This is a genomic window from Sphingobium sp. AS12, from assembly GCF_019097845.1.
GTDB lineage: Bacteria > Pseudomonadota > Alphaproteobacteria > Sphingomonadales > Sphingomonadaceae > Sphingobium.
In genome coordinates, this window is the sequence record NZ_JAHRGM010000035.1 from 443108 (window position 1) to 498225 (window position 55118).

Annotated in this window: 57 protein-coding genes and 1 pseudogene (2 of these 58 running past the window's edge); 32 read left to right on the forward strand and 26 right to left on the reverse strand. The window is 64.2% G+C overall.

All coding sequences use genetic code 11. The annotated features are described in order from the left end of the window. The 5 genes in view from uvrB to KRZ98_RS24165 are tightly spaced (at most 40 nt apart) and all read right to left on the reverse strand, a layout consistent with a single transcriptional unit that may run on beyond the window. Positions 1-74, reverse strand: the 5' end (the start) of a protein-coding gene (uvrB, locus tag KRZ98_RS15450) for an excinuclease ABC subunit UvrB (protein WP_217674337.1). It extends 2110 nt beyond the left edge of the window; only the first 74 of its 2184 coding nucleotides appear in the window; its start codon is at positions 72-74; its stop codon lies beyond the left edge, outside the window. Between the two features lie 40 nt (positions 75-114). Further along, on the reverse strand, positions 115-507 hold the full coding sequence (locus KRZ98_RS15455; protein ID WP_217674338.1) for a hypothetical protein: 393 nt from the start codon (positions 505-507) through the stop codon (positions 115-117). Positions 508-530: 23 nt separating this feature from the next. Next, positions 531-710 (reverse strand): hypothetical protein, encoded by a 180-nt coding sequence (locus tag KRZ98_RS24155; RefSeq protein ID WP_254798467.1) that lies wholly within the window; start codon positions 708-710, stop codon positions 531-533. Beyond that, positions 640-1149: a DNA/RNA non-specific endonuclease gene (locus KRZ98_RS24620; RefSeq protein WP_368389837.1), complete on the reverse strand. Its 510-nt coding sequence runs from the start codon at positions 1147-1149 to the stop codon at positions 640-642. Before KRZ98_RS24620 ends, KRZ98_RS24155 begins: the two co-directional genes overlap by 71 nt. Further along, positions 1130-1546: a LysM domain-containing protein gene (locus tag KRZ98_RS24165; protein WP_254798469.1), complete on the reverse strand. Its 417-nt coding sequence runs from the start codon at positions 1544-1546 to the stop codon at positions 1130-1132. The genes KRZ98_RS24620 and KRZ98_RS24165 overlap by 20 nt, the downstream gene beginning before the upstream one ends. Positions 1547-1715: 169 nt before the next feature. Between KRZ98_RS24165 and KRZ98_RS15465 the strand changes: the two genes are divergently transcribed. Beyond that, on the forward strand, positions 1716-2279 hold the full coding sequence (locus KRZ98_RS15465; RefSeq protein ID WP_254798471.1) for a DUF3617 domain-containing protein: 564 nt from the start codon (positions 1716-1718) through the stop codon (positions 2277-2279). Positions 2280-2361: 82 nt separating this feature from the next. Next, on the forward strand, positions 2362-2862 hold the full coding sequence (locus KRZ98_RS15470) for a DUF3617 domain-containing protein (RefSeq protein ID WP_217674339.1): 501 nt from the start codon (positions 2362-2364) through the stop codon (positions 2860-2862). Positions 2863-2871: 9 nt separating this feature from the next. Here KRZ98_RS15470 and KRZ98_RS15475 read toward each other — a convergent pair whose 3' ends face one another. The 3 genes from KRZ98_RS15475 to KRZ98_RS15485 all read right to left on the reverse strand — a co-directional run bounded on the left by KRZ98_RS15475 (position 2872) and on the right by KRZ98_RS15485 (position 7153). Continuing rightward, positions 2872-4035, reverse strand: a complete 1164-nt coding sequence (locus KRZ98_RS15475; protein ID WP_217674418.1) for an MBL fold metallo-hydrolase — start codon at positions 4033-4035, stop codon at positions 2872-2874. Between the two features lie 44 nt (positions 4036-4079). Next, the gene (locus KRZ98_RS15480; RefSeq protein ID WP_006948666.1) at positions 4080-5129 is read right to left on the reverse strand and encodes a ribonucleotide-diphosphate reductase subunit beta; all 1050 of its coding nucleotides are present in this window, start codon (positions 5127-5129) and stop codon (positions 4080-4082) included. Positions 5130-5221: 92 nt separating this feature from the next. Further along, entirely contained in the window at positions 5222-7153 is a 1932-nt protein-coding gene (locus KRZ98_RS15485) for a ribonucleoside-diphosphate reductase subunit alpha (RefSeq protein ID WP_217674340.1), read from the reverse strand. A 476-nt stretch (positions 7154-7629) separates the two neighbouring features. On the opposite strand from KRZ98_RS15485, the gene KRZ98_RS15490 reads away from it, so the two are divergent. The 7 genes from KRZ98_RS15490 to KRZ98_RS15520 all read left to right on the forward strand — a co-directional run bounded on the left by KRZ98_RS15490 (position 7630) and on the right by KRZ98_RS15520 (position 14545). Then, positions 7630-8280 carry a glutathione S-transferase family protein gene (locus tag KRZ98_RS15490; protein ID WP_217674341.1) on the forward strand — a complete coding sequence of 217 codons (651 nt, stop codon included), beginning with the start codon at positions 7630-7632 and terminating at the stop codon, positions 8278-8280. A 95-nt stretch (positions 8281-8375) separates the two neighbouring features. After that, entirely contained in the window at positions 8376-9896 is a 1521-nt protein-coding gene (locus KRZ98_RS15495) for a fumarate hydratase (protein ID WP_217674419.1), read from the forward strand. Between the two features lie 123 nt (positions 9897-10019). Beyond that, positions 10020-10253, forward strand: a complete 234-nt coding sequence (locus tag KRZ98_RS15500; RefSeq protein WP_217674342.1) for a hypothetical protein — start codon at positions 10020-10022, stop codon at positions 10251-10253. A 50-nt stretch (positions 10254-10303) separates the two neighbouring features. Next, positions 10304-11359 (forward strand): DUF3667 domain-containing protein, encoded by a 1056-nt coding sequence (locus KRZ98_RS15505; RefSeq protein ID WP_217674343.1) that lies wholly within the window; start codon positions 10304-10306, stop codon positions 11357-11359. Between the two features lie 30 nt (positions 11360-11389). Next, positions 11390-12307, forward strand: coding sequence for an EamA family transporter (locus KRZ98_RS15510; protein ID WP_217674344.1), 918 nt, complete (start codon positions 11390-11392; stop codon positions 12305-12307). Between the two features lie 88 nt (positions 12308-12395). After that, the gene (locus tag KRZ98_RS15515; protein ID WP_217674420.1) at positions 12396-13757 is read left to right on the forward strand and encodes a methyl-accepting chemotaxis protein; all 1362 of its coding nucleotides are present in this window, start codon (positions 12396-12398) and stop codon (positions 13755-13757) included. Positions 13758-13978: 221 nt separating this feature from the next. Further along, a complete protein-coding gene (locus KRZ98_RS15520) occupies positions 13979-14545 on the forward strand; it encodes a glycine zipper 2TM domain-containing protein (protein WP_217674345.1) in 567 nt (188 codons plus the stop codon). Positions 14546-14567: 22 nt separating this feature from the next. On the opposite strand, the gene KRZ98_RS15525 is transcribed toward KRZ98_RS15520, so the two are convergent. After that, complete coding sequence (locus KRZ98_RS15525) at positions 14568-15089, reverse strand: thermonuclease family protein (RefSeq protein ID WP_254798473.1); 522 nt, start codon at positions 15087-15089, stop codon at positions 14568-14570. A 151-nt stretch (positions 15090-15240) separates the two neighbouring features. Here KRZ98_RS15525 and KRZ98_RS15530 point away from each other — a divergent pair, with 151 nt between their 5' ends. Next, positions 15241-15654 (forward strand): globin, encoded by a 414-nt coding sequence (locus KRZ98_RS15530; RefSeq protein ID WP_217674422.1) that lies wholly within the window; start codon positions 15241-15243, stop codon positions 15652-15654. A 9-nt stretch (positions 15655-15663) separates the two neighbouring features. Here KRZ98_RS15530 and KRZ98_RS15535 read toward each other — a convergent pair whose 3' ends face one another. Next, positions 15664-15951, reverse strand: a complete 288-nt coding sequence (locus KRZ98_RS15535) for a hypothetical protein (protein ID WP_217674346.1) — start codon at positions 15949-15951, stop codon at positions 15664-15666. A 147-nt stretch (positions 15952-16098) separates the two neighbouring features. Here KRZ98_RS15535 and KRZ98_RS15540 point away from each other — a divergent pair, with 147 nt between their 5' ends. From KRZ98_RS15540 to KRZ98_RS15560, 5 genes are read left to right on the forward strand one after another with little or no spacing between them, the layout of a single operon-like run. Continuing rightward, positions 16099-16500, forward strand: a complete 402-nt coding sequence (locus KRZ98_RS15540; RefSeq protein ID WP_217674347.1) for a RidA family protein — start codon at positions 16099-16101, stop codon at positions 16498-16500. Then, the gene (locus KRZ98_RS15545; RefSeq protein ID WP_017181978.1) at positions 16497-16853 is read left to right on the forward strand and encodes an ArsC family reductase; all 357 of its coding nucleotides are present in this window, start codon (positions 16497-16499) and stop codon (positions 16851-16853) included. Before KRZ98_RS15540 ends, KRZ98_RS15545 begins: the two co-directional genes overlap by 4 nt. Continuing rightward, positions 16850-17893 (forward strand): glycerophosphodiester phosphodiesterase, encoded by a 1044-nt coding sequence (locus KRZ98_RS15550; protein ID WP_217674348.1) that lies wholly within the window; start codon positions 16850-16852, stop codon positions 17891-17893. Before KRZ98_RS15545 ends, KRZ98_RS15550 begins: the two co-directional genes overlap by 4 nt. 36 nt (positions 17894-17929) lie before the next feature. After that, positions 17930-18358, forward strand: coding sequence for an Rrf2 family transcriptional regulator (locus KRZ98_RS15555; RefSeq protein WP_006957671.1), 429 nt, complete (start codon positions 17930-17932; stop codon positions 18356-18358). 59 nt (positions 18359-18417) lie between these two features. Further along, on the forward strand, positions 18418-19086 hold the full coding sequence (locus KRZ98_RS15560) for an MBL fold metallo-hydrolase (RefSeq protein WP_217674349.1): 669 nt from the start codon (positions 18418-18420) through the stop codon (positions 19084-19086). 103 nt (positions 19087-19189) lie between these two features. On the opposite strand, the gene KRZ98_RS15565 is transcribed toward KRZ98_RS15560, so the two are convergent. Continuing rightward, complete coding sequence (locus tag KRZ98_RS15565; RefSeq protein WP_217674350.1) at positions 19190-19621, reverse strand: MAPEG family protein; 432 nt, start codon at positions 19619-19621, stop codon at positions 19190-19192. Between the two features lie 208 nt (positions 19622-19829). On the opposite strand from KRZ98_RS15565, the gene rpmF reads away from it, so the two are divergent. The 6 genes from rpmF (at position 19830) to KRZ98_RS15595 (ending at position 24939) form a co-directional block, all read left to right on the forward strand. Beyond that, a complete protein-coding gene (rpmF, locus tag KRZ98_RS15570) occupies positions 19830-20009 on the forward strand; it encodes a 50S ribosomal protein L32 (RefSeq protein ID WP_006957677.1) in 180 nt (59 codons plus the stop codon). Between the two features lie 67 nt (positions 20010-20076). Continuing rightward, positions 20077-21099, forward strand: coding sequence for a phosphate acyltransferase PlsX (gene plsX / locus KRZ98_RS15575; protein ID WP_254798530.1), 1023 nt, complete (start codon positions 20077-20079; stop codon positions 21097-21099). Then, positions 21096-22064 (forward strand): beta-ketoacyl-ACP synthase III, encoded by a 969-nt coding sequence (locus KRZ98_RS15580; RefSeq protein ID WP_217674352.1) that lies wholly within the window; start codon positions 21096-21098, stop codon positions 22062-22064. Before plsX ends, KRZ98_RS15580 begins: the two co-directional genes overlap by 4 nt. A 102-nt stretch (positions 22065-22166) precedes the next feature. Beyond that, positions 22167-22463, forward strand: a complete 297-nt coding sequence (gene ihfA, locus KRZ98_RS15585; protein ID WP_006957683.1) for an integration host factor subunit alpha — start codon at positions 22167-22169, stop codon at positions 22461-22463. A 97-nt stretch (positions 22464-22560) separates the two neighbouring features. Then, complete coding sequence (locus KRZ98_RS15590; protein ID WP_217674353.1) at positions 22561-23877, forward strand: MFS transporter; 1317 nt, start codon at positions 22561-22563, stop codon at positions 23875-23877. A 48-nt stretch (positions 23878-23925) separates the two neighbouring features. Beyond that, entirely contained in the window at positions 23926-24939 is a 1014-nt protein-coding gene (locus tag KRZ98_RS15595) for a LacI family DNA-binding transcriptional regulator (RefSeq protein ID WP_217674354.1), read from the forward strand. On the opposite strand, the gene KRZ98_RS15600 is transcribed toward KRZ98_RS15595, so the two are convergent. Together KRZ98_RS15600 and KRZ98_RS15605 are read right to left on the reverse strand one after the other, a co-directional pair. Further along, positions 24920-25390, reverse strand: coding sequence for a low molecular weight protein-tyrosine-phosphatase (locus KRZ98_RS15600; RefSeq protein WP_217674355.1), 471 nt, complete (start codon positions 25388-25390; stop codon positions 24920-24922). The genes KRZ98_RS15595 and KRZ98_RS15600 overlap by 20 nt on opposite strands. Then, the gene (locus KRZ98_RS15605) at positions 25387-26838 is read right to left on the reverse strand and encodes an ATP-binding protein (protein WP_217674356.1); all 1452 of its coding nucleotides are present in this window, start codon (positions 26836-26838) and stop codon (positions 25387-25389) included. Before KRZ98_RS15605 ends, KRZ98_RS15600 begins: the two co-directional genes overlap by 4 nt. A 119-nt stretch (positions 26839-26957) precedes the next feature. Here KRZ98_RS15605 and KRZ98_RS15610 point away from each other — a divergent pair, with 119 nt between their 5' ends. After that, the gene (locus KRZ98_RS15610) at positions 26958-28826 is read left to right on the forward strand and encodes a methyl-accepting chemotaxis protein (RefSeq protein WP_217674357.1); all 1869 of its coding nucleotides are present in this window, start codon (positions 26958-26960) and stop codon (positions 28824-28826) included. 63 nt (positions 28827-28889) lie between these two features. Further along, positions 28890-31592, forward strand: coding sequence for a phosphoenolpyruvate carboxylase (ppc, locus tag KRZ98_RS15615; RefSeq protein WP_217674358.1), 2703 nt, complete (start codon positions 28890-28892; stop codon positions 31590-31592). A gap of 117 nt (positions 31593-31709) precedes the next feature. Here ppc and KRZ98_RS15620 read toward each other — a convergent pair whose 3' ends face one another. Beyond that, positions 31710-32261, reverse strand: a complete 552-nt coding sequence (locus tag KRZ98_RS15620; protein ID WP_217674359.1) for an outer membrane protein — start codon at positions 32259-32261, stop codon at positions 31710-31712. 314 nt (positions 32262-32575) lie between these two features. Between KRZ98_RS15620 and KRZ98_RS15625 the strand changes: the two genes are divergently transcribed. Continuing rightward, a complete protein-coding gene (locus tag KRZ98_RS15625; RefSeq protein WP_217674360.1) occupies positions 32576-33235 on the forward strand; it encodes a peptidase in 660 nt (219 codons plus the stop codon). Continuing rightward, positions 33235-33921, forward strand: coding sequence for a hypothetical protein (locus tag KRZ98_RS15630; protein WP_217674361.1), 687 nt, complete (start codon positions 33235-33237; stop codon positions 33919-33921). Before KRZ98_RS15625 ends, KRZ98_RS15630 begins: the two co-directional genes overlap by 1 nt. Positions 33922-34083: 162 nt before the next feature. On the opposite strand, the gene KRZ98_RS15635 is transcribed toward KRZ98_RS15630, so the two are convergent. Continuing rightward, the gene (locus KRZ98_RS15635; RefSeq protein ID WP_119747068.1) at positions 34084-34536 is read right to left on the reverse strand and encodes a peptidylprolyl isomerase; all 453 of its coding nucleotides are present in this window, start codon (positions 34534-34536) and stop codon (positions 34084-34086) included. Positions 34537-34704: 168 nt separating this feature from the next. On the opposite strand from KRZ98_RS15635, the gene mgtE reads away from it, so the two are divergent. The 4 genes and pseudogenes from mgtE (at position 34705) to KRZ98_RS15655 (ending at position 37041) form a co-directional block, all read left to right on the forward strand. After that, on the forward strand, positions 34705-36138 hold the full coding sequence (mgtE, locus tag KRZ98_RS15640; protein ID WP_217674362.1) for a magnesium transporter: 1434 nt from the start codon (positions 34705-34707) through the stop codon (positions 36136-36138). 31 nt (positions 36139-36169) lie between these two features. Continuing rightward, positions 36170-36568 (forward strand): DUF1489 family protein, encoded by a 399-nt coding sequence (locus KRZ98_RS15645; RefSeq protein WP_217674363.1) that lies wholly within the window; start codon positions 36170-36172, stop codon positions 36566-36568. Between the two features lie 186 nt (positions 36569-36754). Next, positions 36755-36840, forward strand: a pseudogene (locus tag KRZ98_RS15650). 48 nt (positions 36841-36888) lie between these two features. Further along, positions 36889-37041 carry a hypothetical protein gene (locus KRZ98_RS15655; protein ID WP_217674364.1) on the forward strand — a complete coding sequence of 51 codons (153 nt, stop codon included), beginning with the start codon at positions 36889-36891 and terminating at the stop codon, positions 37039-37041. Between the two features lie 72 nt (positions 37042-37113). Here the strand turns inward: KRZ98_RS15655 and KRZ98_RS15660 are convergent, their stop codons facing one another. The 5 genes from KRZ98_RS15660 to KRZ98_RS15680 form a co-directional block, all read right to left on the reverse strand. Further along, positions 37114-38511 carry a UdgX family uracil-DNA binding protein gene (locus KRZ98_RS15660; RefSeq protein WP_217674365.1) on the reverse strand — a complete coding sequence of 466 codons (1398 nt, stop codon included), beginning with the start codon at positions 38509-38511 and terminating at the stop codon, positions 37114-37116. Between the two features lie 7 nt (positions 38512-38518). Beyond that, on the reverse strand, positions 38519-38983 hold the full coding sequence (locus KRZ98_RS15665) for a hemerythrin domain-containing protein (protein ID WP_217674366.1): 465 nt from the start codon (positions 38981-38983) through the stop codon (positions 38519-38521). A gap of 58 nt (positions 38984-39041) precedes the next feature. Continuing rightward, complete coding sequence (locus KRZ98_RS15670; protein WP_217674367.1) at positions 39042-39389, reverse strand: hypothetical protein; 348 nt, start codon at positions 39387-39389, stop codon at positions 39042-39044. Between the two features lie 87 nt (positions 39390-39476). Continuing rightward, complete coding sequence (locus KRZ98_RS15675; RefSeq protein ID WP_217674368.1) at positions 39477-40721, reverse strand: putative DNA modification/repair radical SAM protein; 1245 nt, start codon at positions 40719-40721, stop codon at positions 39477-39479. 61 nt (positions 40722-40782) lie between these two features. Continuing rightward, entirely contained in the window at positions 40783-42642 is a 1860-nt protein-coding gene (locus KRZ98_RS15680; protein ID WP_217674369.1) for a CHASE3 domain-containing protein, read from the reverse strand. 104 nt (positions 42643-42746) lie between these two features. On the opposite strand from KRZ98_RS15680, the gene KRZ98_RS15685 reads away from it, so the two are divergent. From KRZ98_RS15685 to KRZ98_RS15695, 3 genes are read left to right on the forward strand one after another with little or no spacing between them, the layout of a single operon-like run. After that, entirely contained in the window at positions 42747-46334 is a 3588-nt protein-coding gene (locus KRZ98_RS15685) for a hydantoinase B/oxoprolinase family protein (protein WP_217674370.1), read from the forward strand. A 45-nt stretch (positions 46335-46379) separates the two neighbouring features. After that, complete coding sequence (locus KRZ98_RS15690; protein WP_217674371.1) at positions 46380-47375, forward strand: MlaD family protein; 996 nt, start codon at positions 46380-46382, stop codon at positions 47373-47375. Then, positions 47372-47965 (forward strand): ABC-type transport auxiliary lipoprotein family protein, encoded by a 594-nt coding sequence (locus tag KRZ98_RS15695; protein WP_217674372.1) that lies wholly within the window; start codon positions 47372-47374, stop codon positions 47963-47965. The genes KRZ98_RS15690 and KRZ98_RS15695 overlap by 4 nt, the downstream gene beginning before the upstream one ends. Before the next feature lie 56 nt (positions 47966-48021). Here the strand turns inward: KRZ98_RS15695 and KRZ98_RS15700 are convergent, their stop codons facing one another. The 6 genes in view from KRZ98_RS15700 to KRZ98_RS15725 are tightly spaced (at most 59 nt apart) and all read right to left on the reverse strand, a layout consistent with a single transcriptional unit that may run on beyond the window. Beyond that, positions 48022-48678 (reverse strand): ABC transporter ATP-binding protein, encoded by a 657-nt coding sequence (locus KRZ98_RS15700; RefSeq protein WP_217674373.1) that lies wholly within the window; start codon positions 48676-48678, stop codon positions 48022-48024. Further along, positions 48675-49442 carry an ABC transporter permease gene (locus KRZ98_RS15705; RefSeq protein WP_217674374.1) on the reverse strand — a complete coding sequence of 256 codons (768 nt, stop codon included), beginning with the start codon at positions 49440-49442 and terminating at the stop codon, positions 48675-48677. Before KRZ98_RS15705 ends, KRZ98_RS15700 begins: the two co-directional genes overlap by 4 nt. Further along, entirely contained in the window at positions 49430-51562 is a 2133-nt protein-coding gene (locus KRZ98_RS15710; RefSeq protein WP_368389832.1) for a RyR domain-containing protein, read from the reverse strand. Before KRZ98_RS15710 ends, KRZ98_RS15705 begins: the two co-directional genes overlap by 13 nt. A gap of 8 nt (positions 51563-51570) precedes the next feature. Beyond that, positions 51571-53124, reverse strand: a complete 1554-nt coding sequence (locus tag KRZ98_RS15715) for a C1 family peptidase (protein WP_217674375.1) — start codon at positions 53122-53124, stop codon at positions 51571-51573. A 30-nt stretch (positions 53125-53154) separates the two neighbouring features. Beyond that, positions 53155-54072 carry a hypothetical protein gene (locus KRZ98_RS15720; protein ID WP_254798475.1) on the reverse strand — a complete coding sequence of 306 codons (918 nt, stop codon included), beginning with the start codon at positions 54070-54072 and terminating at the stop codon, positions 53155-53157. A 59-nt stretch (positions 54073-54131) separates the two neighbouring features. Then, positions 54132-55118, reverse strand: partial view of an SUMF1/EgtB/PvdO family nonheme iron enzyme gene (locus KRZ98_RS15725; protein WP_217674376.1) — the 3' portion only. 645 nt of this gene lie beyond the right edge of the window; the window shows 987 of its 1632 coding nt (coding positions 646-1632); the start codon falls outside the window, past its right edge; its stop codon occupies positions 54132-54134.

Consider the following 55118-nt stretch of genomic DNA (forward strand, 5'->3'; position numbering starts at 1 on the left):
CGCGCAGGCCGGTGCGGCACGAAGCTGGCTTCGGTATCGGGCTCGTCGAGCGTGGTGCGGATCTGGATGGCCATGGGGACAATATGGGGTCTTTGCGTCAGGACGCAATTGACGTCACGGCTTCAACTCGAACGCGCCTTTGGGCGGGGGTGGATAAACGACGGGCTTGTCACCGAAACGCGCACGCAGGGCGGCTTCGCGCCGTTCGTCATCGACGATCTCTACGTTGACCTCTTCGGGATATTTCATGCTGACGTGGAATTTTTTGTCTTGGATGGCATATTCCAAAACCGACCATCGCATATTTGGGCCATCTGGTTCGAGATACCAAGCTTCCCACAGCATATCGCTAAGATTTGTCTCACGTGGATTATAATAGCGGATGACTTCTCCCTCGTCCTTAAAAACGCTGGGACTCACCCAACCCTCGCCAATTTCCACATAAAGAAAAACACCATTTGGATCGCCGCCGACCAGGGCGGCCAATTCAAGTCCAATCTCGTTCATGAGCGGCCCCAAAAGCGTCAAGTTTATCGGTCACGGGGCTTGCCTTTGCTTTCGTTTGAGAAATCCCTAAATTCTTCTTTGCCGTTGACGCGCCATGTGACGTTGATGCGATAGGGCCGTTTGGAGGTTCCCTCATATAGCGGAACGATATGGACGACGACGCTTTTGCCGTCTCGCAAATTCCTCGCCCAGCCATCTTCCATGGCGCGATAGGCATCGCGGTTGAAATTCCGGTCCTAGGGCAAAATGATTGACGCTGTCGCCGGGACCATTGAAGCGAGCAGCGATAAAATGCCCGCCATCATCGCCCGGACGGCGATCTGGCTGACCTGCCTGAGCCTGAGGGCGCCGCGAGCGCGGAGCAATCGGGCCGTCTGTAAGCACAGCAACGACTTCCCTCGGTCGCGCAATGACATCGATATGGAAATCATAGCCATTTTTCGTCTCCTTGCGCCAATTCGTGTCGAGGATCTGGTTTTCAGCGACGGTGGATTGGCCGGGTCGGGCGGCAATTTTCCGCCATGCGTGTCCATATAATAGGCTAGCGCCAGAAACTTGTTCTTGGCCGCACGTCCGGCATCCAGATAGGCCTGATGCGGCACTTTGATCCGCTGGCCGATTCTCAGGGCCGGTCGAGTGGATGCTGGTTCAACCATGCCAGATCGCGCGCGCTCAGCCCCTTGCGCCGCGCCGCAATGCGCGTCAGCGTATCGCCCGGCTGCACGATATAGGTCGAATGGTTGCCGGGATGATCGGGGCGCAGGTGGCGGCGATCCGGCGCGCGATCGCTATCCGGTCGGGCCGGTCTCCGCACCTGCCCGCTAGCCCCGGTTCCACCTGCTTGCGCGCGATTACCACCGCCGCGCGGAAAGTAACGGCCTTGCCCCGCAAAGGTGAACCGCCCATCCTCTTCGTCGTGCCATGGGTTGAATTTAATTTCGACCTGCACGGGCGGGGGCAGGTCGGGTCGCCGACCCGTACGGAGATAGAGATTGAAGGCTATCCGTTCTAGCTGTCGGTCCGACTCATTCCCCGGCATTGGCGCATCCCCCGATTTGCGGAAAATCACGTAGCATAATAAACAGAACAAAACAAGAACAAATGGCTCAATCGCATCCATTTCGGGGACAATTTTGCAATGTCGCACCGGCTTGATATGCTCACCTATCCACGGCCCAGCCCATGCCGACGCGATGAGGGGATAAGCGATGATCAAAGCTGTATTTGCCGCCGCCACTATGACTCTGTTGCTCGCTGCCTGCGGCGACAAACCCGGCGATAAGCCCGGTGACGCGGCGGCCGATGGCTCGATGAGCAAGGAGGAGGTCAAGGCCGCGGTCGACAAGGTGCAGTTGAAGCCGGGCCAGTGGGAGGGGCGCTTCACCGTGCAGGATATCGACCTGTCCAATATGCCGGGCGCGCCTGCTGGCATGAAGGACCAGATGAAGAGCATGATGAGCCAGACCTCGCTCAAATATTGCGTCACCCCCGAAGAAGCGGCCAATCCCAGCGGCGAGATGTTTTCCGGTCAGGAGAATAAGGACTGCACCTATCAGGGCTTCGCCGTCAGCGGTGGCAGCGTGAAAGGGCAGGTGTCGTGCAAGGCGGATGGCGGCACGATGACGGCCGCCATGTCCGGCACCTATGGCGGGGAAGCCTATGCGATGGACATGGACATGAAGATGGTGGGTGGCCCCAATGGCGCGGCCATGGCGATGAAGGCGCGGTCCGAAGGCAAATGGATCGGGCCGACCTGCACCACGGCGGAATAATCCCCACGCATTTCCGCTTGCGCTTTGGCCGCGACGGGTAGAGCTTTGCCCCCGTTCCGATTAAGAGAACGGGGGAGAGGATATGCAAAAGACCGTGCTGGCGGCGATCCCGCTTGCGATGATGCTGGCCGTTGGCGGCTGTAGCGAACCGGCTCCCGCGCCGCAGGCGGAGGAAGCGCCGATCCTGATGCAGGCGGGCGAGTGGGTGCTGACCCGCAAGACCACCGGCTACAACACCCCCACCATCACCCCGGCGCAATATCAGGCGGCGCTCAAACAGGTCAGCGAGGACAAGATTTGCCTCACCGTCGATGCCGAAGGGATGCCGGACGCCGCGGCCCTGGCGGGCAAGGATGGCACGGCCTGTACCTATAAGGACAAGATGGCGCGCAAGGGCCGCCTGATCGCGACGCTGGCCTGCACGGCGGGCAAGGGTACGTCGGAGATTGCGGTGGAGGGCAATTATACCGCCGATACGCTGACGCTGGGCGAAACCATGACCCAATCGGAAGGCGGCGGCGCAGTGCTGCGCGCAACCTATGACCTTTCCGGCAAGCGGGTGGGGGATTGTCCCAAGGGTTGATGCGGGGGACTATTCCAGCGCCTTGATCGCGCGCCGGTCGCATCGTCCTTTACCCAGCGGCACGGCGGAATAGCCCGGCACCAACAGTGACTGGCCAATCCGCAGCGGGGCGAAGCGTTGGTGCGCTATGCCCTCGCACGCCAGGAACAGGTCCAGCATCCGGGGTGGCGTATCCCATTGTTCATAGGACAGGCGGAACGTCCCCCAATGGATCGGGATCGCGGTCGATGCGCCCAGTTGTTTGAACACCTCCACCGCCTGTTGCGGGCCGATATGCGCGTCCGATGCCATCTGCCCCTTCCAGAAGCGGAAGGCGCCGATCGGGATCAGCGCCAGCCGGATCGGCCCGAAACGCGCGGCCTCATAGGGCCAGCCCATGTCGCCCGCACCGGTGTCGCCGGCAAAGAAGATATTGCCCGCGCGCGTCTCGATCAAAAAGCTCGACCAGAGCGCCCGGTTGCGATCCGCGCCCCAGCGGCTGCCCCAATGATGGTTGCGGGTCACATGGACGCGATAGTCGGGGCAATGTTCGTAATTGCCGCACTGGATCACCGCCTGCGGGGCAAGGCCATTGAGCGCCGCACCGCTGACCGACTGGCCCCAGTCCAGCGCGGTCGACGGAATGCCATGCGCTTTCAATATCGTGTCATTGCCCAGGCTCGTGACGATCCTGGGCCGGTCGCGGTCCCACAGTCGTTTCAACGTCGGCAGGTCCATATGATCGTAATGATTATGGCTCAGCACGACCAGGTCGATCTTGGGCAGATCGTCGAAGCGGATGCCCGGCTGCGCGACCCGCTTGGGGCCGAAGGGGGGCAGGGGGCTGGCATGGTCCGACCAGATCGGGTCGGTCAATATGTTGATGCCAGCCGCCTGCACCAGCACCGTGGCATGGCCCACCCATGTCGCCACCATCCCGCGCGGCGCGGCGAAAGGCGCAGGACGGGCTGGCTTGACTGCAATGGCATCGGGCCATGGTGGCCGATCGTCATTACCCAGCAACCAGCGGGCGATGAAACCCTGTCGGCTCGTCCCCGGCGGAGCAGGCACATCGATCACGCCATCGGGATTGAAGAAATGCGCGCCGTCATAATGGCGGCTTTCCGGCCCTTCATAATAGATGCGGTCCAGGAAGGGCGGTACGATCGTCACGGCAAGGCACAGGGCGACCATTGCAAACAGCAATGTTACCCCGATGCCCTTCACGAATTTGGCAATCACTCCGCCGCGATGCCCGCCGCCTTGAACATGTCGGGGTCGGTGGCATCGTCCGCGTTGGCGGGTGCCGCGCGGGTCTTGCGGCGGTCGAAGGCGTCCCAGACCTCGTTCCACTGGCCCCGCGTCGCGCCCTTTGAATATTCGGTCGCGCGGGTTTCGAAGAAATTGGCATGTTCGACGCCGTTCAGCATCGGGGCGAGCCAGGGAAGCGGATGCTCGTCGATCATGTAGATGGGCTTCAGGCCCAGCTGGCCCAGCCGCCAGTCGGCGATGTAGCGGACATATTTCTTGATGTCCTTGGGCGTCATGCCGGGGACCGGACCCATTTCGAACACCAGATCGACGAACGCATCTTCGATACGGACGGTTTTCTGGCACATGTCCATGATGTCGTCCTTGACCGCGGGGGTCAGGCACTGGCGTTCGGCGCAGAAGGCGTGGAACAGCTTGATGATGCCCTCGCAATGCAGCGTTTCGTCGCGGATCGACCAGGTGACGATCTGCCCCATGCCCTTCATCTTGTTGAAGCGCGGGAAGTTCATCAGCATCGCGAAGGACGCGAACAATTGCAGCCCTTCGGTAAAGCCGCCGAACATGGCGAGGGTGCGGGCGATATCCTCGTCCGTGTCGACGCCGAACTGTTGCAGATAGTCGTGCTTGTCCTTCATCTCCTTATATTGGAGGAAGGCCGAATATTCGCTTTCGGGCATCCCGATCGTGTCGAGCAGATGCGAGTAGGCCGCGATATGGACGGTTTCCATGTTGCTGAACGCGGTCAGCATCATCTTGACCTCGGTCGGCTTGAACACGCGACCATATTTTTCGTGGTAGCAATCCTGAACTTCCACGTCGGCCTGGGTGAAGAAGCGGAAAATCTGCGTCAGCAGGTTGCGCTCATGATCGGACAGCTTCTGCGCCCAGTCGCGGCAATCCTCGCCCAAAGGCACTTCTTCGGGCAGCCAGTGCAGCTGCTGCTGGCGCTTCCAGAACTCATAGGCCCATGGATATTCGAACGGCTTGTAGACTTTGGAGGCTTGGAGAAGGGACATAGGGGTTACTCCTGCGGCAATGACCGCAAACTAAAAAACGGCATGATCGACCGGAACGCGCCTGGGCGCATCAACCGGCCGATCACAATATGTCACTGGCAGGCTAGGCACTCGTCATAATCGGTGCTGCCGCCGGCCAGTTCGAATTTGGGCGCGTCGATCGTGTTGTCGGCTTCCACGCCGCCGGCAAAACCGGCGCGCTGCACGCTCTTCGACCGCAGATAGTAAAGCGACTTGATGCCCAGTTCCCACGCGCGGAAGTGGAGCATGAGCAGGTCCCATTTTTCCACATCGGCGGGGATGAACAGGTTGAGCGACTGCGCCTGGTCGATATAGGGCGTGCGGTCCGCGGCCAGTTCGAGCAGCCAGCGCTGGTCGATCTCGAAACTGGTCTTGAACGTGTCCTTTTCTTCCTGGCTCAGGAAGTCGAGATGCTGGACCGAGCCGCCATGCTCCAGGATCGAATTCCAGACATTGGTCGAATCCTTGGCCTTTTCGACCAGCAGCTTTTCCAGATAGGGATTCTTGATCGAAAAGCTGCCCGACAGCGTCTTGTGGGTGTAGATGTTCGCCGGGATCGGCTCGATGCAGGCCGACGTGCCGCCGCAGATTATGGAGATGGACGCGGTCGGCGCTATCGCCATCTTGCAGGAGAAACGCTCCATCACGCCCTGATCGGCGGCGTCCGGGCAGGGGCCGCGCTCGATCGCCAGTTGCATGGAGGCTTCGTCGACCTGGCTCTTGATATGTTTGAACATGCGCAGGTTCCACGACTTGGCCATGGCTCCCTCGAACGGGATTCCGCGCGCCTGCAGGAAGCTGTGAAAGCCCATGACGCCAAGCCCGACCGAGCGTTCGCGGCTGGCGCTATATTTGGCGCGCGCCATTTCGGGGGGCGCGCGGTCGATATAGTCCTGCAGCACATTGTCGAGGAAACGCATGATATCCTCGGCAAACAGCTTCTCGTCCTTCCACTCGTCCCAGGTTTCCAGGTTCATCGAGGAAAGGCAGCACACGGCGGTGCGGTCATTGCCGAGATGGTCGCGACCCGTCGGCAGGGTGATTTCGGAACAGAGGTTGGAGGTCGAGACCTTCAGCCCCAGATCGCGATGATGCTTGGGCATCATGCGGTTCACCGTGTCGTTGAACACGATATAGGGCTCGCCAGTGGCCAGGCGGGTTTCGACCAGCTTCTGGAACAGGGCGCGGGCGTTGACGGTGCCGCGGATCGACTGATCCTTGGGGCTGCGCAGAAGGAAATCGCTGCCGTCGCGCACCGCTTCCATAAACTCGTCGGTCAGCAGTACGCCATGATGCAGGTTGAGCGCCTTGCGGTTGAAGTCGCCCGATGGCTTGCGGATTTCGAGGAACTCCTCGATTTCCGGGTGCGACACGTCGAGATAGCAGGCGGCAGAGCCACGGCGCAGGCTGCCCTGGCTGATCGCCAGGGTGAGCGAATCCATGACGCGGACGAAGGGGATGATGCCCGATGTCTTGCCGTTGAGGCCAACCGGTTCGCCAATGCCGCGCACGCTGCCCCAATAGGTGCCGATGCCGCCGCCGCGCGACGCCAGCCAGACATTCTCGTTCCAGGTGTTGACGATGCCTTCCAGGCTGTCGTCCACGCTGTTGAGATAGCAGCTGATCGGCAGGCCGCGCCCGGTGCCGCCATTGGACAGGACCGGGGTGGCGGGCATGAACCAGAGGCGGGAAATATAGTCATAGACGCGCTGGGCGTGGCCCTGATCATCGGCATAGGCCGCCGCGACGCGGGCGAACAGATCCTGATAGCTTTCACCGGGCAGCAGATAGCGGTCGTTCAACGTATCCTTGCCAAATTCGGTCAGCAGTGCGTCGCGCGACGGATCGGTCACGACGTCGAAGCGCCGTTCCTGCACCGCAGACGAGGATAAAGGCTCCGCCTTGGTCGGCGCGGCAGGCTGTTCGCTCACCCGGTCCATCACATCATCCATCACAGTCGCCACGTCGTTTGTTCCACCCTGTCCGCTATCCCGAAAATCCATGCTCAACCCCCAATGTTCCTGTTCCGTTCGATTCGGTCAAGCTGGTTCGGCAGGTGCCGACACCTTAGCAGATACCGTATCGCGACGGGGCGGAAATGGGACCAACTGACGGGATTGCAGGGACAAAAACCCCCTTGCGCTGAAAACTGGTCCAGCGACGCAATCACAATCTGTTGGGTGACCCCCGTTTACCCGATACCACAGATAGTGCCATAGCCTGTTTTGGGCGCAAGAGGGTAAATGACGGTTTAGGGACTCAGTTCGTCGCTGTTCCGATTCCTTTCGTCGCTGATTTCGCCCGCTGCAACGCAGCGACGCACGGACTTTCCTCGCTCCCCGGAAAGACAAGCGGGAAAAAGCGGCCTGAAAAATAATTTTGCCTTGCCACGCAAATGCGTGGTGCGCGCAAAAGGCGCTATGATGGTGCCTCCAGCAGACCGCCGCCCGTCCTGTTCACCCGACGCAAAGGCCGACCGATGATTCTCTATTATCACCCGCTCTCTTCCTATTGCTGGAAGGTGCTGATCGCCGTTTACGAAAATGGCACGCCCTTCACACCGCAGATGATGGAGGAGGAGGGCGTTGCGCAGGAATGGCTGGCGCTGTGGCCGATCGGCAAATTCCCGCTGCTGCGCGATTCGACCCGCGACACGATCGTCGCCGAGGCCAGCATCATCATCGAATATCTGATGACGCATGAGCCGGGCACGTTCCGGCCGATTCCGCTCAATCCCGACGCGGCGTTGCAGGTGCGGATGATGGACCGGCTGTTCGACAATTATGTGATGACGCCGATGCAGGCGATCGTCGCCGACCGGCTGCGCCCGGCCGACTCGCGCGATCCTTATGGCGTAGAACAGGCCCGCGCGCTGATCGCGAAAGCCTATGCCCTGCTGGAAACCCGGATCGGCACACATGGCTGGGCGGTGGGTGAGAATTTCACCCTGGCTGATTGCGCGGCGGCCCCCGCGCTCTTCTATGCCGACAAGATCGTACCGATCGGCAGCGATCATCCGCGCCTCGCGGCCTATCTCGCCCGGCTGGTGGCGCGGCCCAGCTTCGCGCGGGTGCTGGCCGAGAAGGAACCGTGGTGGCCGATGTTCCCCTTTGCGAATGGCTATGCCTAGCCTCTCTGGACAGGCGGACGATTCCTGACTAGCCGCTGCCCGTGCAGGAACCCGCCGTGCAGGGCCGGGCCGCAGACATAAGGGATCTGGGTAAGATGACGCTCATCAAGACCGCCGACCTGATAGAGAGCGTCGCCGACGCGCTTCAGTTCATCAGCTATTATCACCCGATGGATTATATCCGCGCGCTGGGCAAAGCCTATGAGGCGGAACAAAGCCCGGCGGCCAAGGACGCCATTGCCCAGATCCTGACCAACAGCCGCATGTGCGCGGAGGGGCATCGCCCGATCTGCCAGGACACCGGCATCGTCAATGTGTTCGTCAAATGGGGCATGGAATGCCGCCTGGACGACAATAGCCGCTCCATGCAGGATGTGATCGATGAGGGCGTGCGCCGCGCCTACCTCAACCCCGAAAACCGCCTGCGCGCCTCGATCCTGCGCGATCCCGCGTTCAGCCGTCAGAATACCAAGGACAATACACCCTGCGTGCTGTCGGTCGAAATGGTGCCGGGCAATAAGGTCGTCATCGACGTCGCGGCCAAGGGTGGCGGGTCGGAGAACAAGACCAAGTTCAAGATGATGAACCCCAGCGATTCGATCGTCGACTGGGTGCTGGAGATGATCCCGCAAATGGGCGCGGGCTGGTGTCCGCCGGGTATGTTGGGCATCGGCATTGGCGGCACCGCGGAAAAGGCGGTGGCGCTGGCCAAGGAAAGCCTCATGGACGCGATCGACATGGGGGAACTGAAAGCCCGCGGGCCGCAGACCGAGATTGAGAAGATGCGGGTCGAGATTTTCGACAAGGTCAACGCGCTGGGCATCGGCGCGCAGGGGCTGGGGGGTCTCTCGACCATTCTCGACGTCAAGATTTACGATTATCCCTGCCATGCGGCGGGCAAGCCCGTGGCGATGATCCCCAATTGCGCCGCCACCCGCCATGCCCATTTCACGCTCGACGGCTCCGGCCCCGCTTATCTGGAAGCGCCCAAGCTGTCCGAATGGCCCGACGTCAACTGGACGCCGAGCAAGGAGGCGATCCGGGTCGATCTCAACACGTTGACGCCAGAGATCGTCCAGAGATGGAAGCATGGCGACCGGCTGCTGCTCAACGGCAAGATGCTGACCGGGCGGGACGCCGCGCACAAGCGGATCAAGGATATGCTGAGCCGGGGCGAGAGCCTGCCTGTCGATTTCAAGGGCCGCGTCATCTATTATGTCGGCCCGGTCGATCCGGTCGGCGACGAAGTGGTCGGCCCCGCTGGCCCCACCACCGCCACCCGCATGGACAGCTTCATGGACATGATGCTGGAGCAAGGCCTGCTGGGCTGCGTCGGCAAGGCCGAACGCGGCGTGGCGGCGACCAAAGCCATCGCCAAGCATAAGAGCGCCTATCTGATGGCGGTCGGCGGTGCGGCCTATCTGGTCGCGCGCGCGATCAAGGGGGCCAAGGTCGTGGGCTTTGAGGATCTGGGCATGGAAGCCATATACGAATTCGATGTGGCTGACATGCCCGTGACCGTCGCGGTCGATAGCGAAGGCCAGAATGTCCACCATCTCGCCCCGCTGGTCTGGCAGGAAAAGATCAAGCGCGAAGGGCTGCTGGAGGGCGTGTGAGGGAATGATCCTCCCCAAGCAAGCTTGGGGAGGATTAGGTAATCGCACCAACCTGCATCAAGCCCCCGGAACCCCTGCCTCTACCCGGCATTGTCTCCGCATCCTTATCCCGGAGCCAGTCCCATGTCCTTCACCCAACTAGACCCACCCTTGCCCGTCCATGTGGAGGGCAAGGGGAAGGGCTATGCCCTGGCCGTCATCGATTATGGGCAGGAGCATAATCTGATCTGGGTGACTGGCCTGTCCGACAGTGGCGAAATCTGGTGTGCGCCCAATCCGCTGGTGCGGCTGGAGGCGAACTGGACGATGGGGCGGGACTGGGCGCGCCATGGTCTGCCCGGCGTCAAGCCGAGCTAAACGCAACAACTGTCTGGCAAGCGTCATACACCGCTGTTATCCTGTTTCCCATGACGGGGGAAATAGACGCGGCGGGGGACGCTATCACCGGAGGCATGATCGCGCGCGCGGTCGAGCCGGGGCATGGCGAGTCAGAGCATGACGGCCATGGGGCTTGCCTCAATTGTGGCGCGACGCTGGAGGGTGCCTATTGCGCGCAATGCGGGCAGGCGGCCCATATCCATCGCAGTTTCGGCGCGATCGGGCATGATCTGGCCCATGGCGTGCTGCATTTCGAGGGCAAGATATTCAGGACATTGCCCGAACTGGCGCTGCGGCCGGGCAAGCTGACGCGGCGCTACATCCTTGGCGAGCGGGCGAAATTCGTGTCGCCCTTTGCCCTGTTCCTGTTCAGCGCCTTCCTGATGTACGCCATCTTCTCGCTGACCAGCGGCCATGGCGCCAGTGCGGGCAAGATGGTGCAGATGGATGATGGCGCGATCGCCGAACTGCGCGCCGAAGAGGCGAAAGCCGACGCGCAGATTGCGAAGATCGAGGCGCAACTGAAGGCACCCGGCCTGACCCCGGCACAGCGCGCGACGCTGAACGAGGATCTGGGCGAGGCGCGCGAGGAGCGGCAGGGCATTTCGCTTGCCGCCAACATGACCGAAAGTCTGCGCGGTGAGGGCATGAATGGCGGGGTTGCCGCCACGGTAGGGGAGGTAGTCAGCGCCGCAGCGAAAGACCCGGAACTGGCCTATTACAAGCTCAAGGCCAATGCCTATAAATTCTCTTGGGCGCTGATCCTGTTTTCCATGCCGTTCGTATGGCTGCTCTTCCCGTTCAGCCGCCGCTTCAAAATGTATGATCATGCGATCTATGTGACCTATTCGATCGCCTTCATGTCCTTGCTCTTTTCGCTGTCGATGCTGCTGTCGGCGCTGCATGTCACCGCCGGTCTGGTAACCACCGCGCTGCTGCTCTATGCCGCCTGGCACATGTATCGGCAGATGAAGGATGCCTACAGCCTCTCACGCCTTGGCGCGCTGTGGCGCCTGCCCTTGCTCTATATGTTCGCCTGCCTCGCGCTGGCGCTATTCTTCACGATGCTGGTGATGATGGGATGACGCAGAGCACCGGGCGGCTATAGCGGCGCGATGATTACTTCGCCAATCTGGCTGCCCGCAACGCTTATGGCAGGTGGGGTGCAGGCATGGCGCACCGCCGTCCAGCGGCGGGTGAGCCAGAGCCTGTCGCTCAACGCGGCGGGGTTGGTGCGCTACCTGTATGGCCTGCCGTTCGCGTTGATGCTGCTGGGCGGATATTGGCTGGCCAATCCCGCGCCCCTCCCCGCCGTCGGCTCGCTATTCCTGCTCTTCTGTATCGGCGGCGGACTGGCGCAGATCATCGCCACCAATCTGCTGATCCTGGCGTTTGGCCATCGCAATTTCGTCGTCGGCACCGCCTATTCCAAGACCGAAGCTGTGCAGGGCGCGCTCCTGTCCTTCCTGCTCATGGGCGAACGCTTGTCGCCACTCGCCTGGGCCGGGATCGGCTGCGGCGTGGCGGGGGTGATGCTGCTCTCGACCGGTGGCAGGCGCATGGGGCCAATGGATTTCATCCGTGCGTTGGGCCAGCCCGCCGCACTGTGTGGGATCGCGTCGGGATTTTTCTTCGCGCTGACCGCGATCGGCATCCGCCGCGCGACGCAGCAAGTGGAAACCGGCGATCCGATCCTGGCAGCGTTGGTCGTGCTGGCGGTGACGGTCGCGCTTCAGACTGTGATGCAGGGCGGCTGGCTGTTGGCGCGCGAACCCGGCGAGATGCGGCGCGTTTTTGCTACCTGGCGGGTATCGGGACAGGTCGGAATGCTCTCGGCCCTTGGGTCGGCCTGCTGGTTCACCGGCTTTGCCACTGCGCCGGTCGCGCTGGTGCGGATTGTTGGTCAGGTCGAGGTGGCCTTTACCATGGGCTTTGCGCATTTTTACCTCAAGGAACAGATGCAGCGCAGCGAGGCGGTTGGGCTGCTGCTGGTCGTGACGGGCGTGGTGCTGGCGCTGGCCGGATCGCTCTGACGCATCGCTAATCTTTCCTTTACCATGTTGGATTAGCCCTCTGTCCGTGGGTAGCGAAGCAAAATCCGAAACCGTTGCAAGAGCGGTAATGAAGGTGGCCAAATTGTCGGGCGACCTGGGCATCCGTACGCTCGATTTACAGGCCGATATCAGCGAACTGGCCGACCGGGTGACGCATCAGGCACGCACGATCGAGGCGATCAGCGGCGCGGCCACACAGTTGTCGCACGATGGCGAAAGCGTGGCGAATGCCGGGCAGGATGCGCGCGCCAAGGCGATTGCCGCCCGTTCCATCATCGACGATTCGGGCCGGCAATTGTCCGCCGCCAACCATGTGTTTGTCGATCTGATAGATCAGGTCAGCCGCATCCATGATCGGCTGGACGGTTTTGGCGAAGCGCTCAAGACCGTCGCCCATGTCACCAATGTGATCAGCGGCATTGCCAGCCAGACCAATCTGCTCGCGCTCAACGCCACGATCGAGGCGGCGCGGGCGGGCGATGCCGGGCGCGGCTTTGCCGTCGTCGCGGCCGAAGTGAAGAAGCTGGCGCAGGAAACGGGCGCTGCGACCCACACGATCGAACAGTCGATCGCGGCGCTGACCGGCGAAGCGGGCGGGATGCTCGACAGTATCAACCGCGGCGCACAGACCGCGCGCACCGCGCAATCGGACACGCGCAACATAGAGGCGCTGGTCGAACGGCTGGGTTCCCTGATGGTCGACCTGTCGAGCAATAGCGAGGGCGTGGCCGAACGGATCGCGTCGATCGTAGGGTCGGCGGGTGAAATCCGCTCCGGCCTGGCTGCGCTCGCTAGCACGTCGGCGGACAATGCGGGCGGCCTGCAACGGCTGTCGGGCCGCGTATCGACCGCCAGCGACGATACCAACATGCTGCTGCAATATCTGGCCGAAAGCGGGGTTGCCATCCCCGATTCGCCCTATATCAGTTTCAGTCTGGAATCGGCTGAGATCGTCAACCGCGCGATCGAGCAGGCAATCGACAGCGGGCAGATCAGCGAAGCGGCGCTGTTCAGCGACTATCCCACACCGATTCCCGGGACCGATCCGCAACAATATAGCCATCCCGTGCAGGATGCGATGCTGCCCGCCGCGCGCGCGCAGCAGGACAAGGCCCGCGCCTTCACCGGCCTGTTCGGCATGACCTTTACCGACCGCAACGCCTTTGGCGCGGTAGCGATGCCCGAACGCGCCCATCCCCAGCGTCCGGGCGATGACGCATGGAATGCGGAATATTCGCGCCAGGGGCTGATCTTCGATTTCCCCGATACGCGCGAGCAATGTCGCACGACCCAGCCCTTTTGCATCAAGGCCTATCGCCGCCTGACCGCGTCCGGCGACGTCATCCTGTTGAAACAGGTGATCGCGTCGATCCATGTGAAGGGGCGGCACTGGGGCATACTCCAGATGGCCTATCAGGATCAGGGCTGACGGCCAGACTGTCGGGTGCCTGAACGATTCGGGCATCACCTAATTTCACTATACGGCTTCGGTTCGTGGCGATTCTGCCGCCGCCCCGCCCCGCCCCGCCCCGCCCCGCCCCACCTCATCCTGCTCCACGATGAACGGGCGGTTTTGTATCGTTCATGCAACATCCTTTATCGTCGGTGGTTCTGACATTTAAGACTGCACCCAAGCGAAGGACCCCGCCCATGACATTCACTTTCAGACAGGCCATTGCCGCCCTTTCGCTCGGCGCTATGACGCTGACCGGGCTTGCGGCCACGCCCGCCTTCGCGCAGCCGGGTCGCGACAATCGCGAACGGCGCGATGATCGCCAGGACCGCAGGGCGGACCGTCGGGATGACCGCCAGGATCGACGCGCCGACCGCCGCGATGATCGCCGCGACTGGCGCCAGGACCGCCGGGACGACCGCCGCGTCACTTATCGCCGGCCCGGTCGCCCGGTGTACAGCTATGACTGGAACCGCCCCGATCCGCGCTATGGTCGCAGCTATCGGCCAGACCGCTATTATCGCGCCGGTTATCAGCCCATCCGCGTCGATCGCCGCACCCGCATCTATCGCGGCTATGATGACCGCTATTATTGCCGCCGTTCGGACGGCACGACCGGTCTGATCGTCGGCGCGGCGCTGGGTGGCCTGCTCGGTAGCCAGATCGACCGTGGCCAGTCCAATGTCGCAGGCATCCTGATCGGCGGAGGCGCAGGCGCGTTGCTGGGCCGCGAAATCGACCGTGGCAGCCTGAACTGCCGCTAAAACGGGAAGGGGCGCGTGGGGTTCAACACCAGGACCGCCGCGCCCCGTCCCATTCGCGCGCCAATCCTTCAGCCACCAGCATCCCGCCGATCGATTCGCCGCCGCGCGTCACGACCCTGAGCGCCCGGCCATAACGGTCGGTATCCCGATCGCCGCTTTCCAGCGAAAAGGCGCCTTCATTCATCAACGCCTGCAACCGCTCCGTCGCCCGTGCGCCCAATGCGCCCTCGGCAGCACAGCGCGGCCCGTGTGTTTCGGGCGTATCGATATCGGCGATCCGGTATTTTTCGCCGCTGAACCAGAATGTGTCGCCATCCACCACGCAATTGACCCCGCCGCCACTGTGGCAAAATCCGAATTCCGCTGACAGCGTATCGGCGGGCGCGCTCTGCCGGGGCATTTCTAACGGCGGCCAAGCGCCGCGCTCCATCCATACCGGCCCGTACCCGCCAACCAGCAGCCCCAGGCACAGCGCATAGATGATCGCCGGACCGCTAAAGCCCGCGTTGCGCCGTTGCGCTCGTCCATATCTCTGTCTTGCCATGCCGCCAGGATAGGCGGCCATTGGCAAAGAGGGCGTTAAAGCCGATCCATCCTCTCACCGATCCGGTCACGATCCGGTTTGATGCGGATCAATGACGCGTGCTTTCCATGCGTCATGCTGGCCCTTCCTTCATCCGAAATGGAGCCAGTCGATGAACGCCACCGCGCCGCCCAGCCCCTATGTCCGCATCGGCGGCGAACCGGTGGTCGCGGCGATCGTCAACCGCTTCTATGACCTCATCGAACAGGACAGCCTCTATGCTGACCTGCGCGCGCTCCATGCCGCCGATCTGGCACCAGTGCGCCATGGCCTGACCCGTTTTCTGTCGGGCTGGTTGGGTGGCCCGCGCGACTGGTTCGGGCGCGGCCAGTGCGTCATGTCGCTCCACCGCGCCTTCCCGATCACCCCCGCGCTGGCCGACGATTGGGCGCTGGCGATGACCTGCGCCATAGCGGGTCAGCAAGATATGGACCCTGCCATCGGTGATGCGATGGCGCAGGCGCTGGGGCATATGGCGCGCGGCATGATCAATTTCGCGCTGGACGGCGGCAGCGCGGCCGCTTGATCGAAGGCGTCAGTCCTCGTCGCTTTCCGCCCCGTCCTCGTCATCCATCGCCGGTTCACCGGCATAGGCGTCCATGTCGATCCGGCCGGACCGGTTCATCGCATTCATCGTGTCGACCAGGTCCGGCACGTCATCGGGGATGATCTGTGCCGGATTGCTGTGTCCGCCGCGTTCGCTATCCTCGCTCAGGTCCGTAGCCCGCGTCCGTGCGGACTCTGCCACATCCTGCGCCTGCGTTCCCGCTTCGCTCTGTTCTGCATTGTGGTCGATATCATTGTCGGGGATAGGGTGGGCCATGGACGCTCTCCTGTAACAGCTTCAATCCCTTCCCAACGGTCCGCATCGCCCGCCGTTCCGCTTGGGCGTCGCTGAATCCACTGGACAGCATCGGGCCAAGGGGGCAAGGGCGGGCGCGATCCTTTCGCACTGCAGCAGGAAGCCGTCATGTCCCGCCAGCTTATTTCGTCCGGCTCGCCCTTTGAGGCGCAGGTCGGCTATTCCCGTGCCGTCGTCCAGGGCGACTGGTGCTTCGTCGCCGGCACCACCGGCACTGATCCTGAAACCAAGACCATGCCCGACAGCGTCGCCGATCAGGCCACCAACGCGCTCAGGGTCATTGGCGCGGCGCTGGAGGAAGCGGGCTTTGCCTTTGCTGACGTGGTGCGCGTCACTTATTATATCACCGATCCCGCCTATTGGGACGAACTGGGTCAGGCGACCGCGCCGGTGTTCGGCACCATCCGCCCCGCCGCCAGCTGCGTCGTGGCCGGGCTGATCAAGCCGAACATGAAAATCGAAATCGAAGCCACCGCTTATCGCGGTGCAATGGGGGATAAGTCGTCATGATCACAATGTACGGCATCAAAAATTGCGACACGATCAAGAAGGCGCGCAATTTCCTCGACAATGAGCGCGTCTCCTACAGCTTCCACGACTATAAAGTGTCGGGCGTTGACAAGGCGAAGCTGGAGGAATGGGTGATGGAGCATGGCTGGGAAACCATCCTCAACCGTTCCGGCACCACCTTCAAGGCGCTGGACGCCGGGGACAAGGCGCATATCGACGCGGACAAGGCCATCCTGCTGATGATGACCAACCCATCGATGATCAAGCGGCCGATCCTGGACACGGGCAAGCAGACCATCGTCGGTTTCAAGGCGACGACCTATGAGAATGCGCTGGCAGGTGCCATAGCATGATCGGGCGGCGCCTGATCCGCGCCTGCCTGACGCTCCTGCTCCTCCTTCTGCCGGTAGAGATCGCCATGGCCGAACCCTTGTTGATCGCCCATCGCGGGGCCAGCGGCGAGCGGCCCGAACATACGCTCGCTTCCTATGAGCGGGCGATTGACGAAGGCGCGGACTTTATCGAGCCGGATCTGGTCCTGACCAAGGATGGCGTGCTGGTCGCCCGGCACGAAAATGAAATCAACGGCACGACCGACGTCGCCGACCATCCCGAATTTGCCGATCGCAAGACGACCAAGACGATCGACGGCGCGGCGGTCACCGGCTGGTTCACCGAAGATTTCACCCTGGCCGAACTGCGCACCCTGCGCGCGCGCGAACGGCTGCCCTTGCTGCGGCCCGCCAACACCCGCTTCAATGACCTCTACCTCATCCCGACGTTCGAGGAGATATTGAAGCTGGTCCGCGCCAAGGAGGCGGAAGCGGGCCGCCGTATTGGCCTCTATCCCGAAACCAAGCATCCCAGCTATTTCGCCGGGATCGGCCTGCCGCATCAGGCGCCGATGCTCGCGCTGCTGGAACAATATGGCTATCTGACCGAAGCGGACCCGGTCTTTATCCAGTCGTTCGAGGTCGGCAATCTTCAGGCCTTGCGCGCGGCCACCCGGTTGCGGCTGATCCAGCTGATTGACAGCAGTGGCGGACCGGCCGACCGGCCTGACCTGACCTATGACGCAATGATGAGCGTGGAAGGGTTACGGGCCATCGCGGACTATGCCGACGGCATCGGCCCCTCCACCAGCCGGGTGTTGGCCGATGACGGCGCGACTGCGTTGGTAGGGCAGGCGCATGATGCCGGGCTACAGGTCCATATCTGGACGCTGCGGATGGAAAATTTCTTCCTGCCCGCCCAATATCGGCGCCCCAATGACGCGCAGGGCCGGGGCGATTTCGCCGGCTATGTCCGCGCGGTGGCGGCAACCGGGGTGGACGCGGTCTTTACCGATTTTCCCGCCCAGGCACGCACCGCGCTGGAGAAAGCCGCGCCTTGACTTGTCAAACGCATCGCCTGAGCGAATAACGCTAATATGCTGTCCCAAAAGACCCGTTATGCCATCCGCGCGCTCCAGCATCTTGCCGACCGCTATCGTCAGGGACCCGTGCCACTGAACGAGATCGCCACGCGCCAGAATATTCCGGGCAAATTTCTGACGGTGATCCTGTCCGAACTGTCGCGCGAAGGGCTGGTGGCGACGCAGCGCGGCAGGGACGGGGGCTATTGGCTGGCGCTCGCCCCGGTCGATATCAGCTATGGCGACATTGTCCGCCTGACCCGCGGCTCGCTCGCGCTCACACCCTGCGCCAGCCGCTTCGCCCATGAAAGCTGCACCAACTGCCTGCCCGAATCGGAATGTCGCCTCCACCGGGTGATGCTCCGCGTGCGTGACGAGACCGCGCGGGTGCTGGACGGTATCAGTCTCGCCGAGCCGTTTGCGGCGCTGGACGAGGCAAACTAACCAGACAGGGAGCTTCGCTTCCCCTTGCGTCCGTCCCGCCGCTTCGCCACATCGGGCGCATGACGACTTCCCCGCAAGACCGCCCGCTTAAGGCTACGTTGATCCCGGTCACCCCGCTCCAGCAGAATTGCACTCTCTTCTGGTGCACTGCCACCATGCGCGGGGCGTTCGTCGATCCGGGCGGCGATCTGCCGGTGTTGAAGCAGGCCGCGGCGCAGCATGGCGTAACCATTGAAAAGCTGCTCGTCACCCACGGCCATATCGACCATTGCGGTCAGGCGGGCGTGCTGGCCCGCGACCTGGGCGTACCCATCGAAGGGCCGCATGAAGATGACCGTTTCTGGATCGACAAGTTGGCGGAGGACGGCAAACGCTGGGGCGTGCCGGGCGAAAGTTTTGAGCCGGATCGCTGGCTGGTCGATGGCGATCAGGTAACGGTCGGCAACCTTACCCTCGACGTCCTCCATTGCCCCGGTCATACGCCCGGCCATGTCGTGTTCCACCACGCCCCCAGCAAGCTGGCGATCGTGGGCGACGTGCTGTTCCAGGGGTCGATTGGCCGCACCGACTTTCCGCGCGGCAATCACCAGCAACTGATCGACGCGATCACCGGCAAGCTCTGGCCGTTGGGCGGCGACACCGCCTTCGTCCCCGGTCACGGCCAGATGAGCAATTTCGCCCACGAACGCCGCACCAACCCCTTCGTCGCCGATTCGGTGCTGGGCTAATCCTCTTCTGGCGCCCCACTGTTCGCCCTGAGCGTGTCGACGGGCCGCTCTTCTCGAAGTAAAGGGCAGCGCTTCGACAGGCTCGGCCCGAACGGATATGGGGTTAAACCTGCGCCGACAGCGCCGGTGGCGCAGGCACCTCGCGCGTGGCAGTATAGGCGATCGTCAGTGCCGTTATCGCCATGCCGACCATGACGATCCAGGTCAGCAGCGCCCCGCCGCCGCGCCATACGGTAGGCGCGTCTGCATCCATGCCGAACGCATGGGCGACCCGCGCCACGATATAGACCAGCGCCCCGATCCACAGCCATAGCGAGGCACCCACGGCCAGTTCGACGACCAGGAACAGGATCAGCACGATCGGCGTATATTCGATATAGTTGGCGTGCGCCCGCATCCGTCGCGCCAGTAGCGCATTGCCCGCATCGCCATGCATCACCTTGTCCGAAATGCGAATCCGCGCACACCGCGTCGCGATCCACAGGTTGAGCAGCGCGCAGGCGGCAGCGAATGTCAGCGTGATCGGCAGCAGCATCGGTTTTCCCCTCATTTCTATAGTCTGCACCCTAGCTGCCGGGACGGAACGGGCAAGGAAGGACTTGCACCCCGATCAAAAAGCGCTATAGGCGCAGGGCTTCGCGATCACCCAGGGCCGCATGGGTCTGCGGCGCCTGTGGCGTCAGCTTTCATGTTGGATCTGGCCGTTCGCATAACCTGATAGATTTACGGAACAAGGTGCCGACATGGCTGTCCCCAAAAGGAAAACGTCCCCCTCCAAGCGCGGTATGCGCCGCAGCCACGATTCGCTGCGCGTCGAAGCATTCCAGGAATGCTCCAACTGCGGTGAACTCAAGCGTCCCCACAATTTGTGCGGCGCCTGTGGCCATTATAACGGCCGCGAAATCGTCGCCGTCGGGGCGTAACGACTTTTCGATCTCCGCAAAGGGGTGATCTAGGGTGTCCAGCCAACCGCGAATCGCCATAGACGCGATGGGCGGGGATGAAGGCGTGCGCGTGATGATGGCGGGTGTGGCGCTCGCCCGTCACCGCCATGAAGGGCTGCGCTTCACCCTGTTCGGCGACGAAACCCGCATCAAGGCGGCGCTCGACAGCCATCCCAATCTGCGCGCGGCGTCGGACGTCGTCCATGCCGATACCGTCGTCGATGGTGCCGACAAGCCCAGCGTCGCGATTCGCAAGAAAAGCAGCTCGATGAGCATGGCCATAGCAGCCGTGAAATCGGGTCAGGCGGGGGCTGCGGTTTCGGCCGGCAATACCGGCGCATTGATGGCCATGGCCAAGCTGGCGCTGCGTACCATGCCGGGCATTGATCGACCCGCGCTGGCCGCGCTTTTGCCCACGCTCGGCAACAATGATGTGGTCATGCTCGATCTGGGCGCGAACACGGAATGCGACGCCCGCAATCTCGTCCAGTTCGCGGTAATGGGGGCAGCCTATGCCCGCATCGCGTTCGACCTGGAACGGCCCCGCGTGCGCCTGCTCAACATCGGCACCGAAGAACTCAAGGGTACGGATGAAATCCGCGACGCCGCGGCCATCCTGCGCGCTGCGCACGCCCTGCCGCTCAGCTTTGACGGTTTTACCGAAGGCGACAAGATCGGCCATGGCGATACCGATGTCATCGTGTGCGACGGCTTTTCCGGCAATGTCGCGCTCAAGACGATCGAGGGCACGGCCCGTTTCGTCACCGACGTGCTACGCCGCGCCTTCACCAGCTCGATCCGCTCGAAGATCGGCTTCCTGATCTCCAAGCCTGCGATGCACCTGCTCAAGCATCACCTCGATCCCAACAACCATAATGGCGCGGTGTTTCTGGGCCTCAACGGCGTGGTCGTCAAAAGCCATGGCAGCGCCGACGCCAAGGGCATTGCCAATGCGGTTCATGTTGCCGCGCGCCTGTTGGAAGAAGATATTACTCGTCGCATCGCGGCCGACATGGCCGCCGTGCAGGCGCTCACCGCCTCGTCAAAGCTGGAGCAGCCCGCCAAGTGATCCGTCGTGCGATTCTCCTGGGGACCGGATCGGCCCTGCCTGTCCGCGCGGTCAGCAACGCTGAACTGGCACAGACGGTCGACACCAGCGACGAATGGATTGTCGAACGCACCGGTATTCGCAATCGCTATATTGCGGGCGACGATGAAACCACCGCCTCGCTTGCCACCGACGCCGCCCGCGCTGCGCTCGACGCCGCCGGTGTCGCCGCGCAGGACATCGACCTCATCATCCTGGCGACCGCAACCCCGGACCAGACTTTTCCGGCGTCCGCCACCAAAGTGCAGGCAGCGCTTGGCATCAATGATTGCATCGCCTTCGACGTAGCGGCCGTATGTTCGGGCTTCCTCTACGCCATCACCGTCGCCGATAGCATGATCCGCTCCGGCGCGGCGCATCGCGCGCTGGTGATCGGATCGGAAACCTTCAGCCGCATCCTCGACTGGGAGGATCGCACCACCTGCGTCCTGTTCGGCGATGGTGCGGGCGCTGTCGTGTTGGGCGTAGAGGAAAGCGCCGAAGGCGCGCGGGGCATATTGGCCAGCAAGCTTCATGCCGACGGTCGCCACAATGGCCTTCTCTATGTCGATGGCGGGCCGTCCACGACGCAGACGGTGGGCAAGCTGCGGATGAAGGGGCAGGAAGTATTCCGCCACGCCGTGGTCAACCTCGCCTCGGTCCTGAACGAAGTCATGGGCATGGCGGGCCTGTCCAACAGCGACATTGACTGGCTGGTGCCGCATCAGGCCAATGCCCGCATCCTGGACGCCACCGCGCGCAAGCTTAAACTGTCGCCCGACCGGGTCGTCGTGACCGTCGATCGCCACGCCAACACATCGGCGGCGTCGGTTCCGCTGGCGCTCGACTGCGCCATGCGCGATGGCCGGATCAAGCCGGGCGACCTCATCGTGCTGGAAGCGATGGGCGGTGGCTTCACCTGGGGCGCTTGCGTCCTGCGGGTCTGATCCCATACTATCAGGCAACCTTGCCAAAGCCCTGCAAATCCCGCACATTCCAGTGGAGGCCATCCGACTGTGATGGTCCATGGGGTGGAAATGGGGAATCCAATGACGGGGACAGGCACTTTAACGCGCGCAGACCTTGCTGAAAGCGTCAACCGCCATGTCGGCCTGTCGCGGGCGGAAGCGGCGGCGCTGATCGAATCGATCCTGGACCACATGTCCGACGCGCTCGGACGCGGCGAAAATGTGAAGATTTCCAGCTTTGGCACCTTCGTCCTGCGCGACAAGACCCAGCGCATGGGCCGCAACCCCAAGACCGGGGTCGAAGTGCCGATCGAACCGCGCCGCGTCCTGACCTTTCGCGCCAGCCAGACGATGCGGGATCGCGTCGCAGGCGACTGACAATATGCTTTAAGCAAACGTTTGCAATCGTCTCGACTTCTGCTATCCAGTCCACCGGCGCTCGTCGGATAATGGGGCGCGGGAGAGGATCGGGACGATGGCCAATGCGTTGAGCAAACCGCGGATGCGTCTGTCGCGCATTGTCGAAATGAACCTGGGGTTCCTCGGCATCCAATTCTCCTTTGGCCTGCAACAGGCCAATATGGGACCGATCTACCGCTATCTGGGCGCGGACGAAGCGACCATGCCTTTGCTCTGGCTGGCGGGCCCCGTCACCGGCCTGCTGGTCCAGCCGATCGTCGGCGCGCTCAGCGACCGCACCGTCAGCAAATGGGGCCGCCGCACCCCCTATTTTCTAATCGGCGCGATATTGTGCAGCCTGGGCCTGCTGCTGATGCCCTACAGCCCCACGCTCTGGTTCGCCGCCAGCCTGCTCTGGATGCTGGACGCGGCCAATAATATCACGATGGAGCCGTACCGCGCCTATGTCAGTGACCGACTGGACGAAAGCCAGCGTCCGGTCGGCTTCCTGACCCAGAGCGCCTTTACCGGCCTTGCCCAGACGCTCTCCTATCTCGCCCCCTCGCTACTGGTCTGGTGGGGCTTTGACGGCGACCTCATCGACGCCAACGGCATCCCACAGATCACCCGTATCGCCTTTGTCGCGGGGGCGGTCATCTCCATTTCCACCATCCTCTGGTCGGTGCTGCGCGTGCGCGAATTGCCGCTGCCACCCGAAGATGTGGCACGGATGCAGGCAGAGCCGCTCTCCCCCGGCACCGCGCTGCGCGACTTTGTCGCCGCGATCCGCGCCATGCCGACTGCCATGCGCCAGCTTGCCCTGTCGATGTTGTTCCAGTGGTTTGCGATGTTCGCTTACTGGCAGTTCATCGCCTTCGCGCTGGCCCGTTCGCTGTTCGACACCGCCGATCCCGCCAGCAGCGGCTTTCGCCAGGCGGTCTTGCTCACGGGGCAGGCGGGGGCGTTCTACAACGCCATCGCCTGCCTGGCGGCGTTCGCCATGGTGCCCTTGAGCCGTCGCATCGGTGCGCAATATCTTCATGCCATCGCCGTCACCTTGTCGGGCCTCGCCATGCTCGCCATTCCGCAGGTGCGTGACACGTCGCATCTGTTCCTGCTGATGATCGGCATCGGCATTGGTTGGGCCAGCATGATGGGCAATCCCTATGTTCTGCTCGCCAACGCCATCCCGCCCGAACGCACCGGAGTCTATATGGGCATTTTCAACATGTTCATCGTCATCCCCATGCTGCTGGAAACGCTGATCGTGCCTCTTATCTACCAGCCATTGCTGGGCGGCGATCCGCGCAACCTTTTGCTGATGACGGGTGTGATGATGGTCATGGCCGGCGCGGCGACTTTGCTCGTGCGTACGCCCGCGCGCGCCGCCTGAACCACAGGCCGTTGTCGGCGGCGCAACTTTGCCCTAGTCTTGAATGCGATGGACGACAGCAAGCCCGAACAGGTCAAAAGCATTGCCGATCTGGCGCGTATCGGCGGCGTTTCCGTCTCCACCGTATCGCGCGCGCTGACCGGCAAGGGCGCACTCAACAAGGATACGCGCGAGCGGATACAGGCGCTGGCCGACCGGCATGGCTTCAAGCTGAACGTCGCGGCGCAAAATCTGCGTCTTGGCCGCAGCGGGGCGATCGCCGTGCTGCTGCCGCTGGGGCATGAGCGGGGCCAGCATCTGTCCGACCCCTTCTTCATGGTCATGCTTGGCTTCCTTGCCGATGCGCTGGCGGATCGCGGCTATGACCTGCTGCTATCGCGTGTGTTGCCGCAGGGCGACGACTGGCTCGACACGTTCATCCGCACCGGCCGCACCGACGGCGTGATCATCATCGGCCAGTCGAACCAGAGCGCGGTGCTGGACCGCACCGCTGCCCATTATGCGCCGATGGTCATCTGGGGCGAGCAGTCGGCGCGCAACGCCCATATCACCGTGGGCACCGACAATCAGGCGGGCGGCGCGCTGGCGGCGCAGCATCTGGTCGAACGGGGCCGGCGTCGCCTCGCCTTTTTCGGCAATGTCGCGGTGCCCGAATTTGCCGCCCGCTATCAGGGCTTTGTCGCTGCATTGCCCGCGGACCTGCGCGATACAGTAGAGCTGGTCCACACCCACATCACCCCGCAAGCCAGTCTGGAGGTCGCAGCCGCCTGGTTCGCGGAGGGCAACCGCCCCGACGGCCTGTTCGCGGCGTCGGACGTGGTGGCGATGAGCCTGTTGTCCGCCGCGACCGACAATGGCCTCTCGGTGCCAGGCGACCTGTCGATCATCGGCTTTGACGACATCCCCATGGCCCGCCTCACCAGCCCGCCGCTCACCACCGTGGCGCAGGATATAGAGGGCGGCGCGCGCCAGCTGGTCGACTTGCTGTTCCGTCGCCTCGCCGGGGAGGATGCCGGGTCGATCAGCATCGCCCCGCGCCTCGTCATCCGCGAATCGAGCTGAGTTCTGCGACGATCGCCCGCGCCGCGCGGGTCACATCGTCCCATGTCTGCGCAAATCCGGCTTCGTCACCATAATAGGGATCGGTCACGCCGCGCCCCTTGCACCCTGACACCATGTCCATCAGCAGCGCCAGCTTGGCCGTCCCGTCGGCAGGACGGATGCGCCGCATATTTTTGAGATTCTCGCCGTCCATCGCAAAGACATGGGTGAAGCGGTGGAAATCGGCAGCGCTCACCTGTCGCCCGCGATAGGTCGATATGTCGATGCCATGGCGCATCGCCTGCCGCACCGCGCGCGGATCAGGCGGACAATCGACATGCCAGTCGCCCGTCCCCGCCGAATCGACCAATATGTCCAGCCCGGCCCGCTCTGCCTCCGCCCGCAATGCCGCTTCGGCCAGCGGTGACCGGCAGATATTGCCCAGACACACGAAGAGGATAGCAGGCGTCATCCGTCCGCCACCGCCGTCGACAGGCCCAGCCCCGGCACGCCGATGGAGCGCTTGCCCGAAAAATCGGTGCGCGCGACGATGACGCCCAGTTTCTCCATATAGTCGATCAGCCGCCGTACCCGCCCCGGCGAACTGGTGCCATAGGCCCGCGCCAGCGCGGCGTCGTCGGGGCAGGGGCGGCCCTGCATCGCGGCGCGCGCGATCAGCAGGAAGGGGGCCAGCATATCCTCCGGCAGCGGATCGGCGGCGCGCATCGCCGGTTCCCAGCGGACATCGGCGGCGTCCATCATCCCGGCCTGTGCCATGGCAAAGCGCTTGCGGAAGGCGGGCAGGTCGAGCGGCGGGGTGCGCAGCCCCTTCATCCGGCAACGCACGCCAAAATCCTGATAGAGGGTCGATATGCTGGGGGCAGCATCGCCCAGATCGGCGACGATTTCCTCCAGCACCGCCATCACCACCGGTTCATTCTGGCCGAAATCCAGTTCCGGCGCGGCGGGCTTGGCCTGGGGCGAATCGGCTAGCGCACGGATGATATCCTCGGCAGCGCGGGGCGGGGGATCGGCGCGCGGCGGCGCAACCGGGGCGGCATCCGCCGCTTCGGGCGCGAACAGCAATTCCTGAAAATCCTCGCCGCTCGTCACCGGCGGGGCCATCAGCTTATGCGTGCCGCCGCGCGTGCTGGTTTTGACCGCGCCGATCTTCACCGCGACCGGACGGCGGCAGATCGCCGGACCCAGCGCCAGAAAACGCCCGCGCTCCAGATCGCGAATCTGCTCCGCTTGCCGCCGCTCCATCCCCAACAGGTCGGCGGCACGCGCCATGTCGATGTCCAGAAAGGTGCGCCCCATCAGGAAGTTGGAGGCTTCCGCGGCGACATTCTTGGCGAGTTTCGCCAGCCGCTGCGTCGCGATGACCCCTGCCAGCCCACGCTTGCGTCCCCGGCACATCAAATTGGTCATCGCCGCCAGCGATACCCGGCGCGCTTCGTCGGACACGTCGCCAGCCGCAGCAGGGGCGAACATCTGCGCCTCGTCCACCACCACCAGAGCGGGATACCAATGGTCGCGCGGCGCATCGAACAGGGCATTCAGGAACGACGCGGCGCATTTCATCTGCGCGTCAATCTCCAGTGCCTCCAGGCTCAGCACCACCGACGCGCGATGTTCGCGTATCCGCGTCGCCATCTTGACGATCTCGCGCTCATTATAGTCGCCAGCGTCAATCACCACATGGCCGTAATTGTCGGCCAGCGTGACGAAATCCCCCTCCGGGTCGATCACCACCTGCTGCACCAGCGGGGCGCTTTCCTCCAGCAGGCGGCGCAGCAGATGCGACTTGCCCGACCCCGAATTGCCCTGGACGAGCAGCCGGGTGGCAAGCAATTCCTCCACGTCGACCAGCACGTCCTTGCCGTGGCTGTCGGTTCCTATGCTGATGCTGGCGGTCACGCTCGTCCTTTGGCCCAGTGAGCCGGGTTGGCGCAAGAAGCTTGCTCACCAATTTTCAACCAGTCTGCGTTAACCGTGAGAAGATGGTAAAAAAGTCCCTCCTCTTTCAGGCCCGAAGCATGTTGCGCAGGCGTGCATTGCTGGCGGGCAGCAACAATCTGGGGGACACGATGGTGCCGCTTGGCGGCGTCATCCTGCTGGCCATAATCGGCACCGCCATCCTCCTTGGCCTGCTCAGCGCCCAGATCGAACGCAATGCCGACGCCTATCTCCATCGCGTCGTCAATGGCGCGTTGCTGCGTGAGCGCGCGGCACTGGCGGATGCCGTTATGGCGTCGGCGCGCTGGGACGATGCGGTCGACCATGTTTATGGCGGCTTCGACAGGGAATGGGCCGAAAGCAACCTCGCTACCGAAGTGGCCGATGCCTATGTGCTTGATGGCCGTGGACGCACCGTCTGGGCGGCGGCGGGCAGCGACCTGCCCCGGCGGGCACCCCGCCTGCCGCTGGATCGGGCGCTGGCCCTGCCTGTCTTGCATGATGTGATGGCGGCATTGCCGCAGAGCCATCGCGCCGCGCTGGGCGAGCGCCAGGCGATCGTGCGTTTTGCCCGGTTGCAGGGGCAGGCGGTGATCCTGGCCGTCCGCGCGATCACGCCATGGAAAGACGTCGCCCGCCTGCCGTCCGGGGATCTGCGCTATCTGGTATTGACCAAGCCGATCGACGCCACCCTTCTGGCGGATATGAGCCGCACCAATCAATTGTCGCTGAAATGGAATGTCGGCACCACCGGGGACAGCGAAAACGGGATTCGGGTCAAAGATATTACCGGCCAGGTGCTGGGGCAGGTGGAATGGCGTCGATCATCGGCTGGGGCCAAGGCGCTGCGCCAGATCATACCCGCCATGGCCTCCATCATCCTGACATTCCTTGCCATGTCGGGCTGGCTGGCCTGGCGGCTGGTGGCGGCGCATGGTGCCTTGCGCAAGCAGGTCCAGCTTTCGCGCGATGCGGAAAGCGAAGCGCGCACCGCCGCCCAGCAGGCCAGCGACGCGCTGGTGCAGGCGGAAGCCGCGCGGCGGGCATTGGCCGCCAGTGCCGATAAGGTCGCGACCGAGGAACGGCGACATCAGGAAGAATTGCGGCGGAACGGGCGCGTGATAGCGGAGGCGCTGGAGCGATCCATGGCCGTGCTGGTGGCCCGTTTGTTTGAAACCGCCGCCGCGCTTGAACATAGCGCCGACGATACGATGCGCACGATCGACGAGCAGCAGCGGCATGTCGATACCGTCACCGCGCGCGCGCGCGATACTGCCGGATCGGCCCAGGCGATTACCGCGACCATTGACGAACTGACCGCATTGATCGGTGCTTTCACCGGCACTGCCTATGACATCCGCGAATCGGCCGCGACCGCCAGTGGCCAGTCGGCCGCCGCGCACCATGCCAACGATAATCTGCGCCGCCATGTGGGCAGCGTCAACGAAGCCACCAAATTGATCGCGGAGATTACCGGCCAGACCAATCTTCTGGCGCTCAATGCGACGATCGAGGCGGCCCGCGCTGGGGAGGCGGGACGCGGCTTCGTGATCGTCGCCAATGAAGTCAAGGCGCTGGCTGCCCAGACGGCCCAGACCACACGGGAAATTCAGGCGCGTGCCGACGGCATAGAGCAGGCCGCGGAGCAGACGTTCGCGCTGGTCGGGTCGGTCGATACCGTCCTCGCCAGTCTGGTCGAGGCGATTGGGGTGGCCGCATCTTCTGCCCAGCAACAGCTTGCATCGGTCGAGGATATTCAGCGGGTTTCCCGTTCGGTCGCGCTGGATGCTGGCGCGACCAATCAGGCGGTCGATGCGATTTCCGATGCACTGCGGCATTCGGCGCAAGCCGCCGCCACGACGCGGGCGCAGGGCGCTGCCGTGCGACAGGGGGTCGAACAGGTGCAGGCTGAGTTCGGACGCCTGATCGAAGCGCTCAAGGCAGCCTGAACCCGGCTGTAAAGCGATGGGAACTGCTTGACCCATTCCCTGTTGCAATGCAGCATCGTTACCATGGCGACTCTCTCCTCCTCCGCATCCGCTCCTGCGATCACGCAGAACCCCGACATCCGCTATCTGGGGCGCCTGCTGGGCGACGTGATCCGGGCCTATGGCGGGGAAGGCCTCTATCGCCAGACCGAATATATCCGCTCCGCCTCGGTCGATCGGGCGCGGGGCATCCAGGGCGCGGATTTTGTCGATACCGGTCTGGATGCGCTCAGCCTCGACGACACGCTCAGTTTCGTGCGCGGCTTCATGCTTTTCTCGATGCTCGCCAATCTGGCGGAGGACCGGCAGGGGATTACTGCCGAACCGGGAGCCGATGTCGCGTCGGCCATCGCCCGGCTGGATTCGCACGGCGTTGATCGCGCCGCCGTGCTGGACCTGCTGGCCCACAGCCTGATCGTCCCCGTCCTCACTGCCCACCCGACCGAAGTGCGGCGCAAGAGCATGATCGATCACAAGAACCGCATCGCCGACCTGATGCTGCTCAAGGATGCAGGCCGCGAAGAAACGGACGATGGCGAAAATCTGGACGAGGCGATCTTCCGCCAGATCGCCCTGCTGTGGCAGACCCGCCCGCTGCGCCGCGAAAAATTGTTCGTCGCCGATGAGATCGACAATGTCCTCGCCTATTTCCGCGACACCTTCCTGCCAGTGTTGCCCGCCCTCTATGCTCGGTGGGAGCGGGTGCTGGGCGCCCGCCCGCAAAGTTTCCTGCGCGTGGGCAGTTGGATCGGTGGCGACCGCGACGGCAATCCCTTTGTACAGGCGCCCCAACTCCAGTTCGCGCTGAAACGCGGCGCGCAGGCGGCGCTGGCCTATTATCTCGATGCGCTTCATGCGCTGGGCGCGGAGCTGTCGCTCTCGACCGAACTCGCCCATGTGCCGCAGGCGGTGCTGGATATTGCCGACGCCAGTGGCGACACGTCGCCCAGTCGGCAGGACGAACCCTATCGCCGCGCCCTGTCTGGCATCTACGCCCGGTTGGCCGCGACTTATGCGACGCTGACCGGTGGCCAGCCGCCGCGCCCGTCCGGCCTCAAAGGGCAGGCCTATGCCAGCCCCGCCGATTTCCGCCGCGATCTCGTCACCGTGGCGCAGGGTCTGGCGAGTGAAGGCAATGGCGCGCTGGCGAGCGGGGGCGCGCTTGGCCGCCTGATCCGCGCTGTCGAGACGTTCGGCTTCCATCTCGCCACGCTGGATATGCGGCAGAATAGCGATGTGCATCAGCGCGTCGTCGCCGAACTGCTGAAAGTCGCGGGGGTCGAGCCGGACTATGCCGCGCTTGACGAATATGCCCGTATCGCGTTGCTGCGCCGGGAACTGGCGAACAACCGCCCGCTGGGATCGCGCTTTGCCGATTATTCGGAGGAAACCGCGTCCGAACTGGCGATCGTGCATGCCGCCGCCGAAGCGCACCGCATCTACGGCCCGGCCTGCATCACCCATTATATCATTTCCAAGGCGGAAAGTGTGTCGGACCTGCTGGAGGTCAACATCCTGCTCAAGGAAGCGGGTCTGTGGCGCGCCGGTGTCGATGGCGCGCCGCCGCAGGCGTCGATCATGTCGATCCCGCTATTCGAAACCATCGCCGACCTTGAGGCCGCGCCGCAGATCATGTCCGCCTATTTCGGCCTGCCCGAAATTGCCGGTGTGGTGAAGCAGCGCGGGCATCAGGAAGTGATGATCGGCTATTCGGACAGTAACAAGGATGGCGGCTACATCACATCGACCTGGAGCCTGTTCAAGGCAAGCAAGGCGCTGGAGCCGGTCTTTGCCGATGCGGGCGCGGCGATGCAGCTGTTCCACGGGCGCGGCGGCGCGGTCGGGCGCGGCGGTGGCTCCGCCTTCGCCGCGATCCAGGCGCAACCGCGCGGTACGGTGCAGGGGCGCATCCGCATCACCGAACAGGGCGAGATGATCGCCGCCAAATTCGGATCGCGCGATGTCGCCATGACCAATTTGGAGGCGATGACCAGCGCCACCCTGCTTGCCAGTCTGGAGCCTGAGGGCATTTCGGACAAGGATGCTGCGCGCTTTGCAGGCGCGATGGACGAGCTGTCGAAAAACGCCTTCAACGCCTATCGCGACCTTGTATATGGCACGGAGGGGTTCAAGGAATTTTTCCGTGAGCTAACGCCGATTCAGGAAATCTCCGGCCTCAAGATCGGCTCCCGCCCCGCCAGCCGCACCAAAAGCACGGCGATCGAGGATTTGCGGGCGATCCCCTGGGTGTTCAGCTGGGCGCAGGCGCGCGTGATGCTCCCCGGCTGGTATGGCGTGGGCCATGCGATCGCTGCGTTTGAGGATAAGGCGTTGCTGGCTGATATGGCGCAAAGCTGGTCATTTCTGAAGTCCGCGATGGGCAATCTGGAAATGGTGCTGGCCAAGTCGGATCTTGGCATCGCGGCCCATTATCTGCCGCTGGTGGAGGATCAGGCGCTGGCCGAACGGCTGTTCGGCCGCATCCGCGAGGGCTGGGCGCAGACCCATGACGGGCTGCTCGCCGCCACCGGCCAGAGCCGTTTGCTGGAAAAGAATCCGACGCTGGAAACCTCGATCCGGCTGCGGCTTCCTTATATCGAGCCGCTGAACCTGCTTCAGGTGGAACTCTTGAAGCGCCACCGTGCGGGCGAAGATGATCCGCGGATCAAGGAAGGTATCGAGCTGTCGATCAACGCCATCGCAACGGCGCTGCGGAACAGCGGCTAGTCGGCGAATCCGGGACGGCGGCAGTCCAATGCGCCGTCCCGGACCCAGTCCCTGAGCAGGGCTGACCCTGATCGGGGATTGGCCGGTGAGGCGGGCCGCTACAGCCCGCCGAACCTTTTAGAATTTTGCGACGACACCCGCCATCGGGCGGATCGATCGGAAATTGCCCATCGTGTCGGCCTGAACGCGCAAACGGATGTTGCTGCTCTGGGCCGATCCGCCCATGTCGGCGGGAGAGAGTTCCACGCCCGCGCCATAGGTGGTGCCATGGAAATCACGGCTGTCGGGGCCGAGCGCGTCGAAATTGACCCACTTGTAACCGACCTTGCCGAAGATCAGGCTGTCCTTGCCCGCCTTCACGCCGACGCGGCCTGCGGCATTATATTCCCAGTCGATATCGCCTGACACGCCCTTGGACGCGCCACCTTCGACGCCGACGACCAGCGGGCCAGCGACATTATAGTTCACGCCTGCCACGCCTTCGACCATGCGGCCCTTATAGCCGACCGGCGGAATGCCTTCCTTGCCGGTTTCGCTGTCGAAATTATGCACACCGCCCATCACGCCGACATAGGGTTCGATGCGACTGGTAGAGCCAGCCTGATCCTGGGCCATGGCGGCAGGAACGAAGGACGCGGCAGCAACTGCCGTCAAAAGCAGTGTCTTCATGGGTATGACCCTTTTTCTGTTGTGGATTGGTGCGACGGTGTGGACCCGCCGGGTCGCACGAACGAGCGCTGCAAGCGGCTCAGGCGACGGGTGATAAATGACCGGCCCTGTCCGAAGGTTTCCTGAACGGATCATAAAAATCGGGCAAAAGGCGATTATGTGACGGAAAAAACACGCTTTCTGTCGCCCAGATGAACAAGACCAGCCTTATCTGAACCTGCGATAAACGCTGGACGCGGCGCGCCAAATCCATTCACAACCAATTCAACCGCCGGGCGTTACGCCAACATCAGATGGAGAAGAGGAGAAAGACGATGACGGGCTTCCGACATCGGATTGCGGCCATGATGGGACTGGCAGGCGCGCTCGCACTGGGCGGCTGCGCCTATGATGACGGCTATGGTTATGGCGGCGTGAGTGTCGGCACCGGTTATTATGGCGGTGGCGGCTATTATGGCGACGGTTATTATGGACCGACCGGCTATTATCAGCCCGGCCTCTATAATGGCTGGTACGACAATTATTATTATCCCGGCACCGGCTATTATGTCTATGACCGCAATGGTCGCCGCCAGCGCTGGAATGATGGCCAGCGCCGCTATTGGGAAGGCCGCCGGGCCGAGCGTCGCGATGACCGACGGGACGACCGGAACTACGGCCAGTGGCGCGGCCGCGATCGCGATGGTCGCGATGGGCGCTGGCAGGGCCGAGACGGCCAGCCCGGCAATGGCCAGAACTGGACCAATCGCCCCCGCCCGTCTCAGGGAACGGACGGGCCACGCGGTCGCGGCAACTGGCGCGGCAATGACGCGGTGCGCCCGACCCCCCAGCCGGGCCTGCGTCAGCCACAGGGCAACCGCCCCCAAACAAGCCAGCCGCGCCCGCAGCGCGACTGGAGCGCCCGTCCGGCCCCGTCCGAACGTGCCGTCCGTTCGCGGGCACCCGGTGCCTCGCGGCAGGAACGCCCTGACTGATGCGGGGTCCGGTACAGGCCACCGCCTTGCTCTCCCTCCTGCTCGTCGCGGCCTGCGACGGGCGGGAGGAGAGCGCGATCGAAAATCTCGCCAATGGCGCCAATGCGGTGCAAGTGGAAAATAACGTCCGCGCCGAAGCGATGGCGCTGATGGAGCCGCTCACCCCGCCAGCCCCCGGTACGCCTGGCGGCCTGCCCGACGACCGCACCCCGCTGGCGGAAGGCACGATTGACCCCGACAGCGCACAGGGCGCAGCGCAGGTGGTCCAGGGCTATTACGGCCTGCTGGAGGAAAAACGGTTCGAGGATGCGCAGGATCTGTGGAATCCCACCGGCGCGATCGGCCAGCAGGACGACGCCCATTTCGCCGCGCGCTTCCGGGGGTTCAGCGAAATCCACGCCAATATCGGCGCGCCCAGCGAGCCGGAGGGCGCAGCAGGATCGCTCTATGTCAGCGTGCCGGTGCAGATTTACGGACGCCTCGCCGCCAACGGCAAGCCCTGGTACGCGCTGCGGCAGGTGATATTACGCCGGGTCAACGACGTCGCCGGATCAACCGCCGAACAGCGCCGCTGGCACATCGAGACGATCGGGCCATACACCCCGCCGGTTGTCGAGGCGGCGGACAATGGGGCGGAAGCGGCACAGGCCGTTTCCGCGACCGACGGGATGGCGGGCAGGCGTTAGCTTGCGATGACTTAAGGCGTTACTCCTCAACCTCCGTTCGTTTCGAGCGAAGTCGAGAAACATCGCGCTCGAAACGAACGGTGATAGTTAGTGTCATCGCCCAAACAAAAAGGCCCGCCTCCATATTCTGGAGGCGGGCCTTTTGTTCAGCCGTTCAGCCAATCAGGCGACGGTCGCCTTGACGATCTTGCCCGGCGTGCGCGGCGGCTCGCCCTTGGGCAGCGCGTCGACATGCTCCATGCCCGACGTCACTTCGCCCCAAACGGTGTACTGGCCGTCTAGGAAGGTGGCATCGTCGAAGCAGATGAAGAACTGGCTGTTCGCGCTGTTCGGGTTGGACGAACGCGCCATCGAGCAGACGCCACGGATATGCTTTTCGCGGCTGAATTCGGCCTTGATGTCAGGCAGCTTCGATCCGCCCATGCCGGTGCCGGTCGGGTCGCCGCCCTGCGCCATGAAGCCGGGGATGACGCGGTGGAACACGACGCCGTCGTAGAAACCGTCCTTGGCCAGCGTGGTGATGCGCTCGACATGGCCGGGGGCCAGGTCGGGCCGCAGCTTGATGACGACGTCGCCGCCACTGTCGAGGCTAAGGGTCAGAGTATCGTCAGCCATGAAAAATCCTCTCATTGGGGGGATGGGTAGTGCTGGCACCCATATAGAGGCTGCAAGTCATGATGGAAGCCCGTGTTTTGGGCTTCCGGTCCCTCTGCGCCATTGCAATTATATTGTGCATGGGCGAAAGGATCGCAATGCAACAGGAACCGGACAGTAGGGGGCGCCATGAGCGAGCGCGGCGACACAGCCCAGCCCCTGTTGGACGGGGATGACGCAGACGAAGCGATTGCTGCCGCGGCAGAATCGCGCCATGACGAGGATGACCGGCTAAAGCCAGAATTCGTCTCCGCCGTGCTGGACGCGGTGGAGGAAGGCGACGCCGAACGTGCGCGCAAACTCGTCTCGCCGCTGCACCCTGCCGACATTGCCGACCTTCTGGAACTGACCCCTGCCGACCGGCGCGGCGAAGTCGCTGCGGCGCTGGGGGATCTGGTCGGCGCGGAAGTCCTGTCTGAACTGAATGATTATGTCCGCGACGATCTGATCGGCGATCTCGCGCCCGAACAGGTCGCCGAATTCGCGTCCGAACTCGATACCGACGACGCCGTCGCCATGATCGAGGATATGGACGATGCCGATCAGCAGGCCGTCCTTGAGGCACTCGACCCGGAAGATCGCGCCGCGATCGAAAGCGCTTTGTCCTACCCGGAGGAATCCGCCGGCCGCCTGATGCAGCGCGATCTGGTCGCGGTGCCCGAACATATGACCGTGGGTCAGGTGATCGACTATCTGCGCGACAATGGCGACCTGACCACCGATTTCTGGGAAATCTACGTCGTCGATGCCAAGCATCGGCCGATTGGCTATTGCCAGCTTAGCTGGATACTCACCTGCCCGCGCAGCGTCGCCATGGCCGACCTCATGAAGCGCGAACAGACGTTGATCCCGGTCGACATGGATCAGGAAGAAGTCGCGCTGCGCTTCCAGAAATATGCGCTCATCTCCGCCGCCGTGGTCGATGGCAGCGGGCGGCTGGTCGGCATGATCACGGTCGATGACGTCGTCCACATCATTTCCGAAGAAGCGGGCGAGGATATCCTTCGCCTGTCCGGCGCGGGCGAGGGCGACATTAACGAACCGATCCTGATGACGGTGCGCGCGCGCCTGACCTGGCTGGTCGTCAACCTTGGCACCGCCATGCTTGCCGCCTCGGTCGTCGGCCTGTTTGAAGGGACGATCGAGCGGTTCGCGGTGCTGGCCGCTTTGATGGGCATCGTGTCGGGCATGGGCGGCAATGCGGGGACGCAGACGCTGGCCGTGGTCGTGCGCGCGCTCGCCACCAATCAGCTCACCAGTTCCAACACCGCGCGGATGATCGGCCGCGAATTCCGCATCGCCGCCACCAATGGCGCGACGCTCGGCACGCTGATCGGCATCGGCTCCTATGTGATTTATGGGCGGATGGACCTGTCGCTGGTGTTCGGCGCAGCGATCCTGACCAATAATCTGGTCGCAGGGCTGGCAGGCGTGCTGGTGCCGATCACGCTGGAACGCAATAATGTCGATCCCGCCGTGTCCTCTGCCGTATTCGTGACGATGATGACCGATTCGCTGGGCTTTTTCAGCTTCCTGGGGCTGGCCACCCTGTTCCTGCGTTGAACCCCGGCCACGCCGTCCCCAGATCGCCGCCATGCCGCTGCACATCACCAAGATCGCCTTCCAGAGCGAAAGCCCCGCCAGCTTGAAAGCCTGGCTGGAAAGCCATGCCGATGAGGCGCGGCTCACCACCCGCTATCTGCCCACGCGGGTCGAGGAAATGGCGGGCGGATCGCTCTACTGGATCCACGGCCATCGCATCGTCGGCCGCAGCCCGATCCTGGGCTTTGCCGAAACCGGGCAAGGGCGTCACTGGATCAGGCTCGAACCCCGGCTCATCCCGGTCCACCCCATGCCAAAGCGCGCGCATCAGGGCTGGCGCTATCTGGCGGAGGAGGATGCCCCGCGCGATCTGGGAGAGGGGGAAGAGGATGCGACCGCCGCAATGCCCGCCGCGATGTTGGGGGAACTGGCGAAACTGGGGTTGGTTTAGGCGGCTACACCCAACCTTCTCCCCGGCGGGGAGAAGGCTATGAAGCCTTGCCGCACGCAGTGCGGTTAGGCGCAGTTGGAAGAGGGGGAGCATCCGCTAACGACCATTGGTGGCCGTAGGCCATATAAATCCGCTTCCTCGAAACCGGACGTTGCGACATAGCCAATTTCGTCGCTAAATGCGGTCGCCAGCGTGACGGAATTGGTAGACGTATCGCTACAGCGATCCTCGCCGTTAGGCGAAGGTGCGGGTTCGATCCCCTGCCGCTGGCATCAAACGACCACTTGCGGACCTCTGATGCTTGTTTCAGACATGCAAGGATGAGACGTGATGAAAATGACTGGCGTGAGGCTCAGGAAGAAGCCGACGACAATAAAGTCGAACGCGGATATCGATGGTGGCAGCGCATCAAGATAGCGAGTGTCCTGCTGGTATTGATACTGATCGCGGCAAGCTACTTCCTGAGAAAATAGCGCGTTGATCGTCTGCTAAACTGGTCACCAGGCTCGAAACCGGAAGGTCCGCTTGCCACCCCTTCCCCCACCTCACCCCAACCCCCGCACCCGCTCTCCCACAACGCGCAACTCCGCCACAAACCGCGCCCGTTCCTCCCCCGCTTTCGTCGCGTCGGGCAGCCGCAGCAAATAGCTCGGATGCACCGTGACCCAGGCTTCCGCGCCGTCCGCCAGCGGGATCGCTGAACCCCGGACCTTGCCGATCGCCACCACCTTGCCCAGCAGCGCGCGCGCCGCTGTCGCGCCCAGCGCCACGATCACGCGCGGGCGCACCAGCGCCAGTTCCTGTTCCAGCCACCATCGGCACGCCTGCACCTCGCCTGCCTGCGGGGTCTGGTGGATGCGGCGTTTGCCGCGCGGCTCATATTTGAAATGCTTGACCGCATTGGTGACATAGGCCCGCGCCCGATCAACTCCGGCTTCGGCTAGCGCGGCATCGAACAATTGCCCTGCCGGGCCGACAAAGGGCCGCCCGGCCATATCCTCCTGATCGCCCGGCTGTTCGCCGATGAAGAACAGGGGCGCGTCGACCGGCCCCTCGCCAAACACCGTTTGGGTCGCGGGGCCGTGGAGCGGGCAGCGGGTGCAGCCGCGCGCCTCCTCGCGCAGCGCGGTCCAGGCGGCCATCGCGTTGCCGGGTCTTTTGGCGGGCGCAGGGGCGGTGGCGATCATCGCTGCCTCCCGCGCCTGCGCGCCCGCGACCAGCGCCGGGATCAGCGTCGCTTCGGGCAGATTGCGCCAATATTTCTTGGGCATTTCGGACAGCATCGCCCCGACTTTCAGCCGCGCGGGATTGAAGATGGCGGCATAATAGCCCTTCCATATCTCCTCGACCGGGTCGTCCCCCGGCGCGTCGTCCCGCGCTGCGCCCGGCCCCTGCGTCAACGTCTCGCCATCCCAGTGGATGCTCGCCTCCGGCGTCAGGATCGACCAGCGCATCGTCGCAAAGCGCCGCACGAAGAAGGCGGCATTGGCGCGCACGATATGCTGCTCCGGCTCGAACCAGGCGACAAAGCGCGTGCCGTCCCCATCCTCCAGCGCGCGGAAGCGGACGAAGGCGCGCATCTTGTGGATGTCGCGCCGCACCGCCTTGGCCAGACCCTCGATCCGGCGGAGCAGCGGATCGGCCTTGTCCTCCATCGTGCCGGGCCGGTCGCGCAGCTGCACCAGCAGCGCGTAGAGCAGGGCAAAACGCTGTGGATCGCAATGCAGGATCGCGCTTTGTGCCAGATCGACAAAGGCGCGCGGCACCGCGAAAGCCGCCTGCGCCGCGACCGGCGCAGGCGCATCGCTGGCGAACAGGTCGCCGCCGTCATCGCCCACCTGCCAGACGATATCGGCCGGATCGACCCCGGCCAGCGCCAGGCCACGCGCCGCCGCCCGCCAGCCGTCAAAATCATCCGGGGCAGCCAGCGACGCGCGATACATGGCGTTTTTAGCTGTCGGCCTCGGCGCGGGCCAGTTCGGCGGGCTTGCGCTTGGCAAAGGTGGCGGCGAGTTTCTTTTCCTCGTCCGCCGTCAGTTCCTTGGCAGCGGCGGGGAACATCTCTTCCTCTTCCTCCTCGATATGGTGGAGATAGCGCTTCTTCATCTCGGCAAATTTTTTGCGCCACGCTTCGCCGTCGAATTTCAACTCGTCCAGCTCTTCCAGATAATCGTCGATTTCCTTATGCTCGGACACGCTATGCTGCGCATTCTCGCGCAGGTCCGGGCGCGACAACATGGTGGCGTAGAGGGTTTCTTCCTCAGCGGCGGCATGAGCCGACACCTCGATCTTGAACTGGTCGAACAGCTTTTTCAGCGTGTCGGCATCATCCTTGGCATCCGCCATTTTCGCGAACATTTCGCGATGGACATCATGATCCTGCTTCAAACGGTCGAATATCGTGGCGTTGGCCATGGCAAAGTCTCCTCCAGATATGGGGAGGAGAACGACGGGACCGGCAATTAGGTCCGTGTCAGCCGAACAGGAAGCGGAAGATGATCGCGACCGGTATCCACAACATAGCGCCGACCAAGCTGGCAACCCACAGCTGGAGCAGGTCGCGACGAAAGCGCAGCGCCAATCCGCTGTGCGACAGGTCGCTGCGGTCCAGCATCTGCCAGCGTCGTTCCAGCCCGCGCGCCGCCACGGCAAAGCCGCCGATCGCGACGATGATGCCCAGATGCAGCACCAGCGATCCGCCCATTTTGGCGACGATGAAGATCTGCAACAGGCAGAAGGTGACAAGCGCCGCCGCCAGATGCGTGCTGATGCGCTTTGCGAAACCGACATTGCGGCTGCCAATGGCATGACTGTCGAACATTGCCGCCAGGACCCTGATCCCCTTGGATGAGCTGACCCTGAGAGTTTCACGAACCATCCCCGCGATCAACCGCAAAATGCGTCTTTTTCATGAAAAAAGATCGAGCTGGGCGGGAACAGGGGTCATCTGGCGGCGCAGGTCCGCCTGATCGGCCAGTTGCACCGGTCGCCAGTCGCTGGCAATCAGGAAGGGCCGCAACTTCTTGATCGACGTGGTTAGCCGCGCCACATCGTCCAGCCGCAAGCGGCGATGGCGGCGACTGGCCAATATGCGGTTGACCGCCTTCACCCCCAGTCCCGGCACGCGCAGCAGCATCTCGCGTGGCGCGCAATTCACATCCACCGGGAAAATCCCGCGATGCCGCAGCGCCCAGGCCAGCTTGGGGTCGATGTCGAGCGGCAGGCAGCCCGTCACGGGATCGGTCGCGCTCGCCACTTCGTCGGCTCCATAGCCGTAAAAGCGCATCATCCAGTCCGACTGATAGAGCCGATGTTCGCGCAGCAGCGGCGGGCGCTTGAGCGGCAGCACGGCGCTCGGCGACGGGATCGGCGAAAAGGCGCTATAATAGACACGACGCAACCGGTGCCGGTCATAAAGGCTGCTCGCGCGCGTAATGATCGCGCTGTCGCTGGCATCGTCCGCGCCCACGATCATCTGGGTCGACTGCCCGGCGGGGGCAAAGCGCGGCGCGTGGCGATATTTGCGCCGGGCCTCGCCCATATCCTCCATCGCGCTGCGCATCCCCGCCATCGCGCCCTCGATCCGCCCGCCATCCTTTTCCGGGGCCAGCCGCTCCAGCCCCGCCTGGGTCGGCAATTCGACGTTGATTGACAGACGGTCGGCGAACAGGCCCGCCTGATGCGACAGTTCGGGGTCGGCATCGGGAATGGTCTTAAGGTGGATATAGCCGCGAAAATCATGCTCCTCGCGCAGGCTGCGCGCCACCGACACCATCTGCTCCATCGTGTAGTCGGACGAGGCGATGATGCCCGACGAGAGGAACAGTCCCTCGATATAATTGCGGCGATAGAAGCTGAGCGTCAGATCGACCACCTCCTGCACCGTGAAGCGCGCGCGCCGCACATCGCTCGACCGGCGATTGATGCAATAATGACAGTCGAAAATGCAGCTGTTGGTCAGCAATATCTTGAGCAGCGAGATGCAGCGCCCGTCTGGCGCATAGGCATGGCATATGCCCATGCCCTCGGTCGATCCGATCCCCTTGCCCCCGCGCGAATCCCGTTTGCTCGTGCCGGACGAAGCGCAGGACGCATCATATTTGGCCGCATCGGCCAGGATTTCGAGTTTTTGACGGGTGGAAAGGGCGACCATATCGTTCCTGATATGTTCTAAATCCCGCCCTGTCCACAACCTCGATCAGTCGGCTGACCGGTCAGCCATCTCCATCCAGCACCTGCCGCACCTTGGCGGCCAGCTGGTCCAGCGTGAACGGCTTGGCCAGGAACGACACGCCGGGATCCAGCATCCCGTTATGGACGATGGCGTTGCGGGTATAGCCGGTGGTGTAGAGCACTTTCAGCCCCGGCCGTGCCTCCCGCGCCCGGTCGGCCAATATCCGGCCGTTAATGCCCGGCATGACGATGTCGGTGAACAGCATGTCGATGCGCGGCTGGATCGTCAGCATCTCCAGCGCCTGTTCGCCGTCTGACGCCTGCACCACCGTATAGCCCAGCTCGCGCAGCGAATCGACCGACATATGCCGCACCCGCTCCTCATCCTCGACCAGCAGGATGATTTCCTCACCCTGCGCACGGGGCAGGCTGTCGGCGGCGGGGACGACATAGCTGCCCGTTGCATCCGGGCCATAATGGCGCGGCAGGTAGATTTTGATGATCGTCCCCTGGCCCGGCTCGGAATAGATTTTCACATGGCCGCGCGATTGTTTGACGAAGCCGAATACCTGGCTCAGCCCCAGCCCGGTGCCCTTGCCCACGCCCTTGGTGGTGAAGAAGGGGTCGAAAGCTCGCGCCACGACATCGGGCGGCATCCCGGTGCCGCTGTCGGCGACCGACACCATGATATATTGGCCCGGCGTCACCTCGTCATGGGTCGCGGCATAGGCGTCGTCCAGATGGGCGTTACCCGTCTCGATCGTCAGCTTGCCGCCACCGGGCATCGCGTCCCGAGCATTGACGCACAGGTTGATGATCGCATTTTCCAGCTGGTTGGCGTCGATGCTCGCCCGCCACAGCCCGCCCGCCAGCACCGATTCCACCCGCACATCCTCACCAATCGTGCGGCGCAGCAGTTCGGACATGCCGCCTACCAGCTTGTTGACGTCGGTCGGCTGCGGGTCGAGCGGCTGTTGGCGTGAGAAAGCGAGCAGTCGTGCGGTCAGTTGCGCCGCCCGCTGCGCGCCCTCGGTCGCATTGTCGATGCCCTTGATGACGCGGGGGTCGCCATCCTCGCCCAGCCGCCGCCGTGCCATGTCCAGCGATCCGATGACGATCGCCAGCATATTGTTGAAATCATGGGCGATGCCGCCGGTCAGCTGGCCGATCGATTCCATCTTTTGCATCTGGCGCAACTGCGCTTCGGCGGCCTCGCGCTCCTGCGCTTCGGCTATCAGCCTTTGATTGGCCTGTTCCATTGCCAGGCCATGGGCGACCGCTTCGCTCATGCGCCGTTGCGCGGTGCGCAGCGCCATCAGGCCCAGCAGGATGACAAGCGCCGCGCTGACCGCCAGCCCGCCCGACACCAACATGCTCAGCCGATTATGGTTTGCCGTACGATCGCGCAGCAATCCTTCTTCACGCACCTTCATGGCGGCAATCTGCGAACGGATGCCCGCCATCAAGATCTGGCCACGCTCAAAAATGCTGGGATCGATCGCCCGCCGCGCGCGCTTGCTTGAGATCCCGCGTTCCAGATAGGCGCTGCGCCTTTCGATCAGCTCAACCAGCCGATCGACCGCTCGCGCCTGCACCGGATTGTCTCTTACGTCATGGCGCAGCGTAGCTATGTCCTTGCGCCACTGGCGATCGAACCGGGTATAGCTGTCCAGAAATTCGGGCTGTCCGGTCAATATGTAGCCGCGCTGACTGCTTTCCGCCGCTTGGACCTGCACCATCATCAGCGACAGCCGGTTTTCCACCCGCAACGTATGTTCGATCCAGTCGGCGCTCGCCTGCTGGCTGCGATACAGCCAGAATGTGCCGCTCACCGCCACCATGACGATCAGCAACGCGAGCAATAGGAGGATGATCGATCGTTCGGGGCGGATGGCGGGCATGGCGCCCCTCATGGGAAAATGCAGCGCGCAGGGCAAGCCCCCTGCGACGAGTGTCATCGCGCGCGCCCTTGCCATCGCGCCGCGCTCCCGCCATCACCCGCGCCATGGACTGGCAATTCTGGATAGATCGCGGCGGCACCTTTACCGATGTAGTGGCGCGTGACCCGGACGGGCGACTGCACACCGCCAAATTGCTCTCCAGCGACCCGGAACGCTATGCCGACGCGGCGGTCGAGGCAGTGCGGCGGCTAACGGGGGCAAGCGACGGGCCGATCCCGCCCTGTTCGCTGCGGATCGGCACCACCATCGCCACCAACGCCCTTCTGGAGCGCAAGGGCGAACCGACTCTGCTCGCCATCACGCGCGGCTTTCGCGATGCGCTGCGCATCGGCTATCAGGACCGGCCGGACCTGTTCGCGCGGCATATCATCCTGCCCGACCCGCTCTATGCACAAGTAGCGGAAATGGACGAGCGGGTCATGGCCGATGGCTCGGTGCTGAAACCACTGGACCAGGACGCGGCCCGCTCTGCGCTGCAATCGGGCTATGACAGCGGCCTGCGCGCTGTCGCCATAGTGCTGATGCACGGCTATCTTTACCCGGCGCATGAACAGGCTATCGCCACGATCGCCGCGGACGTCGGCTTCACCCAGATTTCGACCAGCCATGATGTCGCCCCCCTCATCAAGCTGATTGGGCGCGGCGACACTTGCACTGCTGATGCCTATCTCTCGCCCGTGCTGCGCGCCTATGTCGATGATCTGCGCGACGCGCTGGGCGATCAGGCCGACATGCTGTTCATGCAGTCGAGCGGCGGACTGATCGACGGCAGCCTGTTCCGGGGCAAGGATGCGATATTGTCTGGCCCGGCGGGCGGCATTGTCGGCCTTGCCCGCACCGCCGAGCAGGCCGGTTTCCGTGAGGTGATCGGCTTCGACATGGGCGGCACCTCGACCGATGTGTCGCACTATGCCGGTGCCTATGAGCGCGACAATGAGGCGCGGGTCGCGGGCGTCCGCCTGCGCGCGCCGATGATGCGCATCCACACCATCGCGGCGGGCGGCGGCTCGATCTGTAGCTTCGTTGATGGCCGCTTCCGCGTCGGCCCGGATTCTGCAGGCGCAGTGCCGGGACCGGCTTGCTACCGGCGCGGCGGGCCGCTCACCATCACCGACTGCAACCTGCTGCTCGGCAAGATTCAGCCTGATCATTTCCCCAGCCTGTTCGGCCCGAACGGCGACCAGCCGCTCGATCCCGCCGCGGCGCAAACCCGCATCGCCGCCATCTGCGCGCAGGTGCAGGGGGAAACCGGCCGCACTCTGACCGTGCGCGAGGCCGCGCAGGGCTTCATCGCCGTCGCCGTCGCCAGCATGGCCAATGCGATCAAGCGCATATCGGTCGCGCGCGGCCATGACGTGACGCGCTATACGCTGGCGAGCTTTGGCGGGGCAGGGGGGCAACATGCCTGTCTGGTCGCTGATGCGCTCGGCATGGACCGGGTGATGATCCATCCGCTGGGCGGCGTATTGTCCGCCTATGGCATGGGCCTGGCCGATCGCCGCGCGGTGCGGGAGCGCACGCTGGCCTTGCCGCTCGACGCGGATAATATGGCGCAACTCGATCAGGCGCTCGCCATCCTCGCCGCAGATGCCAGCGCCGACCTGCCCCAGGCCGACCGGATCGAAACGCTGCTGCGGCTGCGCTATGACGGCACCGACAGCCTGTTCGATGTGCCGCTGGCGGACATCAAGGCGATGCGCGCCGATTTCCTGACCCAGCATAGCGCCCGCTTCGGGTTCGCCGGGCAGGGCCGCATCCTCATCGACATGGCGCGGGTCGAGGCAATCGCCGACACCAGCGAAGCGATGAGCGCGATCGCCACCATCGCCGCGCAACCCGCGCCGCCGCTGGTTCATATCGACTATGCAGGCGAAACCGCCCCGGTCCACGACCGCGCGGAACTGGCCGCCACCAGCATCATCGACGGCCCGGCGCTGATCATCGATCCCGTATCGATCACCGCGGTGGAACCGGGCTGGCGCGCCCGGCTCGACGCGATCGGCAACCTGATCCTCACCCGCCACACCCCCCGTCCAGCGCCGCAGACCGGGGACGCCAGCGCCGTCGATCCCGTCCGGCTCGAAGTCATGGGTGGCCTCTTCATGGCGATTGCCGAGGAAATGGGGGCCGCGCTCCAGAACAGCGCTTCGTCGGTCAACATCCGCGAACGGCTGGATTTCTCCTGCGCCCTGTTCGATGCTGCGGGCAATCTCGTCGCCAACGCCCCGCATATGCCGGTCCATCTGGGCAGCATGGGCGACAGTATCCGCACGATCATGGTGCGGCGCGGGACCGGGCCGGACGGGCAGCCGATCGACGGGCGCGGGATGCAGCCGGGCGATGTCTATGCCCTCAACGCCCCCTATGATGGCGGTACTCATCTGCCAGATGTTACCGTCGTCATGCCAGTGTTCGTCGATCAGGACGCCGCGCCTGCCTATTATGTCGCGGCGCGCGGCCATCATGCCGATATTGGCGGCATTACCCCCGGATCGATGCCGCCGGACAGCGTATCGGTTGAGGAAGAGGGCGTCATCCTCGACAATATGCTGCTGCTCGATCGCGGCACATTCCGCGAAGCCGATATCCGCGCGTTGCTGGCATCGGGACCATGGCCCGCGCGTAATATCGACCAGAATATCGCCGATCTCACCGCCCAGATCGCCGCTTGTGCGCGGGGCAGTCAGGAATTGTTACGAATAAGCAACGATTATGGCGCGACCACCGTCGCCGCCTATATGGCCCATGTCCAGGACCAGGCCGAAGCCGCCGTCCGCCGCCTCATCACCCGCCTGTCCGAAGGCCAATTCAGCTATGCGATGGATAACGGTGCCATTGTCCAGGTCACTGTCCGGCTTGATCATACGACCTGTTCCGCCACCGTCGATTTCACCGGATCGTCGGCTCAGCTTCCCGGCAATTTCAACGCCCCCGTCTCGGTCGTCCGCGCCGCCGTCCTCTACGTCGTGCGCACCCTGATCGATGAGGCGGTGCCGATGAACGACGGCTGTTTGAAACCCATCACCATCATCGTGCCCGAAGGCTCGATGCTCCGCCCCCGCCATCCTGCCGCCGTGGTCGCGGGCAATGTCGAAACCAGCCAGGTCGTCACCGACGCTTTGTTCGGCGCATTGGGCGTCATGGCCGGGGCGCAGGGGACGATGAACAATCTGACCTTCGGCAATGCCCGCCACCAATATTATGAGACGATCGCGGGCGGCTCCGGCGCTGGCCCGGACTTTGACGGCGCGGCGGTGGTGCAGACGCATATGACCAACAGCCGCCTGACCGATCCCGAAATCCTCGAAACCCGCTTCCCGGTGCTGCTGGAAGAATTTTCGATCCGCCCCGGCTCCGGCGGCCAAGGTCAGCATCGCGGCGGCGACGGCGCGATCCGGCGCATTCGCTTTCTGGAGGATATGACCGCCGGCATCCTCTCCAACCGCCGCATCGTCCCGCCCTTCGGCCTGTCCGGCGGCGCACCGGGCGACCTCGGCCGCAATGCGATCGAGCGCGTCGATGGCAGCCTCGAACCGCTCGGTCCCACAGCCACCGCCAACATGCAGGCCGGCGACATCTTCATCATCGAAACCCCCGGCGGCGGCGGCTTCGGCCAGTCCGATCCTGCTTGACAAGACCCCCGCACGGGTCTGTTGTGACCGGCGGGGGAGGGGTTGATGACGCCGGACGCAACAACGCAGATCAGATGGGGCGTCGGGGCCGCGATCCTCGCCGTGGCGCTGGTCGCAATACTGGCGCTGGTCCCTGATCCCTTCTTCCGCCAGCGGGTCATCGCGACGACGCTCGACGATGTCGAGGGTGTTTCCCCCGGCGTTCAGGTCTATTTTCGCGGCGCACCCATCGGGCAGGTCCGCTCGGTTAAACTGGATGGGGCCAGCCGCACCTTCGCCGTCCATATGGGCGTGGCAAAGGACTGGCGGCCATCGCCGTGCGCCTTCGCCACCGTCGCCGCCGCCAATCCGCTGACCGCTCCGCGTATCGAACTGGTCGCGCTGGAAACGGCGACTGCCCAATGCGCCACCGCCCGCCGTGCCTATGGCTGCGACAGCATCGCCGGGCCGCATACGGCGGATGATATCGCCGGATGCCGTCGCCCCGCCGACCTGTTCGAAACGGCGTCGGTCGCAATTGGCGAAGCCGCCGCCGTCGCCCGCACCGCCAACGCCATGGCGCAGCGGCTGGCCACCATGTTGCAGGGCGACGGATCGGGCAGCGCGGTCGACATGGCGCAGGTCGCCCGCAACGCGACCGAAACCCTCGCTGCCTTGAACTCGCTCAGCACCCAGCTCGACCGCAGCTTCACGCCGGGGCAGGGCGACATCGCGCTCACCCTCTCCCACGTCCGCAAGGCGACCGGGCGCGCGTCGGAGATCGACATCGCCGCATTGAACGGCATCTTGCGCGAAACGCAGGCGATGGTCGCGCAGAATCAGGCCAGCATCGCCGGGTTGCTCGCCGAAGGGAAGGGCAGCGCCAGCGAAGCGCGGATGATCCTTGAAGGCGCGTCCGCCTCATTGATCGCCACCAGCGCCAATCTGGAACGCACCAGCGCCAGCCTTGGAAACCTCAGCGAACGGCTGGCGGGCGACCCGACCTTCGCGATCCGGGGCCAGCGCTACGCCGATCCGCCACCGCCGGGAGGACAGAAATGATGCGCCTTGGCCCGATCCTCCTGCTCCTTATGCTCCCGGCCTGCGCCGCATTGAAAAGCGGCGACGCCCCCGTCACCATGCGTGTCTCGCCCCGCTTCACCCCCGGCGCGGTCCAGCCTGCGCCGACGCTGGCGGTCGCCCCGGTGCAGGCGAGAGGCCTCAGCGGCGGGCTGCGCTACGCCTATGTCGATGCCGCCACGCCCGGCGAAATCCGCCAGGCCGCGACGCTCTTCTGGGAAGAACCGCCCGCCACCATGCTCGCCCGCGCGCTGGTTGCGGGGCTACGCACCCGCTTTGCCGCCGTCACCGGGCCGGACCTGTCGCTGGCCGCCGACCGCCGGATCGTGGCGACGCTCGACCGGTTCGAGGAAGTGACCAGCGCTGGCACTGCGCAAGCAGTCATCGCCTTTGACGTGACCCAGGTGTCGCAGGGCAAGGCCATCTGGACCGGCCGCTATTGCGCCACCCAGCCGATCGCCTCAGCAGCCGGCACCACCCGCGCGGCGGCATTTCAGAACGCGATCGAACAGGCGGTCGCGGCCTTTGTAGAGGACGCCGTATTGGGCAAGGTCACCGCCGCGCCCTGCTGAACAACCCCGCGTGTTCCCGCGCAGGCGGGAACCCAGTCCCACCCTTTGAACTTGGTTCACACCAACCGCCCAGCCTCCAGCCGATACACCCGTTCGCACAAGCGCCCCGCCAGCGCCGCATCCTGCGTCAGCAACAGAAGCGCCCGGCCATGCGGCACGATCCGCCGCCGCGCCTGCTCCTCCAGCGCTATGCTACGCCCATAGGCACCCTCGAACGGCTCATCCAGAATCAAAAGGTCAGGATCGCGCATGAAGGCGCGGGCCAGTTCCGCCCGTCGCCGCTCACCGATGGACAGCATGTCGGCGCGGATGCTCGCCGCCTGCTCCAGCCCATATTCCAGCAGCAGCCGGTCGATCCGCCGCCCGGCTCGCGCATCGCGACCGCCGACGCGGCCCAGCGCCAGCCGCATATTCTCTTCGACGGTCAGGTCGCCCAGCAACGACCCGCCCTGCATCGCCAGCCCGCATCGCGCACGCAACAGGCGGCGTTGGTCCGTATCGGAGTCGTCCAGCGCAACCCCCATCAACCGCACCGTGCCGCTGCCCGGCTCCGCCAGCCCGACCGCCAGCCGCAACAGCCAGCCCTTGCCCGCCCCGCTCTCACCCACAATCGCGACCCGCTCCCCCGCGCCGATGCGAAGGTCGATGCGGTCCAGCAAACGCACTCCGCCCAGCACCAGACTGACGCCCTCAAAGGTCAGCAATTCGCTCACGAGAGCGCTGTCCACACCGCCGCCGCCGTGAATATCCCCAGCAACCCGGCTGTAAAGGCGGTGGTCGCGCGGCGACCAATGTCGGCGGGCGATCGCACCGGCTTGGCCCCCACCGCGCCGCCCACGCCAAAGGCGATCAGCGCATAGACCGTCACCTTGCCCATGCCGGTCAGCATTGCCCCCGCCGCCTCGTGCGAAAAGGCAAAGCCCGCCCATTGCGCCCAGTCGATATTGGCCATCAACCCCAGCGGCAGCGCGCAGCCGACCAGCGCCGCCAACCCCGCCAGCATCATATGGATCGGCACCGACAGCAGTACCGCGACCAGCGCCGGACCCAGTGCATGGCCGACCGGGTCGCGCCCCAGCGCCTCCAGCGCGTCAATCTCCCGGTTGAGCGACATCGCCCCGAGCCGCGATGATAGCGCCACGGATACGCTGCCCGACGCAAACAGCCCGACTAGCAACGGCACGATGTCGCGCAACAGCGTTTCCGCCAGCGCCGCCTGCACCGGAATCTGCGCATTGTAGAGCGCTAACAGCCGCGCCGCGCCGATCCCGGCGATCATCCCCGCCAGCGCGGCGAGCGGCAGCAGGGTCCGCAAGGGTCGCCACACATGCAGCGGCAGGCCATCGGCCAATTGCCGCTGCGCCAGTCGGTCGCCCGCTACCAGCCGCCGCGCCATGCCGCGCGCCGCGCGCCCGATCAGCCACAGCCCGGCCCCCAGCGCGGCAAGGATTTTGCCGCTGCCCCTCAGCGCGCCCATGGCGCCCGGACGATTGCGCCGTCGCTGCCCAGTTGCACGGCGCGATTGTCCTCCATCGGACCCGGCGTCAGGATCAATTGGGCTTCCGATAGGTCGGCTGGATCGACGACTGCACGGATGCCGTCCGCCGCCCGAACCAACTCCGCCGCCATTCGTCCGTCGCTGCCATGCAGCCTGTCGATGATCGCCTGAACATGCTCTGTCAGCGCCAGTTCGATAAGCCGTCCCCGCTCATGCAGCGCCCCCATCATCGCCCGCGACCAGCCATCGGCCAGATCGCCTGCAAACAGAGGCACCCGGTCGGGATAATGCGCATCCAGCGCCGCCAGCAGCGCCCCCGGATCGGGTGGCACACTCTCAACACCCGGCCGAATCGCGACGCGCAGCACCCGCAAAGCCCGCCGTCCCGACGCGCCCAGCAACCGCGCCATGATCCGCACCTGCTCCCGGTCCAGATCCTTGATCGCTTCACTGAGGTCATCATAGGGAATGATATCGGGATGCAGCCGCTTGGCATCGTCGCGCACCGCGCCGAACGTCCAGCCCTGCACCAGCTTGGCCGCCATCCAGCGGTCATGCTCGGCGCGCGACAACTCCTCCAGCTCATCGGGCGTCAGCATCAGCGACGGTCCGCTGCCCTCCACCAGCCGCGCGCCAATGTCGCGCAACTTCAACTGGTAGCAGTCAGCAACCAGCCGGTTGTCGTCGTGGAAGCTTTCGGGCAGATTTTCCCATTCCTGCATCGACGCGCGCACACCGATCCGCTCCCCTTCGGCAAAGCGGCCCTCCAGATAGAAATCATGGATCGACCGGGCCAGCGCATCATGCCGGTCCTGCAACAACATGTCGGGATCGGCGAGATCGGCCAGCGCCCCGAATGGCAAAATCCCCGCGCCCAGCCGCGCGTCATGCCCACCATCCATCCGCACATGGATGGGCGGCGCGACCAGCGCGGCGGCGCGATAGCGCGCATCGACCGCCAGCGCGATCGCCAGCGCCCGGTCATCCTCGCCCGCATCGATCAGGATCGCGACCGGTTCCCCTTGCGCTGCGACATGCAGGTCGATCAGCGCCCCGATCCCCGCCGGGTCAAGCTGCCCCTCGACAAAGCGCACAGGCGACAGGCTGTCCGCCCCCGGATTGCGCGCCCGGAAACCGGCTTCGGTCGTCGCCGCATCGGCCAGATGGATGAAGAAGGACGGCTTGCCCCCGTCGCGATAATGGCCGCCCGCCAGGCTACGTAGCACATAGCGCTCTACCAGTGGGGTAAAGCCGATCACCAGCACGCCGCGCCCCGCCTGTCCCGTGCGACTGAAACCGTCGATCGGCCGGGCCAGCGCCAGTTGCCGCGCGGCAATGTCGGGCAGCGCCGCCAGCCGTACCCGCGCCGTCTTGCGGTCGCCCTGCTCGAACCGCTGCTCGACGCTGCGCCGCAGGTCGAGGTCATCGACCCGCAGGATCACGTCCAGCGGATCGCCAGCGGCCCGCACCCGCGCCGCCTGCCCCAGAACGGCGGATGCGAGCGCGATATTGGTCCGCGCCTCCCGGCTCAGCGCCAGCACCGCCCGCGCCTTGTCCAACGCTAACGCCTGTGCGCTTTCGTCCACCTCCGCCTGCTCGACCTCCGCCGCCCCGGCCTCGATCGCGTCTGCGACCCAGACAGTGCGCCGGTCGCCCGGCCACAGCAGCACCCGCCGCCCCTCATTCAGCGCGCCCGACGCCGCCTGCGCCGCCAGCCCGCCATCAGCGTCGCCTGCAATCACCAGATGGTCGCCCCGCGCCCGGATCATCGCCAGCCGCCAGGGATTGCGCAACTGCTCCCACGCCAGCGCAACGGTGGACCAGAAAGTCAGCAGCGGCAGCGCCCAGCGCGCGATATGCAGCGCGACGGGCAAATCGCGCCCCTCCAGCGCCTGCGGAAAATTGCCGACGATCAGCCGCAGAGACCGGAACGCATCCTGCGCCAGGGTGGAGGCGATCCCTGCCTGCCCATAGGCCTGCGCAAAGCCCCATGTACCCAGCAGGAAAGCGACCCCCATCGCCCCGAACCGCACGATTGGCGCGACCGGCGGCAGCCTTAATCCCTTGCCCCGCTTGCCCCCGCGCATCGCCCCGGTCACTGCGAGCGTCAGTTGCTGGTGTGCAGGCGGACGAAGGCGGCGGACACGCCGTCACCGGGATGGCTGACGAGCTTGGCGCGCAGCCGCGTCAGAAATTGCCGTTCGGTGCCATTGACCACCTCATCATCGCCGAACAGCGGCTTGTCGGACGCCAGCGCGACGATCATCTCCGGGCCGAAGGGCGGGGCGACAGCATAGCGCTGCGCGGTTTTGGACAGGCCGATCATCACTTGCCGCACCCCCTTGCGGTCGGGTTCGGGATGGCCGCGATGCAGTTCCACCGCGCTGCCATCGGCCTGTAGATAGATGATGCTCAGATAAGGCCGCGCCGCCGTGGTGGTCGCGCTGACGCCGAAAATCTCATTCTCCTTCATCGTCACCGGATCGCCCTCGCGCGGCGCGCCCGCCTCGGTCAGCGCCGTGATCCGCGTCCCCGCGCGCGACAGTGGTGCAGTGAGCGTCAGCGCCGCCTCGCATTGCGGCCAGGGCAGGTGACGCACCTCGAACTTGGCTTTGGGGTCCGCCTTCAACGCGGCTTCGCGCAATGCCGCAATCGCATTCAGGTCGCCGGAAAAGCCGGATACCGCGCCGCCCTTCACGCTGACGGCACCGCACGGCATGGCGGCGGCCTGTTCACTCACCATCTGCGCCGCACTCTTGGGCGCGGGCGGCAGCATACCGGACGACGCCGGGACCACCGGCGCTTCCAATGAATAGGCTTCCCCGGTCAGCAGCCGGAAGGTTGTATAGTCGATCCAGGCATAGCCTTTGTCGCCCCAAATCGGACCCCAGCTGTTCATGATGCGCAGCGCCTGCCGCTCCTCATCATAGCCCACGATCGCCATGGCGTGATAGCTGGCCTTGTCCGGCTTGTCGGCACGGGCATAGATGCCATTGCCCCGATGCGCCTTGAAATCGGCAGGCACCGGCATGGCGAAAATCACCGGCGCACCGCGTGCCAGTGCGCCCTTGACGTCATCCAATATGATCGGCGTGCGCCAGTCATCCTTCACCTCGCGGTCGACCGCGCGCCAGTCGAGCAGGCGATAATTGCCCGCCTTGGCTTTCAGCGCTTCGGGCGCGGGGATCGCGCATTTGGTCATATCGTCGGGGAAGTCGGCCAGGCTGACCGTCCCCTCATTTTTGAGCAAGGTCAGCGCCTGGACGATGCTGATCGTCCCGCTACACGGCGATCCGGCCGGGCGCAGCCGGTTGTAAACATAGGCCGGGCTCATCTGGTCGGCCGGAGCGGCGGGCTGCACCGCCTTGTCGCGGAAATTCAGGAAGGTGCGCGCGGCATAGGTGGTCGCCCATGCGACGCAATTGGGCTGCGGTCCCTGCGATCCGGGCGGCGGATAGGCGTTGGACAGGTCCACCCGCTTGGGCAGATAGGCGCGAAACCGCCCCTGTTTGGGCAGTTTCGCATAGTCTTCGGGAGAAACGGGTTCCGCACCCGTCATGAATAGCGGATCGTCCGCCTCCTGCGCCGATAGCGCTGAAAGGCCGACCCCCGACAGCCCCAGCAATGCCGCAACACCCCAGCTTCTGGCCCCATGCGTCATCGCCCGTTCCTCCCCTTGGATGTGCCGCTTTTAGAAGCGATAGCCGATGGTCAGCGTGACCGCGTCATAATCGAAATCATGCGAAAAGCTGCTCGTGCCATGGGTGTAGATCAGGCCGATGCGCAGTTGCTCCGCCTTGCTCTTCTGTTCCGCCTCGCGGGTGCGGACACCAATGCTGAGCGCCGCTTCATGGACATCCTCATAGGATTGCGGATCGTCGGTCAGCTTGGTCCAGGTGTAACTGGCGCGCAGCGATCCCTGCCGCCCGCCGAACATCCGCCCCTTGAACGGCAGCTGATAGGCCACGCCATTGCGGAACGTGAAGACATTTTCCTTCAGATAGAAGGCCGGATCACGCCCCAGACCCCAATCGGTGGTGGTGGACCAGCCGATCATATTGCCCATGGTCAGGTCGCCGCGCCCCACTTGCGCGATCTTGTAGCGGCTGCTGGCCGACACGGTGATCAGGTCGCTGCTGGTCGATCCGAAAAAGGCACCCGCATCGGTAACGCCATAGGCGATGCGCGGGGTGATCAGCCAGTTGGGCTGGACCGGTATCTCTATCCCGGTGGACAGCGTCCCCATAGTCGCGGTCGCGCCATTGTTGACGTGCAGGACATTCAGTACCGGGTCGATCAGCACGCGGGCGCGGCTGCCCTCGAACGGACGCAGCGCCTTTTGATAGCGCAGCTCGTAGCGCTGGCCTTCATTGCCATAGGCACCCCAATAGGTGATCGCCGCGCCGATCGTATCGGCATCCCCCTCCATGTCGAAACCGGGGGTGTCCGGGTCATCGTCATAGTCCAGATCATTAAGGTTCAGCGCCGTGGTCAACGCGCTATGTTGCAGGCTGTTGGGACTGCCCACCGTCGCCAGATAGGGCGCGGCCTGCGCCATACCCGGCGCAACTGCCATCAGTGCCGCCGTCGCCAGATATTTATTCATCATCTCACCCCTTTTGCGGAACCGGCTTCCCTGTCCGGTTCCTGACCCTCATTGAAAAACTGTCAGGACGCGCCGAGTATCTCGTCCGGGTCCAGATCACGTACGACCCGCAGTCCGGCATCCTGCCGTCGTTTGGATGGCGCAACGGTGAAGCGATTGGCCGATCGCAGCGCATCGGGCGCGCTCTCGAACGATCCCCCACGGATCACGCGCGTCCGGCACGACTGGTCGGTGCAGCCCGACGTCCATTCCCACACATTGCCTTGCATCTGGTTAAGACCAAAGGCGTTGGCGGGGTAACCGTTCACGCTTTCGGGATAGCCGCGATAGGGCGCGGTGTCCGATCCGCGATAGCGGGCGGTATGGTCATAATTGGCCTGGCTTGGGCCGATGTCATCGCCCCACGGAAAGGCGCTCGGCGTGCCGCCCCGGCTGGCATATTCCCACTCCGCCTCGGTCGGCAGGCGATAGGTGCGCCCGGACTTGACCGTCAGCCAGGCCAGAAACGCCTGCGCATCCTCGTAACTAATGTCGGTCGCCGGGATCAGCGGGTTGGGATTTTCCTTCGCCCAATTGCCCAGCTTGGTGCAGGCATTGTCGCGGACACAGCCATTCCATTCCGCGATCGTCACTTCATAGACGCCGATCGCAAAGGGCCGCTCGATCCGCACATTGGCCTGCACCGGCTCGTCGCTGCCACGTCCCGGCTCCGACGCGGGTGATCCGAACGGTGTGGTGCCGGCGGGGATGGCGCGCATCCACGGGCAGTTGGCGCAGTCATAAAAGCGGTCGTTCGCCGCCCGGTCGCAGGAAATGAAGCAGGGCGGCGCGCCTTGCAGGCCATAGTCAAAGGTCGGCTTCTGGAAATTCTTGCCAGATGACAGGGCGACCCGATCCGATACGCGCTTTAAGGCATCGGCGATATTCTGCTGCGGGCGGCGGATTTCTTCGGCCAGCACCTTGGAAAAAATACCATCGTCAAAGGCGAACTGATCCGCGCTGGTGGAAAAGGCAACCAGATAGCCCTGGTCGGGCCGGATCGCGGCGGC

Excerpts from the sequence above, each read along its gene's own strand:
- KRZ98_RS15515 (WP_217674420.1), top strand. The coding sequence starts at position 12,396 with ATGAAGGTGGCCAAATTGTCGGGCGACCTGGGCATCCGTACGCTCGAT.
- KRZ98_RS15565 (WP_217674350.1), bottom strand. The coding sequence starts at position 19,621 with ATGCTGCTGCCGATCACGCTGACATTCGCTGCCGCCTGCGCGCTGCTC.
- KRZ98_RS15500 (WP_217674342.1), top strand. The coding sequence starts at position 10,020 with ATGTCCTTCACCCAACTAGACCCACCCTTGCCCGTCCATGTGGAGGGC.
- KRZ98_RS15690 (WP_217674371.1), top strand. The coding sequence starts at position 46,380 with ATGACGCCGGACGCAACAACGCAGATCAGATGGGGCGTCGGGGCCGCG.
- KRZ98_RS15520 (WP_217674345.1), top strand. The coding sequence starts at position 13,979 with ATGACATTCACTTTCAGACAGGCCATTGCCGCCCTTTCGCTCGGCGCT.
- mgtE (WP_217674362.1), top strand. The coding sequence starts at position 34,705 with ATGAGCGAGCGCGGCGACACAGCCCAGCCCCTGTTGGACGGGGATGAC.
- KRZ98_RS15560 (WP_217674349.1), top strand. The coding sequence starts at position 18,418 with ATGACGACTTCCCCGCAAGACCGCCCGCTTAAGGCTACGTTGATCCCG.
- KRZ98_RS15685 (WP_217674370.1), top strand. The coding sequence starts at position 42,747 with ATGGACTGGCAATTCTGGATAGATCGCGGCGGCACCTTTACCGATGTA.
- ppc (WP_217674358.1), top strand. The coding sequence starts at position 28,890 with ATGGCGACTCTCTCCTCCTCCGCATCCGCTCCTGCGATCACGCAGAAC.
- KRZ98_RS15540 (WP_217674347.1), top strand. The coding sequence starts at position 16,099 with ATGTCCCGCCAGCTTATTTCGTCCGGCTCGCCCTTTGAGGCGCAGGTC.
- KRZ98_RS15455 (WP_217674338.1), bottom strand. The coding sequence starts at position 507 with ATGAACGAGATTGGACTTGAATTGGCCGCCCTGGTCGGCGGCGATCCA.
- KRZ98_RS15720 (WP_254798475.1), bottom strand. The coding sequence starts at position 54,072 with ATGATGAATAAATATCTGGCGACGGCGGCACTGATGGCAGTTGCGCCG.
- KRZ98_RS15680 (WP_217674369.1), bottom strand. The coding sequence starts at position 42,642 with ATGCCCGCCATCCGCCCCGAACGATCGATCATCCTCCTATTGCTCGCG.
- KRZ98_RS15630 (WP_217674361.1), top strand. The coding sequence starts at position 33,235 with ATGCGGGGTCCGGTACAGGCCACCGCCTTGCTCTCCCTCCTGCTCGTC.
- KRZ98_RS15620 (WP_217674359.1), bottom strand. The coding sequence starts at position 32,261 with ATGAAGACACTGCTTTTGACGGCAGTTGCTGCCGCGTCCTTCGTTCCT.
- KRZ98_RS15635 (WP_119747068.1), bottom strand. The coding sequence starts at position 34,536 with ATGGCTGACGATACTCTGACCCTTAGCCTCGACAGTGGCGGCGACGTC.
- KRZ98_RS15490 (WP_217674341.1), top strand. The coding sequence starts at position 7,630 with ATGATTCTCTATTATCACCCGCTCTCTTCCTATTGCTGGAAGGTGCTG.
- KRZ98_RS15555 (WP_006957671.1), top strand. The coding sequence starts at position 17,930 with ATGCTGTCCCAAAAGACCCGTTATGCCATCCGCGCGCTCCAGCATCTT.
- KRZ98_RS15600 (WP_217674355.1), bottom strand. The coding sequence starts at position 25,390 with ATGACGCCTGCTATCCTCTTCGTGTGTCTGGGCAATATCTGCCGGTCA.
- KRZ98_RS15625 (WP_217674360.1), top strand. The coding sequence starts at position 32,576 with ATGACGGGCTTCCGACATCGGATTGCGGCCATGATGGGACTGGCAGGC.
- KRZ98_RS15510 (WP_217674344.1), top strand. The coding sequence starts at position 11,390 with ATGATTACTTCGCCAATCTGGCTGCCCGCAACGCTTATGGCAGGTGGG.
- KRZ98_RS15475 (WP_217674418.1), bottom strand. The coding sequence starts at position 4,035 with ATGGTCGCCCTGTGCCTTGCCGTGACGATCGTACCGCCCTTCCTGGAC.
- KRZ98_RS15550 (WP_217674348.1), top strand. The coding sequence starts at position 16,850 with ATGATCGGGCGGCGCCTGATCCGCGCCTGCCTGACGCTCCTGCTCCTC.
- rpmF (WP_006957677.1), top strand. The coding sequence starts at position 19,830 with ATGGCTGTCCCCAAAAGGAAAACGTCCCCCTCCAAGCGCGGTATGCGC.
- KRZ98_RS15535 (WP_217674346.1), bottom strand. The coding sequence starts at position 15,951 with ATGGCCCACCCTATCCCCGACAATGATATCGACCACAATGCAGAACAG.
- KRZ98_RS15465 (WP_254798471.1), top strand. The coding sequence starts at position 1,716 with ATGATCAAAGCTGTATTTGCCGCCGCCACTATGACTCTGTTGCTCGCT.
- KRZ98_RS15705 (WP_217674374.1), bottom strand. The coding sequence starts at position 49,442 with ATGGGCGCGCTGAGGGGCAGCGGCAAAATCCTTGCCGCGCTGGGGGCC.
- KRZ98_RS15590 (WP_217674353.1), top strand. The coding sequence starts at position 22,561 with ATGGCCAATGCGTTGAGCAAACCGCGGATGCGTCTGTCGCGCATTGTC.
- KRZ98_RS15695 (WP_217674372.1), top strand. The coding sequence starts at position 47,372 with ATGATGCGCCTTGGCCCGATCCTCCTGCTCCTTATGCTCCCGGCCTGC.
- KRZ98_RS15530 (WP_217674422.1), top strand. The coding sequence starts at position 15,241 with ATGAACGCCACCGCGCCGCCCAGCCCCTATGTCCGCATCGGCGGCGAA.
- KRZ98_RS15595 (WP_217674354.1), top strand. The coding sequence starts at position 23,926 with ATGGACGACAGCAAGCCCGAACAGGTCAAAAGCATTGCCGATCTGGCG.
- KRZ98_RS15480 (WP_006948666.1), bottom strand. The coding sequence starts at position 5,129 with ATGTCCCTTCTCCAAGCCTCCAAAGTCTACAAGCCGTTCGAATATCCA.
- ihfA (WP_006957683.1), top strand. The coding sequence starts at position 22,167 with ATGACGGGGACAGGCACTTTAACGCGCGCAGACCTTGCTGAAAGCGTC.
- KRZ98_RS15505 (WP_217674343.1), top strand. The coding sequence starts at position 10,304 with ATGACGGGGGAAATAGACGCGGCGGGGGACGCTATCACCGGAGGCATG.
- KRZ98_RS15610 (WP_217674357.1), top strand. The coding sequence starts at position 26,958 with ATGTTGCGCAGGCGTGCATTGCTGGCGGGCAGCAACAATCTGGGGGAC.
- KRZ98_RS15485 (WP_217674340.1), bottom strand. The coding sequence starts at position 7,153 with ATGGATTTTCGGGATAGCGGACAGGGTGGAACAAACGACGTGGCGACT.
- KRZ98_RS15675 (WP_217674368.1), bottom strand. The coding sequence starts at position 40,721 with ATGGTCGCCCTTTCCACCCGTCAAAAACTCGAAATCCTGGCCGATGCG.
- KRZ98_RS15525 (WP_254798473.1), bottom strand. The coding sequence starts at position 15,089 with ATGGCAAGACAGAGATATGGACGAGCGCAACGGCGCAACGCGGGCTTT.
- KRZ98_RS15670 (WP_217674367.1), bottom strand. The coding sequence starts at position 39,389 with ATGTTCGACAGTCATGCCATTGGCAGCCGCAATGTCGGTTTCGCAAAG.
- KRZ98_RS15470 (WP_217674339.1), top strand. The coding sequence starts at position 2,362 with ATGCAAAAGACCGTGCTGGCGGCGATCCCGCTTGCGATGATGCTGGCC.
- KRZ98_RS24155 (WP_254798467.1), bottom strand. The coding sequence starts at position 710 with ATGGAAGATGGCTGGGCGAGGAATTTGCGAGACGGCAAAAGCGTCGTC.
- KRZ98_RS15645 (WP_217674363.1), top strand. The coding sequence starts at position 36,170 with ATGCCGCTGCACATCACCAAGATCGCCTTCCAGAGCGAAAGCCCCGCC.
- KRZ98_RS15715 (WP_217674375.1), bottom strand. The coding sequence starts at position 53,124 with ATGACGCATGGGGCCAGAAGCTGGGGTGTTGCGGCATTGCTGGGGCTG.
- KRZ98_RS24165 (WP_254798469.1), bottom strand. The coding sequence starts at position 1,546 with ATGCCGGGGAATGAGTCGGACCGACAGCTAGAACGGATAGCCTTCAAT.
- plsX (WP_254798530.1), top strand. The coding sequence starts at position 20,077 with ATGGGCGGGGATGAAGGCGTGCGCGTGATGATGGCGGGTGTGGCGCTC.
- KRZ98_RS15545 (WP_017181978.1), top strand. The coding sequence starts at position 16,497 with ATGATCACAATGTACGGCATCAAAAATTGCGACACGATCAAGAAGGCG.
- KRZ98_RS15495 (WP_217674419.1), top strand. The coding sequence starts at position 8,376 with ATGACGCTCATCAAGACCGCCGACCTGATAGAGAGCGTCGCCGACGCG.
- KRZ98_RS15660 (WP_217674365.1), bottom strand. The coding sequence starts at position 38,511 with ATGTATCGCGCGTCGCTGGCTGCCCCGGATGATTTTGACGGCTGGCGG.
- KRZ98_RS15665 (WP_217674366.1), bottom strand. The coding sequence starts at position 38,983 with ATGGCCAACGCCACGATATTCGACCGTTTGAAGCAGGATCATGATGTC.
- KRZ98_RS15655 (WP_217674364.1), top strand. The coding sequence starts at position 36,889 with ATGAGACGTGATGAAAATGACTGGCGTGAGGCTCAGGAAGAAGCCGAC.